This is a genomic window from Frigidibacter sp. MR17.14, assembly GCF_037095735.1.
Taxonomy (GTDB): domain Bacteria; phylum Pseudomonadota; class Alphaproteobacteria; order Rhodobacterales; family Rhodobacteraceae; genus Frigidibacter.
In genome coordinates this window covers 445,959-499,698 of the sequence record NZ_JBAWKD010000001.1, presented here as the reverse complement: position 1 = coordinate 499,698, position 53,740 = coordinate 445,959, and the positions used below count along the sequence as shown (strand labels likewise).

Annotated in this window: 55 protein-coding genes, 1 tRNA gene and 1 other RNA gene (1 of these 57 running past the window's edge); 20 read left to right on the top strand and 37 right to left on the bottom strand. The window is 71.0% G+C overall.

Going from position 1 to position 53,740, the window contains the following annotated elements; all coding sequences use genetic code 11:
• Both V8J36_RS02405 and V8J36_RS02400 read right to left on the bottom strand, forming a co-directional pair.
• Positions 1–104, bottom strand: partial view of a Bug family tripartite tricarboxylate transporter substrate binding protein gene (locus V8J36_RS02405; protein WP_336465646.1) — the beginning only. 841 nt of this gene lie to the left of the window's left edge; the window shows 104 of its 945 coding nt (coding positions 1–104); it begins with the start codon at positions 102–104; its stop codon lies beyond the left edge, outside the window.
• Positions 105–331: 227 nt separating this feature from the next.
• Positions 332–1,393 carry an ABC transporter substrate-binding protein gene (locus V8J36_RS02400; protein ID WP_336465645.1) on the bottom strand — a complete coding sequence of 354 codons (1,062 nt, stop codon included), beginning with the start codon at positions 1,391–1,393 and terminating at the stop codon, positions 332–334.
• An 84-nt stretch (positions 1,394–1,477) separates the two neighbouring features.
• Here V8J36_RS02400 and V8J36_RS02395 point away from each other — a divergent pair, with 84 nt between their 5' ends.
• Both V8J36_RS02395 and V8J36_RS02390 read left to right on the top strand, forming a co-directional pair.
• Complete coding sequence (locus V8J36_RS02395) at positions 1,478–2,164, top strand: response regulator transcription factor (protein ID WP_336465644.1); 687 nt, start codon at positions 1,478–1,480, stop codon at positions 2,162–2,164.
• Entirely contained in the window at positions 2,161–3,591 is a 1,431-nt protein-coding gene (locus V8J36_RS02390) for a sensor histidine kinase (protein WP_336465643.1), read from the top strand. The genes V8J36_RS02395 and V8J36_RS02390 overlap by 4 nt, the downstream gene beginning before the upstream one ends.
• Before the next feature lie 23 nt (positions 3,592–3,614).
• On the opposite strand, the gene V8J36_RS02385 is transcribed toward V8J36_RS02390, so the two are convergent.
• The 3 genes from V8J36_RS02385 to V8J36_RS02375 form a co-directional block, all read right to left on the bottom strand.
• Positions 3,615–5,273, bottom strand: coding sequence for an FMN-binding glutamate synthase family protein (locus V8J36_RS02385; RefSeq protein WP_336465642.1), 1,659 nt, complete (start codon positions 5,271–5,273; stop codon positions 3,615–3,617).
• 95 nt (positions 5,274–5,368) lie between these two features.
• Positions 5,369–5,454, bottom strand: a tRNA-Leu gene (locus V8J36_RS02380).
• A gap of 97 nt (positions 5,455–5,551) precedes the next feature.
• Entirely contained in the window at positions 5,552–6,019 is a 468-nt protein-coding gene (locus tag V8J36_RS02375) for an Lrp/AsnC family transcriptional regulator (RefSeq protein ID WP_336465641.1), read from the bottom strand.
• Between the two features lie 127 nt (positions 6,020–6,146).
• Between V8J36_RS02375 and putA the strand changes: the two genes are divergently transcribed.
• Together putA and V8J36_RS02365 are read left to right on the top strand one after the other, a co-directional pair.
• Positions 6,147–9,602, top strand: a complete 3,456-nt coding sequence (gene putA, locus V8J36_RS02370) for a bifunctional proline dehydrogenase/L-glutamate gamma-semialdehyde dehydrogenase PutA (RefSeq protein ID WP_336465640.1) — start codon at positions 6,147–6,149, stop codon at positions 9,600–9,602.
• 78 nt (positions 9,603–9,680) lie between these two features.
• Complete coding sequence (locus V8J36_RS02365) at positions 9,681–10,418, top strand: rhomboid family intramembrane serine protease (protein ID WP_336465639.1); 738 nt, start codon at positions 9,681–9,683, stop codon at positions 10,416–10,418.
• Here V8J36_RS02365 and V8J36_RS02360 read toward each other — a convergent pair.
• The 6 genes from V8J36_RS02360 to mbfA all read right to left on the bottom strand — a co-directional run bounded on the left by V8J36_RS02360 (position 10,415) and on the right by mbfA (position 15,517).
• Positions 10,415–11,329 carry an ornithine cyclodeaminase family protein gene (locus V8J36_RS02360; RefSeq protein ID WP_336465638.1) on the bottom strand — a complete coding sequence of 305 codons (915 nt, stop codon included), beginning with the start codon at positions 11,327–11,329 and terminating at the stop codon, positions 10,415–10,417. The genes V8J36_RS02365 and V8J36_RS02360 overlap by 4 nt on opposite strands.
• Positions 11,326–11,946 (bottom strand): HAD-IA family hydrolase, encoded by a 621-nt coding sequence (locus tag V8J36_RS02355; RefSeq protein ID WP_336465637.1) that lies wholly within the window; start codon positions 11,944–11,946, stop codon positions 11,326–11,328. The genes V8J36_RS02360 and V8J36_RS02355 overlap by 4 nt, the downstream gene beginning before the upstream one ends.
• On the bottom strand, positions 11,943–12,398 hold the full coding sequence (locus tag V8J36_RS02350; protein ID WP_442902452.1) for a YaiI/YqxD family protein: 456 nt from the start codon (positions 12,396–12,398) through the stop codon (positions 11,943–11,945). The genes V8J36_RS02355 and V8J36_RS02350 overlap by 4 nt, the downstream gene beginning before the upstream one ends.
• On the bottom strand, positions 12,398–13,330 hold the full coding sequence (locus V8J36_RS02345) for an AEC family transporter (RefSeq protein WP_336465635.1): 933 nt from the start codon (positions 13,328–13,330) through the stop codon (positions 12,398–12,400). Before V8J36_RS02345 ends, V8J36_RS02350 begins: the two co-directional genes overlap by 1 nt.
• 89 nt (positions 13,331–13,419) lie before the next feature.
• Entirely contained in the window at positions 13,420–14,031 is a 612-nt protein-coding gene (locus tag V8J36_RS02340; protein WP_336465634.1) for a LysE family transporter, read from the bottom strand.
• Between the two features lie 508 nt (positions 14,032–14,539).
• Positions 14,540–15,517 (bottom strand): iron exporter MbfA, encoded by a 978-nt coding sequence (gene mbfA, locus V8J36_RS02335; protein ID WP_336465633.1) that lies wholly within the window; start codon positions 15,515–15,517, stop codon positions 14,540–14,542.
• 490 nt (positions 15,518–16,007) lie between these two features.
• On the opposite strand from mbfA, the gene V8J36_RS02330 reads away from it, so the two are divergent.
• Entirely contained in the window at positions 16,008–16,670 is a 663-nt protein-coding gene (locus V8J36_RS02330) for a TetR/AcrR family transcriptional regulator (protein WP_336466174.1), read from the top strand.
• A 48-nt stretch (positions 16,671–16,718) separates the two neighbouring features.
• Here V8J36_RS02330 and V8J36_RS02325 read toward each other — a convergent pair whose 3' ends face one another.
• Positions 16,719–17,462, bottom strand: coding sequence for an NYN domain-containing protein (locus V8J36_RS02325; RefSeq protein WP_336466173.1), 744 nt, complete (start codon positions 17,460–17,462; stop codon positions 16,719–16,721).
• A gap of 166 nt (positions 17,463–17,628) precedes the next feature.
• On the opposite strand from V8J36_RS02325, the gene V8J36_RS02320 reads away from it, so the two are divergent.
• Positions 17,629–17,946, top strand: coding sequence for an I78 family peptidase inhibitor (locus tag V8J36_RS02320; protein ID WP_336465632.1), 318 nt, complete (start codon positions 17,629–17,631; stop codon positions 17,944–17,946).
• Positions 17,947–17,984: 38 nt separating this feature from the next.
• On the opposite strand, the gene V8J36_RS02315 is transcribed toward V8J36_RS02320, so the two are convergent.
• Positions 17,985–18,422: a c-type cytochrome gene (locus V8J36_RS02315; protein ID WP_336465631.1), complete on the bottom strand. Its 438-nt coding sequence runs from the start codon at positions 18,420–18,422 to the stop codon at positions 17,985–17,987.
• 157 nt (positions 18,423–18,579) lie between these two features.
• A complete protein-coding gene (locus V8J36_RS02310; RefSeq protein ID WP_336465630.1) occupies positions 18,580–19,833 on the bottom strand; it encodes an MFS transporter in 1,254 nt (417 codons plus the stop codon).
• Between the two features lie 159 nt (positions 19,834–19,992).
• Here V8J36_RS02310 and zapE point away from each other — a divergent pair, with 159 nt between their 5' ends.
• A complete protein-coding gene (gene zapE / locus V8J36_RS02305; RefSeq protein WP_336465629.1) occupies positions 19,993–21,108 on the top strand; it encodes a cell division protein ZapE in 1,116 nt (371 codons plus the stop codon).
• Positions 21,109–21,205: 97 nt separating this feature from the next.
• On the opposite strand, the gene V8J36_RS02300 is transcribed toward zapE, so the two are convergent.
• The 3 genes from V8J36_RS02300 to accD form a co-directional block, all read right to left on the bottom strand.
• The gene (locus V8J36_RS02300) at positions 21,206–22,255 is read right to left on the bottom strand and encodes an LLM class flavin-dependent oxidoreductase (RefSeq protein WP_336465628.1); all 1,050 of its coding nucleotides are present in this window, start codon (positions 22,253–22,255) and stop codon (positions 21,206–21,208) included.
• Between the two features lie 237 nt (positions 22,256–22,492).
• Positions 22,493–23,731: a bifunctional folylpolyglutamate synthase/dihydrofolate synthase gene (locus V8J36_RS02295; RefSeq protein WP_336466172.1), complete on the bottom strand. Its 1,239-nt coding sequence runs from the start codon at positions 23,729–23,731 to the stop codon at positions 22,493–22,495.
• Positions 23,732–23,775: 44 nt separating this feature from the next.
• Positions 23,776–24,747, bottom strand: coding sequence for an acetyl-CoA carboxylase, carboxyltransferase subunit beta (gene accD / locus V8J36_RS02290; protein WP_336465627.1), 972 nt, complete (start codon positions 24,745–24,747; stop codon positions 23,776–23,778).
• A gap of 105 nt (positions 24,748–24,852) precedes the next feature.
• On the opposite strand from accD, the gene V8J36_RS02285 reads away from it, so the two are divergent.
• The 4 genes from V8J36_RS02285 (at position 24,853) to V8J36_RS02270 (ending at position 27,988) form a co-directional block, all read left to right on the top strand.
• Positions 24,853–25,497, top strand: a complete 645-nt coding sequence (locus V8J36_RS02285; protein ID WP_336465626.1) for a hypothetical protein — start codon at positions 24,853–24,855, stop codon at positions 25,495–25,497.
• A gap of 112 nt (positions 25,498–25,609) precedes the next feature.
• Positions 25,610–26,392 (top strand): DUF6478 family protein, encoded by a 783-nt coding sequence (locus V8J36_RS02280; protein ID WP_336465625.1) that lies wholly within the window; start codon positions 25,610–25,612, stop codon positions 26,390–26,392.
• An 11-nt stretch (positions 26,393–26,403) separates the two neighbouring features.
• Entirely contained in the window at positions 26,404–26,811 is a 408-nt protein-coding gene (locus V8J36_RS02275; protein ID WP_336465624.1) for a hypothetical protein, read from the top strand.
• A 271-nt stretch (positions 26,812–27,082) separates the two neighbouring features.
• Positions 27,083–27,988 carry a LysR family transcriptional regulator gene (locus tag V8J36_RS02270; RefSeq protein WP_336465623.1) on the top strand — a complete coding sequence of 302 codons (906 nt, stop codon included), beginning with the start codon at positions 27,083–27,085 and terminating at the stop codon, positions 27,986–27,988.
• 51 nt (positions 27,989–28,039) lie between these two features.
• Here the strand turns inward: V8J36_RS02270 and V8J36_RS02265 are convergent, their stop codons facing one another.
• Genes V8J36_RS02265 through V8J36_RS02255 form a run of 3 tightly spaced genes read right to left on the bottom strand, consistent with a single transcriptional unit; the run spans position 28,040 to position 30,557 of the window.
• The gene (locus tag V8J36_RS02265) at positions 28,040–29,110 is read right to left on the bottom strand and encodes an OmpA family protein (RefSeq protein ID WP_336465622.1); all 1,071 of its coding nucleotides are present in this window, start codon (positions 29,108–29,110) and stop codon (positions 28,040–28,042) included.
• Positions 29,107–29,829 carry a GNAT family N-acetyltransferase gene (locus V8J36_RS02260; RefSeq protein WP_336465621.1) on the bottom strand — a complete coding sequence of 241 codons (723 nt, stop codon included), beginning with the start codon at positions 29,827–29,829 and terminating at the stop codon, positions 29,107–29,109. The genes V8J36_RS02265 and V8J36_RS02260 overlap by 4 nt, the downstream gene beginning before the upstream one ends.
• Complete coding sequence (locus V8J36_RS02255) at positions 29,826–30,557, bottom strand: competence/damage-inducible protein A (RefSeq protein ID WP_336465620.1); 732 nt, start codon at positions 30,555–30,557, stop codon at positions 29,826–29,828. The genes V8J36_RS02260 and V8J36_RS02255 overlap by 4 nt, the downstream gene beginning before the upstream one ends.
• A 143-nt stretch (positions 30,558–30,700) precedes the next feature.
• Between V8J36_RS02255 and map the strand changes: the two genes are divergently transcribed.
• A complete protein-coding gene (gene map / locus V8J36_RS02250) occupies positions 30,701–31,510 on the top strand; it encodes a type I methionyl aminopeptidase (RefSeq protein ID WP_336465619.1) in 810 nt (269 codons plus the stop codon).
• Between the two features lie 175 nt (positions 31,511–31,685).
• Here the strand turns inward: map and V8J36_RS02245 are convergent, their stop codons facing one another.
• Together V8J36_RS02245 and rpsU are read right to left on the bottom strand one after the other, a co-directional pair.
• A complete protein-coding gene (locus V8J36_RS02245) occupies positions 31,686–31,853 on the bottom strand; it encodes a hypothetical protein (RefSeq protein ID WP_336465618.1) in 168 nt (55 codons plus the stop codon).
• A 119-nt stretch (positions 31,854–31,972) separates the two neighbouring features.
• Positions 31,973–32,179, bottom strand: a complete 207-nt coding sequence (rpsU, locus tag V8J36_RS02240) for a 30S ribosomal protein S21 (protein ID WP_011748553.1) — start codon at positions 32,177–32,179, stop codon at positions 31,973–31,975.
• A 296-nt stretch (positions 32,180–32,475) separates the two neighbouring features.
• On the opposite strand from rpsU, the gene V8J36_RS02235 reads away from it, so the two are divergent.
• From V8J36_RS02235 to V8J36_RS02225, 3 genes are read left to right on the top strand one after another with little or no spacing between them, the layout of a single operon-like run.
• Positions 32,476–33,192, top strand: a complete 717-nt coding sequence (locus tag V8J36_RS02235; RefSeq protein WP_336465617.1) for a COQ9 family protein — start codon at positions 32,476–32,478, stop codon at positions 33,190–33,192.
• Positions 33,193–33,194: 2 nt separating this feature from the next.
• Positions 33,195–34,178, top strand: a complete 984-nt coding sequence (locus tag V8J36_RS02230; protein WP_336466171.1) for an NAD(P)H-quinone oxidoreductase — start codon at positions 33,195–33,197, stop codon at positions 34,176–34,178.
• Complete coding sequence (locus V8J36_RS02225; RefSeq protein ID WP_336465616.1) at positions 34,175–34,990, top strand: aldo/keto reductase; 816 nt, start codon at positions 34,175–34,177, stop codon at positions 34,988–34,990. The genes V8J36_RS02230 and V8J36_RS02225 overlap by 4 nt, the downstream gene beginning before the upstream one ends.
• Positions 34,991–35,311: 321 nt before the next feature.
• Here V8J36_RS02225 and V8J36_RS02220 read toward each other — a convergent pair whose 3' ends face one another.
• Entirely contained in the window at positions 35,312–35,971 is a 660-nt protein-coding gene (locus V8J36_RS02220) for a ribonuclease T2 (RefSeq protein WP_336465615.1), read from the bottom strand.
• A gap of 128 nt (positions 35,972–36,099) precedes the next feature.
• Between V8J36_RS02220 and V8J36_RS02215 the strand changes: the two genes are divergently transcribed.
• Entirely contained in the window at positions 36,100–36,867 is a 768-nt protein-coding gene (locus tag V8J36_RS02215; protein WP_336465614.1) for a DUF1013 domain-containing protein, read from the top strand.
• 211 nt (positions 36,868–37,078) lie between these two features.
• Here the strand turns inward: V8J36_RS02215 and recR are convergent, their stop codons facing one another.
• The 6 genes from recR to V8J36_RS02185 form a co-directional block, all read right to left on the bottom strand.
• Positions 37,079–37,678: a recombination mediator RecR gene (recR, locus tag V8J36_RS02210; protein WP_336465613.1), complete on the bottom strand. Its 600-nt coding sequence runs from the start codon at positions 37,676–37,678 to the stop codon at positions 37,079–37,081.
• An 8-nt stretch (positions 37,679–37,686) separates the two neighbouring features.
• Positions 37,687–38,040, bottom strand: coding sequence for a YbaB/EbfC family nucleoid-associated protein (locus V8J36_RS02205; RefSeq protein ID WP_336465612.1), 354 nt, complete (start codon positions 38,038–38,040; stop codon positions 37,687–37,689).
• Between the two features lie 10 nt (positions 38,041–38,050).
• Entirely contained in the window at positions 38,051–39,856 is a 1,806-nt protein-coding gene (locus tag V8J36_RS02200) for a DNA polymerase III subunit gamma/tau (RefSeq protein WP_336465611.1), read from the bottom strand.
• A 65-nt stretch (positions 39,857–39,921) separates the two neighbouring features.
• A complete protein-coding gene (locus V8J36_RS02195) occupies positions 39,922–40,350 on the bottom strand; it encodes a YqaA family protein (protein WP_336465610.1) in 429 nt (142 codons plus the stop codon).
• 470 nt (positions 40,351–40,820) lie between these two features.
• The gene (locus V8J36_RS02190; RefSeq protein ID WP_336465609.1) at positions 40,821–42,881 is read right to left on the bottom strand and encodes a MacB family efflux pump subunit; all 2,061 of its coding nucleotides are present in this window, start codon (positions 42,879–42,881) and stop codon (positions 40,821–40,823) included.
• Positions 42,882–42,884: 3 nt separating this feature from the next.
• Complete coding sequence (locus tag V8J36_RS02185) at positions 42,885–44,090, bottom strand: efflux RND transporter periplasmic adaptor subunit (protein ID WP_336465608.1); 1,206 nt, start codon at positions 44,088–44,090, stop codon at positions 42,885–42,887.
• Between the two features lie 255 nt (positions 44,091–44,345).
• On the opposite strand from V8J36_RS02185, the gene V8J36_RS02180 reads away from it, so the two are divergent.
• Entirely contained in the window at positions 44,346–44,600 is a 255-nt protein-coding gene (locus tag V8J36_RS02180) for a hypothetical protein (protein WP_336465607.1), read from the top strand.
• A 205-nt stretch (positions 44,601–44,805) separates the two neighbouring features.
• Complete coding sequence (locus V8J36_RS02175; protein WP_336465606.1) at positions 44,806–45,393, top strand: VPLPA-CTERM sorting domain-containing protein; 588 nt, start codon at positions 44,806–44,808, stop codon at positions 45,391–45,393.
• 93 nt (positions 45,394–45,486) lie between these two features.
• On the opposite strand, the gene ffs is transcribed toward V8J36_RS02175, so the two are convergent.
• Positions 45,487–45,583: signal recognition particle sRNA small type (gene ffs, locus V8J36_RS02170), an RNA gene on the bottom strand.
• 118 nt (positions 45,584–45,701) lie between these two features.
• On the opposite strand from ffs, the gene V8J36_RS02165 reads away from it, so the two are divergent.
• Positions 45,702–46,253, top strand: coding sequence for an NADPH-dependent FMN reductase (locus V8J36_RS02165; RefSeq protein ID WP_336465605.1), 552 nt, complete (start codon positions 45,702–45,704; stop codon positions 46,251–46,253).
• A gap of 3 nt (positions 46,254–46,256) precedes the next feature.
• Here V8J36_RS02165 and V8J36_RS02160 read toward each other — a convergent pair whose 3' ends face one another.
• From V8J36_RS02160 to V8J36_RS02135, 6 genes are all read right to left on the bottom strand, one after another.
• On the bottom strand, positions 46,257–46,946 hold the full coding sequence (locus V8J36_RS02160; RefSeq protein WP_336465604.1) for a gamma-glutamylcyclotransferase: 690 nt from the start codon (positions 46,944–46,946) through the stop codon (positions 46,257–46,259).
• Positions 46,947–47,080: 134 nt separating this feature from the next.
• Positions 47,081–47,641: a gamma-glutamylcyclotransferase family protein gene (locus V8J36_RS02155; protein WP_336465603.1), complete on the bottom strand. Its 561-nt coding sequence runs from the start codon at positions 47,639–47,641 to the stop codon at positions 47,081–47,083.
• On the bottom strand, positions 47,638–48,498 hold the full coding sequence (locus tag V8J36_RS02150; protein WP_336465602.1) for an aldose 1-epimerase family protein: 861 nt from the start codon (positions 48,496–48,498) through the stop codon (positions 47,638–47,640). The genes V8J36_RS02155 and V8J36_RS02150 overlap by 4 nt, the downstream gene beginning before the upstream one ends.
• 112 nt (positions 48,499–48,610) lie before the next feature.
• Positions 48,611–50,569, bottom strand: a complete 1,959-nt coding sequence (parE, locus tag V8J36_RS02145) for a DNA topoisomerase IV subunit B (RefSeq protein ID WP_336465601.1) — start codon at positions 50,567–50,569, stop codon at positions 48,611–48,613.
• A gap of 140 nt (positions 50,570–50,709) precedes the next feature.
• On the bottom strand, positions 50,710–51,363 hold the full coding sequence (locus V8J36_RS02140) for a glutathione S-transferase family protein (protein ID WP_336465600.1): 654 nt from the start codon (positions 51,361–51,363) through the stop codon (positions 50,710–50,712).
• Between the two features lie 305 nt (positions 51,364–51,668).
• The gene (locus V8J36_RS02135) at positions 51,669–52,244 is read right to left on the bottom strand and encodes an FMN-dependent NADH-azoreductase (RefSeq protein WP_336465599.1); all 576 of its coding nucleotides are present in this window, start codon (positions 52,242–52,244) and stop codon (positions 51,669–51,671) included.
• 131 nt (positions 52,245–52,375) lie between these two features.
• Here V8J36_RS02135 and V8J36_RS02130 point away from each other — a divergent pair, with 131 nt between their 5' ends.
• Complete coding sequence (locus V8J36_RS02130) at positions 52,376–53,287, top strand: LysR family transcriptional regulator (protein WP_336465598.1); 912 nt, start codon at positions 52,376–52,378, stop codon at positions 53,285–53,287.
• Positions 53,288–53,298: 11 nt separating this feature from the next.
• Here the strand turns inward: V8J36_RS02130 and V8J36_RS02125 are convergent, their stop codons facing one another.
• Complete coding sequence (locus V8J36_RS02125) at positions 53,299–53,637, bottom strand: ArsR/SmtB family transcription factor (protein ID WP_336466170.1); 339 nt, start codon at positions 53,635–53,637, stop codon at positions 53,299–53,301.
• Between the last annotated feature and the right edge of the window lie 103 nt (positions 53,638–53,740).

The window sequence follows — 53,740 nt, the reverse complement described above, 5'->3', positions numbered from 1 at the left end:
CAGCCGCCGCCGGGGTTCGCCGGGGCGATGATGGTGTAGTCGGCCGCCATCGCCGGAACGGCGATTGCGCTGGCCAGAAGCGCTGCAAGAATGCGGTGTTTCATATGGTCCTCCCTGTGGACCGGCCATGGCGACCGATCCGGACTGAATGCAGGGGGGAAGGCCGAATCTCCGGCGCAATCTGCCGGTGGTGCCTCGACGTCTCCCCCCGTCGACAGCGCGCCACCTCCATGGCGCCCTGCGACAATACTGCACAGTTCCCTGTCATGAACCTGACGGGAATGCCGGTTTCTTCGGCAGTCTGTGAAAATAAATCGGGTCTGCGGTGCAGCTATCGCCCGGACAGCGCCGCGCGCCACTGCGCGATCAGGCGCGCGCGCCGGGCATGGTCGAGATAGGCCAACAAGCCCGGTCCCACCGGGATCGGTCGCAGTTGTCCGCCACTGAGATCGCCCATCGCCAGCGCCGAGTTGCGCCCGGCGACCTTCAGGCTGACCGCGGGCAGCTTCAGCTCCTCGGTCATCACCGTCTGGCCCTCGGGCGACATCAGATAGGCCAGGAACCGCGCGCCAAGTTCTGGCTGCGCGGCCGCGCGCGGCACCAGCCCGATGCGCGAGGCGACGACGGTGAAATCCTTGGGCAGCAGGATGCCGACGTCGGGATGGGTCCGCGCCCAGTCCGCGGCATAGGAGCCGAGGATGTTGTAGCCCATCACCAGCCGCCCGTCCGCGACGCGCTCCAGAATGTCGACGCTCGTCGGGAAGGCCTGCACCCCGGCGTGGCCCATGGCCCGGACCACCCGCCAGATGTCGCGGAAATGATCCTCGTCGCGGGCGAGGAACAGGTAGCCCACGCCGGACTGCTCGACGTCATAGGTACCGATGCGGCCCTGTGCCTCGTCGGGGCGGTCGCGCATCCAGGCCAGGAACTCGGCGCGGGTCTGCGGCGGCGGATGGCTTGCGAAGCTCGGGCGGTTGTAGACGAAGACCGCGGGTTCGAAGGTCAGCGCATAGCCGGTGTCGCGCCAGTTCGCCCAGCGGGGCCAGGTTTCGGTCTCGGCGGTGTGCACCGGCTGCGCGAAGCCGTCGTTCACCAGCTTCACCTGCAGGTCCATCGCCGAAGAGAAGGCGAAATCGGCCGTCGGCCCCCCGGCGCGGGTCTCGGCGATGACGCGGGTGCTGATTTCGGCGGTCAGCAGGTCCTCGTAATGGATCGTCACGCCGGGATTGCCGCGCTGGAACCCCGCGATCAGCGGCGCCGCCAGCCGCTCGTCGAACGAGGAATAGACCGTCATCTCGGCCACGGCGGGTCCGGGGGCCGGGAACAGGAAGGTCTCGGCCGGGGCCGCGCTGGCCCAGAGGCCGAAGAAAAGGGCGGCAATGGCGCGCATCATGGCCCGCAACGGTGGCAGAGGCGGCCCCCGTTCACAAGCCCGCGCGGCGCCGCTACTGTCGGCCCGATAAGAAGGAGCCAGCCGGTGCGCATCCTGCTCGCGGAAGACAACCTGCCCCTGTCGGACGGGCTTGCGGCGCTGCTGCGCGGCTCGGGCTATGCCGTGGATCAGGTCCATGACGGCGCCGCGGCCGAGGCGCTGGCCTCTGCCGAGAGCTTCGATCTGGTGATCCTCGATCTGAACCTGCCGCTGATGGACGGGCTCGACGTGCTGCGGCGGATGCGGGCGAAGGGCAACCGCGCCGCGGTGCTGATCCTGACCGCGCGCGGCGCCCCGGAAGAGCGGGTGAAGGGGCTCGACCTCGGCGCGGACGACTATCTGGTGAAGCCCTTCGATGCGGGCGAGCTCGAGGCGCGGGTGCGCTCGCTGCTGCGCCGGCAGGCGGGGCTTCGGGCGGCCGAGATCTCGCATGGCGGGCTGACGCTCGACCTGAATTCGCGCGGCTTCTACGCGGCGGGCCAGCCCTTCGACCTGCCCACGCGCGAGCGCGACCTGCTGGAACTGATGTTCACGCGCTTCGGCAAGGTCGTCGCGCGCGAGGCGATCGTGCAGTCGCTGACCAGCCTCGACGACGAGCTGTCGCCCAACGCGATCGAGCAATATGCCTCGCGCCTGCGCCGCAGGCTGGCGCCGCACGGGCTGACGATCCGCACCGCCCGCGGCATCGGCTATTACCTCGAGAGGGCCGAGGCTTCGGGGGCAGGGGCGTGAGGAAGGGCTTCGGCGGGACGGGCGCGATCCGCGGCTCGATCCGGCGCCGGCTGCTGACATGGCTGTTGGTTTCGACCGCGGTGATCGGGCTTCTGGCGCTGCTCGATACCCGGGCCGAGGCGGTGCGCACCGCCAACACCGTTTCGGACCGGGTGCTGGCAGGCTCTGCGATGGCGATCGCCGAGCGCGTCTCGGTCGACGAGACCGGCGATGGCGGGCTGTCCGTCGACATTCCCTATTCGGCGCTCGAGATGCTGTCCTCGACCGCGCAGGACCGGGTCTTCTACCGCGTCGACGGCCCGCCCGGCACCTTCATCACCGGCTACCGGGAACTGACGCCGCTCGATGGCCCCTGGGACGTGCCGGTCTTTGCCGATGCCGCCTTCGACGGTGCGCCGATCCGGGTCGCCTCGCTGCGCCGCGCGGCGTCGACCGGGATCGATTCGATCCCCTTCGTGGTCACCGTGGCCGAAACCACCGCCGCCCGCGGCGCGCTGACTTCGACCATCCTGCTGCGTTCGGCGCTGCGGCTGGGGCTCATGATCCTTGGCGCGACCGTCGCGGTCTGGATCGCGGTGACGCTCGCCCTGCGCCCACTGCACCGGCTGGGGGCGGCTCTGTCGCTGCGCTCGCCCGACGACCTCAGCCCGATCGACGAGGCCGCGCCGCGCGAGGTCCGCGGTCTGGTCGAGACGGTGAACGGCTTCATGGCGCGGCTGGCCGGCGCACTGGGGGCGATGCGCAACTTCACCGGCAATGCGAGCCACCAGCTGCGCACTCCGCTGGCGGTGGTCCGCACCCAGCTTGCGCTCGCGGCCCGCGCGCCCGACCTGCCCGCCGCGCAGGCCGCCGCGCGCGCCGGTGATGCTGCCATCGGCGAGGCAGAGCGCATCCTTGCTCAATTGCTGACGCTGGCCCGCGTCGATGCCGCCGGGTCCGCCGCCGCGGGCGCCGCCCGGTTCGATCTGGTGGCGCTGGCCCGCGACACCACGGCCGAGCGCGTGCCCGATGCCGCGGGCGCCGGTCTCGACCTTGGCTTCGAGGCCGAGGGCAGCGCCGAGATCCGGGCAGAGCCGGTGCTGGTGGCAGAGATGCTGCGCAACCTGATCGACAACGCCCTGCGCTACGCGGGGCGGGGGGCAGAGGCGACGGTGCGCGTGCGCCCCGGGCGCGGCGGGACCGTGGTGCTGGAGGTGCAGGACGATGGGCCCGGCATCCCCGAGCATCGCCGCGCCGAGGTGCGCGCCCGCTTCGTGCGCGGTGCGCCCGTGCAGGCCGACAGCAGCGGTGCGGGCGGCAGCGGCCTGGGGCTGCCGATCGTCGAAGAGATCGCGACGCTGTTCGGCGGCGCGCTCGAGCTTGACGCGGGCCCCTGCGGGCGCGGACTGGTGGCGCGGATCCGCTTTCCCGATCCGACCGGCACCTAGGCCCGCGCCGCCAGGGCGGACCGTCAGGTCGCGCGGGCCGAGGGCGGCATGTCGAAGGGGCCGGGCGGGATCATGCTGGGCAGGAAGGTGTCGGCCGAGGCGCGGTCCCAGCGGCGGTGCCATTCCCAGAGATAGTCGATCTCGGTCTCTGCCAGCAGGAAGCCCTCGGGCAGGTAGGGATAGGCCTGGTTGCCGTCCTGGAAATCCTCGCGCTTCCGGAACATGAAGTGATAGGGCATGAACCCCCGCGGGTCTTCCAGCCCGGCCGCGCCGGCGATTTCCGCCAGTGCGTGCAGGGTGTTGCGGTGGAAGCGCGCCACCCGGTCCGACTTGTCGCCCACGTCCAGCGCGCGCTGGCGCAGCGGGTCCTGCGTGGCAATGCCCACCGGGCAGGTGTTGGTGTGGCAGGACTGCGCCTGGATGCAGCCGATCGCGAACATGTAGCCGCGGGCCGAGTTGCACCAGTCGGCCCCCAGCGCCAGAGCCCGGGCGATGTCGAAGGCGGTCACGATCTTGCCCGCCGCGCCCACCTTCACCCGCTCGCGCAGGCCGGCGCCGCGCAGGGTGTTGTGGACGAAGTGCAGCCCGTCCAGCATCGGCATGCCGACCCGATTGGCGAATTCCAGCGGGGCCGAGCCGGTGCCGCCCTCCTTGCCGTCGACGACGATGAAGTCGGGGGCCACGCCGGTCTTCAGCATCGCCTTGACCATGCACATGAACTCGCGCCGGTGCCCGATGCACAGCTTCATGCCGACCGGCTTGCCACCGGACAGCGCGCGCAGCTGCGCCACGAATTCCATCAGCCCGATCGGGGTCGAGAAGGTCGAATGCGCCGCCGGAGAGATGCAGTCGACCCCCATCGGGATGCCGCGCGCCTCGGCGATCTCGGCCGAGATCTTGGCGGCGGGCAGCATGCCGCCATGACCGGGCTTCGCGCCCTGGCTCAGCTTGATCTCGATCATCTTGATCTGCGGATCGCGGGCCTGCGCCGCGAACTTCTCGGGGTCGAAGCCGCCATCCTCGCGACGGCAGCCGAAGTAGCCCGAAGCGACCTGATAGACCAGATCGCCGCCGCCCTGCCGGTGATAGCGGCTGATCCCGCCCTCGCCGGTGTCATGGGCGAAGCCGCCCTTCCGCGCGCCGGTGTTCAGCGCGAGGATCGCATTGGCCGAGAGCGAGCCGAAGCTCATCGCCGAGATGTTGTAGATCGAGGCGTCGTAGGGCTGCGTGCAGTCCGGGCCGCCGATGCGGATGCGGAAGTCGCTGTCCTTGATCACCTTCGGCACCACGGAATGGGTCAGCCAGCTGTAGCCGGGGTCATAGACCCGTTCGGTCGTTCCGAAGGGGCGCTTGTCCTCGACCCCCTTGGCGCGCTGGTAGACAAGGCTGCGCATCTCGCGGCTGAAGGGTTCCTCGTCCTTGTCCGATTCCAGCAGGTACTGGCGGATCTCGGGGCGGAAATCCTCGAACAGGAAGCGGATATGCCCGATCACCGGGTAGTTGCGCAGGATCGAGTGCCGGCGCTGTGTCAGGTCGAGGATCCCCAGCCCGAAGAGCGCGGCGAAGGCCAGCGCCGGGACGATCATCCACAGCGACCACACCATCAGGGCAAGGAAAAGAAGGGCGAACAGGCCGCAGAGCACGAAGCTCGCGTAGCGGTTCAGCAGGCGGAGCTTGCGCATCTCGGCATCCGTCGTGATCTCGGTTGCCGGACCATGTGCCAAGGGCGCGCGCGAAGTCCAGCCCGTCGCGACGGAACGGCGCCCGCGCGGTCGGCTGGTACGGGCGGGGGGACTCGAACCCCCACGGCCTTCCGGCCAAGGCATTTTAAGTGCCGTGTGTCTACCATTCCACCACGCCCGCGCGACACCGGGGAACTCGTAACCCGAAGCGGCGCAACGGGCAATCCGGCTGCCGACCCCAATTGCCGACCCCGATAACCGACTTCAGTTGCCGGCTCTCAGCCCAGCCCCGTCTCCTTCACCGTCTCCATCGCCACGTATGTCGAGGTCGAGGCGACATGCGGCAGGGTCGAGATCCGTTCCGCCAGCACCCGGCGATATTCAGCGATGTCGCCGGTCCGCACCTTCAGCAAATAGTCGAAGCCGCCGGCGATCATGTGGCATTCCTCGATCTCGGGCAGCGCCCGCACCGCGCGGTTGAAGGCCTGCAAGGCCGCCTCGCGGGTATCGGCGAGCCGGCATTCGACGAAGGCCACATGCGCCAGCCCCATCCGGATCGGGTTCAGCATCGCCCGGTAGCCGGCGATCACGCCTGTCTCTTCCAGCCGCTTCACCCGCGCCTGCACCGGCGATTTCGTCAGCCCGACCCGCCGCGCCAGCTCGGCGTGGCTCATCCGGCCATCGGTGGCCAGCGCCGCAAGGATCGCGCGGTCGAAACCGTCAAGGTCCGCCGGGACGTTCGCCATGTCATGGCTCCGAATTTCAGGCGGATCGCCTGCAGTTGGCCCATAAGCGGGCGAAGCGCCTGCGAGACTCGCGCTATCATCGCGGGAACGCAACCCCTTCTCCCGCTCAGATCAGGATCGCCCGCAGATGACCGCGCCCGCCCTGCCGTCGCTTTTCGCCTCGCCCGACTTCGCCCGGATCGAGGGCGAGACGCTCGCCCCCGAGGGACCGCTGCTGGCGCGCCTGATCGACGAGGCGGCCTTGTCCTCGCAGGACCGTGCCCGCATCGCCGCCCGGGGTGCCGCGCTGGTGCGCCAGATCCGCGCCGACGTGCGCCCGGGGCTGATGGAGGTGTTTCTGGCCGAATACGGGCTGTCGACCGAAGAGGGCATCGCGCTGATGTGCCTGGCCGAGGCGCTGCTGCGCGTGCCCGACGCGCCGACGATGGATGCGCTGATCGAGGACAAGATCGCCCCGTCCGACTGGTCGCGACACTTAGGCAATTCGGCCTCGCCGCTGGTCAATGCCTCGACCTGGGCGCTGATGCTGACGGGGCGCGTGCTCGAAGACCGCGAGCCGGGGCTGGCGGGGCATCTCAAGGGCGCGGTGCGTCGTCTGGGCGAACCGGTGATCCGCGCCGCCACCCAGCGCGCGATGAAAGAGATGGGCCGCCAGTTCGTGCTGGGCGAGACCATCCAGTCGGCGATGACCCGCGCCGCCAAGCGCGAGGCGGAAGGTTACACCTACAGCTACGACATGTTGGGCGAGGCCGCGAAGACCGCGGGCGACGCGCGCCGCTATGCCGCCAGCTATTCCGCCGCGATCGGGGCCATCGCCTCGGCCTGCACCAAGGCGGACATCCGCGACAACCCGGGGATCTCGGTCAAGTTCTCGGCCCTGCATCCGCGCTACGAGATCGCGCAGGAAGACCGGGTGATGGCCGAACTGGTGCCGGTGGTGCGCGATCTCGCCCGCAAGGCCGCCGCCGCGAACATGGGCTTCACCGTCGACGCCGAAGAGGCCGACCGGCTGACGCTGTCGCTCAAGGTCATCGCCGCGGTGCTCGAGGACGGGAAGCTGTCCGGCTGGGACGGTTTCGGCGTGGTAGTGCAGGCCTATGGCCGGCGCTGCGGCGCGACGATCGACTGGCTGCATGCGCTGGCGACACGGCTCGACCGCAAGATCATGCTGCGGCTGGTCAAGGGCGCCTATTGGGACGCCGAGGTGAAGCGCGCGCAGGTTCTGGGGCTCGACAGCTTCCCGGTCTTCACCCGCAAGGCCGCGACCGATGTCAGCTACATCGCGAATGCCCGCCGCCTGCTTGGAATGACCGACCGCATCTACCCGATGTTTGCCGGCCACAACGCCCATACCGTCGCCGCGATCCTCGACATGGCCCCGGACCGCACGCTCTTCGAATTCCAGCGCCTGCACGGCATGGGCGAACGTCTGCACGACATCGTCCATCGCGCCGAGGGCACGCGCTGCCGCATCTACGCCCCTGTCGGCGCGCATCGCGACCTGCTGGCCTATCTGGTGCGCCGGCTGCTGGAGAACGGCGCGAACTCCAGCTTCGTGCACCAGATCGTCGACGAGACGGTGCCGCCCGAGGCCGTCGCCGCCTGTCCCTTCGCCGCGGTCGAGGCGCTGCTGCCTGCGCCGCAGAACCCGGGCCTGCGCACCGGTCCGACGCTGTTTGCCGACCGTGCCAATTCGCGCGGCTTCGACCTGAGCGACGCGCCGACGCTGGCCGCGATCGAGGCTGCGCGGGTGCTGCCTGCACTGACCGCGCGGCCACTGCTCGCGGGGCCGAGCGCCGGGTCCGCGGCTCAGCCCGCGCTGAACCCCGCAACGCTCGAGCGGATCGGTCAGGTCATCCCGGCGTCACCGGCGGATGTGGAAACCGCGCTGGATGGCGCCAGCGTCTGGGACGCGCCTGCGGCAGAGCGCGCCGCCGTGCTCAACCGCGCGGCCGATCTTTATGAGGCCGAATTTGGCTCGCTCTTCGCACTGCTGGCCGCCGAGGCCGGCAAGAGCCTGCCCGATGCCGTGGCCGAGTTGCGCGAGGCAGTCGACTTCCTGCGCTACTATGCGTCCCGGAACGCCGAACTGCCGGGTGAGGCACGGGGGGCGGTGGTCTGCATCAGCCCGTGGAACTTCCCGCTGGCGATCTTCACCGGCCAGATCGCGGCGGCACTCGCTGCGGGCAATTCGGTGCTGGCGAAGCCGGCCGAGCAGACGCCGCTGATCGCCTTCCACGCAGTCACGCTGCTGCATCGCGCCGGGGTCCCGATCGCGGCGCTGCAATTCCTGCCCGGCGATGGCCCGACCGTGGGCGCGCCGCTTGCCGCCGATCCGCGGGTGGGGGCGGTGGCCTTCACCGGCTCGACCGAGACCGCGAAGGCGATCCGCGCCGGCATGGCCGCGCAGGGCACCCCCGGCACGCCGCTGATCGCCGAGACCGGCGGGCTGAACGCGATGATCGTCGATTCGACTGCGCTGCCGGAACAGGCGGTGCGCGACATCGTGGCTTCGGCCTTCCAGTCGGCGGGCCAGCGCTGCTCGGCCCTGCGGTGTCTTTACGTGCAGGAAGACATCGCGCCCGCGATCCTCGAGATGCTGGAAGGCGCGATGGACGAATTGACGCTGGGCGATCCCTGGCAGCTCTCGACCGACATCGGCCCGGTGATCGACGCCGAGGCCGCGGCGGGCATCCGCGCGCATGTCGAGACAGCGCGCGCCGAGGGCCGGCTGATCAAGCAGATGCCCGCGCCTACGACCGGGCATTTCATCGGCCCCGCCATGATCCGGGTCCCCGGCATCGCCGCGATGCAGCGCGAGATCTTCGGTCCGGTCCTGCATGTCGCGACCTTCCGCGCGGGCGAGATCCCGAAGGTCGTCGCCGCGATTAACGCCACCGGCTACGGGCTGACCTTCGGCCTGCATAGCCGCATCGACGACCGTGTGCAGGAGGTGACCGAGGCGCTGGCGGTGGGCAACCTCTACGTCAACCGCAACCAGATCGGCGCGGTCGTCGGCAGCCAGCCCTTCGGGGGCGAAGGGTTGTCGGGCACCGGGCCGAAGGCCGGCGGGCCGGATTACCTGACCCGGTTCCGCCACCTGCCGGCGCCGCAGGCCGCGCCCTCGTTCGAGGACGGGACGGCGACGCTCGAACGGCGGCTGGCCGCGGCCCGCGCCCCCGCGGGCGCGATCCATACCCAGGACCTGCCGGGCCCGACCGGCGAGTCGAACCGCCTGTCGCAGCATCCGCGGCTGCCGCTGCTGTGCCTTGGCCCCGGCCATGCCGCGGCCGAGGCGCAGGCGCAGGCGGTCCGGGCGCTGGGCGGGGTGGCGGTCACCGCACCGGGGCTGGCGCCGGATCGGCTCGGGACGCTGGCGGGCATCTCGGGCGCGCTCTGGTGGGGCGGGCGCGACGCCGCGCGCGATCTCGAGGCCGCGCTGTCCCGCCGCGCCGGGCCGATCCTGCCGCTGATCACCGGCCAGCCGGACCGCGGCCATGCGGTGCTGGAGCGTCACCTGTGCATCGACACCACCGCCTCGGGCGGCAATGCCCAGCTTCTGGCCGAGGCCGGCGGGCACTGACCGCCGCGCCACGCAGCGCGCGGGAACGTCGCCGCCCCGCTTGACCGGGCGGCGGCGAACCCCGATCTGGGGCAGACGATGTTTCCGATCCGCGACCACAATCCCTCGCGCCGTCCGGCGCATGTCACGCGGGCGCTGATCGCGCTCAACGTGCTGGTGTTCCTGCTGACCTGGCCCGCCTTTTCCAGCGGGCGGGGCCTGCTGACGCTGTGGGCGGACTGGGCGCTGATCCCGGCGGCGGTCACGCAGGGCTATCACTGGTACACGCTTGTCACCTCGATGTTCCTGCATGCGGGGCTGCTGCACATCGCGGGCAACATGCTGTTCCTGTGGATCTTCGGCGACAATCTGGAAGACGAGATGGGGCCCTTGCGCTTCCTCGCGTTCTACCTTGCCTGCGGGATCCTCTCGGCCATGGCCCATGTCGCCTCGAACCCCGGCAGCGTGGTGCCGACGGTCGGCGCCTCGGGCGCGATCGCGGGGGTGATGGGGGCCTACCTGCTGATGTTCCCGCGCGCCCGGATCGACGTGCTGTTGATCTTCATCATCTTCTTCAAGGTGATCCAGATCCGCGCCTGGGCGGTGCTGGGGATCTGGTTCGCGCTGCAGTTGCTGCAGGGCGCCGCGAACGATCCCGGCGCCAGCGTCGCATACTGGGCCCATGCCGGCGGCTTCGTCGCGGGCGCGCTGCTGGTGCTGCCGCTCTGGCTGCGCCGCGGCGGCCCGCGCTTCTGGGCCCGCACGCAGGGCGCGCCGCCGCATCCGGCCGCGGGCCAGCTGACTCGCGTGCCGCTGGTGCCGCGCCGCCGCCGCTAACGGTCGCGCCAGGCCTGCAGGATATAGGCCGCGGTCATCAGGTCGAGATGCGCGCCGCCGCCGTTCTTGCAGATCGTGATCTCGTCGGGGCTGGTCCGCGCGAAGCGACCGGAGCCCAGGTCGTAGTAATCTGCGATCACGTCGCCGCGGGCGATGACGCCGCGGGCGAGCGGGTCCTTCAGCTCGCCGATATGCTCGATCGTGGTGGCGTAGGAGTTCACGAAAAGCCGCGCGCGGGTCAGCGCGGTGTCATCGACCTCGCGCATGTCGGGGCGATAGGCGCCGATCAGGTCCAGATGCGTGCCGGGAGACAACCATTCGCCCTTCAGGATCGGCTCGGAGGCCATCGTCGTCGTGGCGATGATCTCGGCCCGCGCCACCGCCTCGGGCAGGTCGGTCACCGCCCGGGCGCCGACCTCGGCCGCCAGTGCCTCGGCCGCGGCGGGGCTGCGGTTCCAGATCTCGAAGCTCGCGCCTGGGAAGGCCGCGGAATAGGCCTGAACCATCGAGCGCGCGACATTGCCCGCGCCAAGGATCAGCACCCGCCGCGCCTCGGGCCGCGCAAGCCGCCGGGCGGCCAGCAGCGAGTCGCCCGCCGTCTTCCACTTGGTCACCAGATGGAAATCGACGATCGCCTCGAGCGTGCCGTCGCGGTCGGAAAACAGGTTCACCGCGCCGTTGACCATCGGCTTGCCGTTCGCCGGGTTGCCCGGCATCACCGTCGCCCCCTTGATTGCAAGGCCCAGCCCGTCGATCCAGGCCGAGCGGGTCAGCAGCGTGTCGCGCCCACGGTAAAGGAAGGTATCCGCGACCTCGGCCTTCGGCAGCGCATGGCCCGCGGCCAGCGCCTCGGTCAGCGCGATCCAGTCCAGATGGGCCTCGGCCTCGGGGCCGACGATTTCGATGGTCATGCCGTCTCCTGCTCGGTCAAAAGTCCTGCCGCCACCAGCCGCGCGGCCCAGCCGTCGGCGCCGTCGAACAGATGGGTCTGCCAGCCGCGCGCGGCGGCGGCCGCGACATTCTCGGCCCGGTCGTCGGTGAAGAGAAGGGCGGCGGGGGCGATGCCGGTTTCGGCCTCGAGCCGCGCGTAGATCGCGGGATCGGGCTTGGTGACGCCCATCGGGCCGGACAGGAACAGCCGGTCGAAGCGCCCGAGGAACGGATGCACCGCCAGCGACCGCGCGAAGGGATCGGACGCGAAGTTCGACAGCGCGAAGCAGCGCACGCCGCGGGCGAGCAGCGCCTGCAGCAGCCGGACCGAACGGGGCAAGGCGGGGCCGGCCAGATCTTCCCAGCGGTCATGCCAGAGCCGGATTTCTGCCGCCCAGTCAGGGCGCTCGGCGGCGGTGGCCTCGACCGTGTCGCGGAACGGCGCGCCGGCGTCGATACGGGCGTGCATCGCATGCAGGTCCACCGCCGCGAACAGCGCCCGGCGGGCCGCGTCGCCGATGCGCTCGTCGTAGAACCGTTCGGGCTGCCATCCGATCAGCACATTGCCGATGTCCCAGACGACCGCCGCCGGGGTCATGGCGCCTCGCGCATCGCCGCCCGCAACACGCGGTCCAGCGCATCGAGGAAGCGCGAGCGGTCGGCCTTGGAGAACGGCCGGCCGCCCCCCTGCCGGAACGGATCGGCGGCCCGCAGGTCGGCCATCAGGTCGCGCGTCGCCAGCACGTTGCCGATATTGGCCTCGGTCAGCGCCTCGCCGTTCGGCTTCAGCACCTTCGCACCCGAGGCCACGGCCCGCGCGGCCAGCGGGATGTCGTTCGTCACCACCACGTCGCCGCGCCCGGCACGCTCGGCGATCCAGATGTCGGCGGCATCGGGGCCCTCGGGCACGAAGACCATCTCGACCAGCGGATGCGGCGAGGGGCGCAGGCCGCCGTTCGAGACCAGCAGCATCTTCTGCCGCAGCCGCTCGGCCACCTTCAGGCATTCGTCCTTGACCGGACAGGCGTCGGCATCGACGTACAGCGCCATCACAACCCCTCGGCCAGCGCGATCAGCACCGGCACCGACAGGATGCTGGCCGCGGTCGAGATCAGGATCGCGGCCGAGACGCGCTGCTGCGCGGCCCCGAAGTGATGCGCCAGCATGTAGACGTTGCCGGCCACTGGCAGGGCCGCGGTCGCGATCATCACCGTGATGTCGAAGCGCTCGACCGGGAACAGCCAGATCGCCGCGGCGCCCACCGCCAGCGGATGCAGAACCAGCTTCGCGACGCTCAGCCAGATCGCGGGGCCCAGCCGCTCGGCCGCGCCGCGGGCGGCGAGCGAGGCGCCGATCGCGAACAGCGCGCAGGGCGTCGCCGCCCCGCCGAGCTGCACGAGGAACTCCTTCGCAGGTCCCGGCAGCGGCAGGCCAAGCTGCGACCAGACGATGCCTGCCACCATCGACACGATCATCGGGTTGCGCGCCAGCCCGCGGGCCAGCGCCTTGAACAGCGCCGGCGAGATCCGCCCCGCGCGCGACCCCGCGACCAGCATCGTCACCAGCGAGGCGAAGACGATCAGGTCGATGGTCAGCATCATCAGGATCGGCCCCGCCGAGGCCGGGCCGAGGATCACCCCCAGCATCGGCAGCCCGAGGAAGCCGGTGTTGCCGGTCATGCCCGTGTGGGCCTCCATCGCGGCATCGGCCAGCGGCTGGCGGCGCAACCGGGCCACGGCCATGCCCACCGCCCAGACCGCGCTCGAGCCGACGAGATAGGCGGCGACGAAGGCGGGATCGAAGATCTCGCCCAACGGCAGCTCGGCCGAGAAGCGGAACAGCATCGCCGACAGCGCGAAGTAGAAGACGAAGCGGGTCAGCCAGGCGGTCGCGTCGGCGGTGAACCAGCGCGCGCGTCCCGCCCACCAGCCAAGGCCGATCAGCGCGAAGAAGGGGAGTGTCTTTAGGAAGATGGCCAGCATCGCGGGGCCATCCCTAGCACGGGGTCCGGGCCTGTGCCAGCGCTGGCCGGTGCTGCGGCGCGCGCGCCGGAACGTCATTTCTCGCAGGCTCAGCTGCCGGGCAGACGCGACAGGATTTCTGCCGCATTCCACAGCAGCACCAGCCCCGCCACCGCCGCCATCGGCCGGGTCAGGCGGCTGCGCAGCGGGGTGAGTCGCGCATGGGTGATGGTCAGCGCCACCGTCGCGAACCAGACCCCCGCCACCCCCAGCACACACAGCGCCAGGGTCAGGCTGGGGCCGATGCTGCCGGCACTTCCCAGCCGCAGCGCCGAGGCGGCGAAGAACCCGGCGCTGAGCGGATTGCTGGCCGCTGTGGCGAGCCCGTTCACGAACCCGCCCCGGGGCGGGCGGCCGTCGGGCCGGTCGCGGGGGGCCACGACCTCGTGCAGAAGCCGCAGCCCCATCAGCGCCAGCAGCGCGGCGAAGCCGATGGCGGCGGCGCGCAGCGCCGGGCTGAGGTGGCCGCCCGGATCGGCGGCCAGCGCGGGGCCAAAGGCCAGTCCCGCCGCCAGCGCCAGCGCCGCGGCGCCCAGCGCGACACCAAGCGCGGTGGCGAGCGAGGACATGCGCGACCCGCTCCAGGCGGCACGCGAGACGACCACGAAATTCGGCCCCGGCAGGATTGCCAGCAGGGCATAGGTCAGGGTGAAGGATACCATCCGGTGAAATCCGATGAATGAATGACTGGGGATCAAAAACTGGGGCCTCGGGCCGCCTGCCACGCCGGCGGCGTGGTCGGGCGGTCCGGTGGCTGTGGGCACTGTCAGCAGTCCCTTCGGCGGCGGGCGGAAATTTCCCGGCCTGCGGGGTTTGCCTTGGGTCAGACGGGGGCGGGCCACCTCCCTTCGCGGCGCGATCGCCGGTCACCGGCGCGCGGCCGAGGGGGACACGTCCCCGTCGCGCGTGGCGGCGCGGGGTCGAAGAGTTTGCGGATGTGCCAATTGCCGCAGCGGGGCAGGCGATATCCACCGGTCGCGCCCGCCACACGCACGGCAGGATGCTCGCGCCATCGCGGGCGCGGCAGGTCAGGGGGCGGGTGGATCTGCGGATCGGGGGGAACGGTTGCCAACATGGCGGTCCCGGGCACTGGTTACTCGCCCTGAAGTTTAGTTGCGCCGCCGATTCCGGCAAGCGCGCCGTCAGGCTCAGGCCGCGGGGCGGCGGAAGTCAGCCGCCCCCGATCAGCGCTCCGGCCGCGAAGACCAGCGCCCCGCCCAGCACCACCTGGAAGGCCGCGCGCAGGAAGGGCGTCTCCATGTAGCGGTTCTGGATCCAGACGATGGCCCAGAGCTCGACGAAGACGATGGCGAAGGCGAGGAAGGTCGCGGTCCAGAAATCGGGGATCAGGTAGGGCAGGGCATGGCCGAGCCCGCCCAGCATCGTCATCACCCCCGAAGCCAGGCCGCGTTTCCACGGGCTGCCGCGCCCCGACAGCACGCCGTCGTCATGCGCGGCCTCGGTGAAGCCCATCGAGATGCCGGCGCCCACCGCCGCGGCAAGGCCCACGGTCAGCGTCGTCGCCGGATCGCGGGTGGCGAAGGCGGTGGCGAAGATCGGCGCCAGGGTCGAGACCGAGCCGTCCATCAGCCCCGCCAGCCCCGGTTGCACCCAGGTCAGCACGAACTGGCGATGCGCGGCGTGATCCTCGCCCTCGCGGGTCTCGCCGTCCAGATGGGTCGCGGCCAGCGTGCCGGCGGTGTGCTCGTGCCCGGCCTCGGCCGCGGCGAGATCGCCCAGCAGCTTGCGGGTGGCCGCATCGCTCGTGCGCGCCGCGGCCGCGAGGTAGAAGCGTTCGGCGTCGCGCTCCATCGCCGCCGCTTCCTCGCGGATCCGCTCGAGCCCCAGCCCCTCGATCAGCCAGACCGGGCGGCGCGCGTAATAGCCCGCGACATGCTCGCGCCGGATCAGCGGGATCACCTCGCCGAAGCGGGCGCGGTGACGCTCGATCAGGCGGCGGCGATGCTCGTCCTCTTCGGCGGCCATGCCGTCAAAGACCCCGGCCGAGGCCGGGAATTCGGCGCGCAGTCGTTCGGCATAGCTGCGATAGATCCGGGCGTCGTCCTCTTCGGACGAGATCGCCAGCGCGAGCACCTCCTGCTCTGAAAGGTCGGTGAACCGTCGGCGCATACCCAGTCCGGGAATCATCGCGATGCGTCCTTCTTTAGAATGATTCCAGATCTAGGATCCTTCCGTGACCGACGCAATGTGCGAAACCGCACAGATTCCCGGCGCCGCGCCTCTTGAATGGGTGAACTGAAAAGTTCACCTCAGTTGCAACGAAGACGACCCGGGGGAAGTGACGATGCGGCCAAGACTGTCACGAAACTGGCGCCCCGCGCTCGTGCTGGCGATGCCGCTGGCCTTGGCGCTGGCGACGGGCGCCGGCCTGACGGGGCAGGGGGTGGCCAAACCCCTTGTTTCGCCCGCTGCGCCGGCGCAAGGGCCGGAACTGGCCCCGGCGCCCGGATGCGCGCCGGCGAAGACCCCGCCTTTCGGGGCCTGTGCGCTGCCGCTGGACCGCTGAGTTCAGTTCGGCGGGAACCCCCGCCCGCAGCGCGGGCGTTTTCTCGTGACTCTCTTTGCTCTCGCACGCCCTTGGGGTTAGGATCGAAAAGGAGATACGAGAATGGATGCCATGCCGGACGGACAGGACGACATCGCCCGCGACACCGGGGACCGGACCGAAATCCGCAAGGGGCGGAAGTTCGGTCAGGTGCTTGCAGGGGCGCGCAAGATCTTTCTGAGGGACGGCTACGAGGGGGCGAGCGTCGACGACATCGCCCGCGAGGCCGGCGTCTCGAAGGCGACGCTCTACAGCTATTTCCCCGACAAGAAGCTGCTGTTCCTCGAAGTCGCCAAGGCCGAATGCGGCCGGCAGGCCGAACAGACGCTCGAGGTGCTCGACCTCGACGCCGCGCCCGAGCAGGTGCTGCGCACCGCGGCCGAGCATATCGTCACCCTCGTCTCGTCCGAGTTCGGGCAGAAGGTGTTCCGGATCTGCGTGGCCGAAAGCGACCGCTTCCCGCAGCTGGGGCGCGAGTTCTACCACTCGGGCCCGCATCTGGTGCGCCAGCGGATCTCGGAATACCTGCGCCGGGCCGTTGCGCGCGGCGAGCTGGCGATCGAGGATATCGAGCTGGCCGCCGACCAGTTCCACGAGCTCTGCAAGGCCAACATCCAGGCCAAGCTGATCTTCGGGATCAACGACTGCTGCCCGGCACGCGATGCCAAGCGCACGGTCGACGGCGCGGTCGAGATGTTCCTGGCGCGCTACGGCGTCCGGCAGACGGCCGGCTGACGCCTGCGGCGACCGCGCCCGGGCTCAGGCTCTGGCTCTGGCTCTGGCTCAGGCGAGGTCGCGCACGATCAGCGAGGTGCCGGTGCCGCGCTTCACCTCGAACCGCTCGGTCCGCCGCACCAGATCGCTGAACTTCGACGCGCCATAGCTGCGCACGTCGAAATCGGGATTGGCTTGGGCGATGTACTGCCCGACCTGGCCAAGGTTGAACCACTCGCCCTCGACATCGATCGCCCGCATAGCCGCGACGATCAGCGGGATCGCCGACTTTGGGTTCTCTTTGCCGCGGCCCGCGGGCTCGCTGCTGCGGGCGGGGGCGGGCTGGCCCGGCTCGACCGGCTCGGGCGCTTCGTCGGCGCCGAGGTTCTCGACATAGATGAACCGCTTGCAGGCCATCCGGAACGCCTCGGGCGTCTTCTTCTCGCCGATGCCATAGACGTCGAGCCCCTGCTCGCGGATCCGGGCGGCGAGCCGGGTGAAGTCGCTGTCGGACGAAACCAGAACGAAGCCGTCGAATAGGCCCGAATGCAGGAAGTCCATGGCCGAGATCACCAGCCCGATGTCGCTGGCGTTCTTGCCCTTGGTGTTGGCGAACTGCTGGTCGGCGACCAGCCCCAGCGTCGCGACCTTCTCGGCCCATTTGCCCAGCCGCTGCGCCGACCAGTCGCCGTAGATGCGCCGCACGCTGGCCTCGCCCAGCGTCGCGATCTCGTCGAAGATCGCGGTGGCGTAATGGGCGGGGACGTTGTCGGCATCGATCAGCACGCAGAGGCGGGCGGCGCGGGTGGGCATGTCGGGCATCTTGGCCTCCGTTCGTTTCCCCCCTTCTGCCCGAAACCGCGTGGCTTCGAAAGGGGCGGCGGTCCGCCGCCGGTCGCGGCCAGGGTGCTGGTGCCCCGCGCTGGGCAGCAGCGCCGGCAGGGTCTAGTCTGACGCCGATGGCAGAAGGATGGCCCCGATGACCGACACCCCGATCCGCAGCCGTTGGCTGCCCGCCCTGACCGCGGCCGCGCTGCTGGGCGCCTGTCAGGCCGGCACTCCCGCAGCGCCGGCGACCGATCCGGCGGCCGATCCGGCCACCACCGCGGATGTCTGCGGCGCGTCCAAGCACCAGTCGCTGGTCGGCAAGCCCGGCAAGGGGCTGGCTCCCGGCCGGTTCGGCGTGCCGGTGCGGATCGTGACGCCGGGGTCGATGATGACGATGGACTACCGGGCCGAGCGGCTGAACATCTCGATCAACGAGGCCGGGCTGGTCGAGAAGGTCTACTGCGGCTGAGGCCACGCCCCCGGCGGCCGGGGGCGCGGCGAGGGCCGTCAGTCGGCGCGGAATTCGCCGTGGCAGTCCTTGCAGGCGCCGCCGACCGCGCCCATGCCGGCCTTGAGCGTGTCGACGCTGGCGACGTCGATCTTCATCGCCGCGGCTTCCAGCGCCTTGGCGTCAGAGGCGAAGTCGTCCCAGTCGTCCCAGATCTCGGCCTTGGCCTCGCTCACCGGGTCGGTTTCCTTGGGTTCGAACTTGGCGGGGATCTCGGCGGCGGCGGCGGCCAGCGCGGTCTTGGCCGCGGCGGCCTTGCCGGCATCGAAGGCGGCCTTGCCCGAGGCCATGTCCCCCAGCGTGCCGGTGTTCAGACGGATCGTCTGCATGAGCGCGATGCGCTCTTTCACGACAGGGTTCTTGGCCTCTTCCTTGGCATAGGCGGCGCCGGCGGCGACGATCAGGGCGAGGGCGGTGATCTTGGCGGCGGTCTTCACGGGGTCTGGCTCCTGCGCTGGGGATGAGGGGCGGGTGTCCGCCCCTTCACCAGACGCAGGCTGACGCGAAACCCTTCACCGGCCCAGCCGTGATCACGCGAATGTCATCCGGCGTGGGTACGCGCGATGGTCCGACGCAGCGTCAGACAGACCGGGGTCAGGCCATCGCGGCCCGGGGCACCCGCGGCTCGCGCACCGGCAGGTGGACGACGGCCGAGAAGGCCCCGACGGCAACGCCGATCCACCAGACCGCATTGTAGTTGCCGTAGATGTCGTAAAGCCGCCCGCCCAGCCAGACGCCCATGAAACCGCCGATCTGGTGCGACAGGAAGACGATCCCGTAGAGCGTGCCCATGTAGCGCAGCCCGTAGAGATGCGCGACGAGGCCCGAGGTCAGCGGCACCGTCGCCAGCCAGAGCGAGCCCATGACCATCGAGAAGATCAGCACCGAGGCCGGCGTGACCGGCAGCAGGATGAAGGCCGCGGCGGCAATGGTGCGCCCGACATAGATCCAGGCCAGCAGGTATTTCTTGGTGTGGCGGTTGCCCAGCCAGCCGGCGGTGATCGTGCCGACGATGTTGGCCATGCCGATCACCGAGATCGCGATCGCCCCCAGCGCCGAGGTCGACGAGATGCCGATCGCCGCGAGCGGCCCGGTGGGCGAGATCGCCGAGCACATCTCGGTCACGAAGGCCGGGAAATGCGCGGTGATGAAGCCCAACTGGTAGCCGCAGCTGAAGAAGCCGAGGAAGATCATGATGAAGGACGGGTCGCGGAAGGCGCGGGCCAGCACGGCGCCCATGCTTTCCTCGATCTCGGCCTTGCTGGCACGGGCGGGGGCGCGCAGCATCGGCAGCGCGAACAGCGCGCAGAGGATGATCGCCGCGAAGATCATGAACACGGTCTGCCACGGATACTGGGCCAGCAGCGCCTCGGCCAGCGGGGCGCCGAAGACCTGCCCGGCCGAGCCCGCGGCGGTGACGATGCCCAGCGCGACAGAGCGGTGTTCGGGCTTCGCGGCGCGGCCGACGACGGCGAGGATGACGCCGAAGCCGGTGCCGGCGATGCCGAAGCCCACGAGGATCTCGAGCATCTGCATCTGCGCGGGCGTCACTGCCCAGGCCGACAGCACCAGCCCCGCAGCATACATCAGCGCGCCAAGGATGATCGCCAGCCGGTCGCCCCAGCGTTCGGCGATCGCCCCGAAGATCGGCTGCCCGATGCCCCAGGCCAGGTTCTGGATCGCGATCGCCAGCGAGAATTCCGCGCGGGGCCAGCCGAACTCCTGCGCGATCGGCAGCTGGAAGACGCCGAAGCTGGCGCGGACCGAGAAGCCGAGCAGGATGATGATGCAGCCGCCGATCAGGACGGGGGTGATGAGCCCGCCGGGGGCGCGTGCGTCTTGGTGCATGGGGGGCCTCCGGGCCGGGAAACTGCTCCGAACGGTTCAGCACTCGGGGAATCGGGGCCGCGCGTCAATCGTGCTTTTGTGATGCAGACAATGACGTTCGGTGATGAGGCCGCCCTGCCCACCTTGTCGCGGAGGCCTCGGCAGGGTTAGGTGCGCGCCATGAGCCAGAGCCAGACCGCCGACCAGACCCTTGCCGAGATCTATGAAGCCCGTGTCGCCTCCGGCGCGATCCGGGGCGACGACGCGCAGCGCCGGGTGCTGCCCGAGCTGGAGCGGGTGCGCCGCGCGCTCGAGGCGCCGGTGCCGAAGAAGGGGCTGTTCGGCTTCCTGTCGAAGGCGCCGGAAACCCCCAAGGGCCTGTATCTGTGGGGTGGCGTCGGGCGCGGCAAGTCGATGCTGATGGATCTTTTCGTGGAAAGCGTCGGCATCGAGGCCAAGCGGCGGGTGCATTTCCACGCCTTCATGCAGGAGATCCAGACCCGTCTGCACGAGGTCCGGAAGACCGGCGTGCAGGATGCGATCCGCCCGGTGGCCGAGGCCGTGGCCGAACGCGCGCGGCTTCTGGCCTTCGACGAGATGCAGATCACCGACATCGCCGATGCGATGATCGTGGGGCGGCTGTTCCAGTATCTCTACGAACTCGGGACGGTCGTCGTCACCACCTCGAACCGGGTGCCCGAGGATCTCTACAAGAACGGGCTGAACCGGCCGCTGTTCCTGCCGTTCATCGCCCTGATCCGCGAGCGGATGGAGGTGCGCGAGCTGTCGTCGGACACCGACTACCGGCAGGACCGGCTGGCCGGCGCGCAGGTTTATTTCCATCCCGCCAATGCCTTGGCCGATCGCGAGATGGAGAGGGTCTGGGACGACCTGACCAACAACGGCGATGACGGGCCGCTCCGGCTCGAGGTGATGGGCCGGGTCGTCGAGCTGCCGAACCACCGCGCCCGGGTCGCGCGGGCGAGCTTCTGGGATCTCTGCGGCAAGCCGCTGGGGCCCGCGGACTACCTTGCGATCGCCGAGGCGGTGGATGTCTTGCTGCTCGACCACATTCCGCGGCTGGGGTCCGAGAACTTCAACGCCGCGAAGCGGTTCGTGACGTTGATCGACGCGCTTTACGAGGCGAAGGTGCGGCTGGTCTGCTCGGCCGCCGACATCCCGGAACATCTCTATCAGGAGGGCGAGGGCAGCTTCGAATTCGAACGCTCCGCCAGCCGGCTGCGCGAGATGCAGGGGGCGGACTGGGGCGCCGACCGCGCGGCGCCCAAGACCTGACCCGAGCCTGATACCGGCTGAAACGGGGGGGTGCGAGGCGTGCACCTGCGGTACACCCCCCGTACATACGCCTGTACACCCCCAGCGGCCGCGGCGTTTACGCGGCCTTAGCGCTCAGCATGTCGCGCACCAGCGGAATCACCTTCTCGCCGTAGAGCCGCACCCCGTCCTGCTGCACCGCCGGATCCTGCGGGCCGGCCGAGTATTTCAGGTCGAACCGGGCAAGGCCCAGCGTGCGGACAGTCGAGGCGATCTTGCGCGCCACCGTCTCGGGCGAGCCGACGTAGAGCGAACCCTGCACGATCTCGCGTTCGAAATCGTCGCGGCGCAGGGGCGGCCAGCCGCGCGAGCCGCCGATCAGGTCGTGCATCTTCTTGTAGCCGGGCCAGTAGCGCTCTTTCGCCTCGGCATCGGTCGGGCCGACATGGCCGGGCGAATGCACGCCGACCGGGGCCGGGGGCTGGCCGATCTGTTCCCAGACCTGCTGGTGCAGATCGACGAAGGGCCGGAACCGGCCCGGCGCGCCGCCGATGATCGCCAGCATCAGCGGCAGGCCGTGGCTCGCCGCGCGCACCACAGACTGCGGGCTGCCGCCGACGCCGATCCAGACCTTGGGGGCCGCGCCCTCGGGTCGCGGATAGACGGTCGCGCCCTTCAGCGGCGCGCGCAGCCGGCCCTTCCAGCTGACCTTCTCGTCGCGCAGGAGCCGCGTGAAGAGGTCGAGCTTCTCTTCGAACAGCTCTTCGTAATCGCTGAGGTCGAGGCCAAGCAGCGGGAAGCTTTCGGTGAAGCTGCCGCGGCCGAGGATCAGCTCGGCCCGGCCCTCCGACAGCGCGTCGAGCGTGGTCAGGCGCTGGTAGAGGCGCACGGGCTCGTCCGAGGACAGGACCGTGACCGCGGTGCCAAGGCGCAGGCGCGTGGTCTTTGCTGCGGCGGCGGCCATGACGATCTCGGGCGCCGAGACCGCGAAGTCGGCGCGGTGATGCTCGCCGATGCCAAGGAAGTCGACGCCGGTCTGGTCGGCGATGACCGCCTCTTCGATCAGGTCGCGAAGGACCTTGGCATGGCTGTTGAGCGTGCCGGCGGTGGCGGTGACATCGCCGAAGGTGTCGAGGCCAAGCTCGATGGTGCTGAGGTCGGTGGTCATGGCGGGGTCTCGCGATGGGGGCACCCTTGCGGGTCGTTGACCCCAAGGTAGGCGAGGGTGCGGGGCGTCACAACGCGCCGGCCTGTGCGGGGGCAAAGGGGAGATGTGCGGCCGAAACAGAGTCGGGGGAGGCGCGCCTCCCCCGGGCCCCCTGCGCTCTGGCGCGTCCTTCGGAGCGGAGCGCCCGGGCCGGGGGGGCGCGGGGGGCCACGCTGGCCCCCCGACCCTGTTTCCGGCTCAGCCGTTTTCGCGCAGGATGGCGCCCGCGAGGTAGAGCGATCCGCAGATCAGGATCCGCGCGCCGGGGTCCTCGGCCGCGATCCGCGCCACCGCCTCCTGCACCGAGGCGGCGGTGCGGGCGGCGATGCCGGCGGCCGCGGCGGCCTCGGCGGTGACCTCTGCGGGAAGGGTGTTCGCCTCGCCGGGGATCGAGACCGCGGTCAGGCTTTCGGCCCGGCCGGCGAGCGGGCGCAGGTAGCCCGCGATGTCCTTGGTGTTGAGCATCCCCACCACCAGATGCGTGGCTCGCGCGGGCATCCGCGCCAGCGTCGCGGCCAGCGCCTCGCCCGCCGCCGGGTTGTGGCCGCCGTCGAGCCAGAGTTCGGTCCCCGCCGCGGCGGTGACGAGCGGGCCGGACTTGAGGCGCTGCATCCGCGCCGGCCAGAAGGCGCGGGTGACCGCGGCCTCGCAGGCCTCGGGCCCGGCGCCAAGGTGGCGCAGCGCGGCCAGCGCGGCGCCCGCGTTGTCGATCTGGTGCACGCCCGGCAGGTTCGGCAGCGGCAGGTCGAGCAGGCCGTTCTCATCCTCGAACACCAGCCGGCCGGCCTCTTCCCGCGCGCGCCAGTGCTGGCCCGAGACCAGCAGCGGACAGCCAAGGCGCTCGGCCCGGGCCTCGATCGCGGCCAGCCCCTCGTCGCTTTGCGGGCCGACCACGCAGGGAACGCCGCGCTTGAGGATCCCGGCCTTCTCGCCCGCGATCTCGGTCAGCGTCTCGCCGAGGTATTGCTGGTGGTCGAGCGAGACCGGGGTGATCACCGTCAGCCGCGGGCGTTCGACGACGTTGGTCGCGTCGAGCCGTCCGCCGAGGCCGACCTCGAGCAGGGTCCAGTTCGCCGGCACCCGCGCGAAGGCGAGCAGCGCCGCGCAGGTGGTGATCTCGAAGAAGGTGATGCTTTCGCCGCCGTTCTTCTCCCAGCACTCGTCGAGAAGCGCGGTCAGGTCTTCCTCGGTGATGATTTGGCCCGCGACGCGGATGCGTTCGTGGAACCAGGCGAGGTGCGGCGAGGTATAGGCGTGGACGCTGGCGCCGCCGGCCTCGAGGCCGGCGCGGATCATCGCCTGGGTCGAGCCCTTGCCGTTGGTGCCCGCGACATGGATCACCGGCGGCAGCGCGCGTTCAGGGTGGCCGAGCGCCGCCAGCAGCCGGTGCACCCGGTCCAGCGTCAGGTCGATGATCTTCGGATGCAGCGCCATCATCCGCGCGAGGATCGCGTCGGAGGTGACGGGCGCGGCCGGGGCGGTCACTTCTTGGCGGCCTTCGCGGGGGCCTCGACGGGCAGCGCGGCGTCGGGGCCGGCGGCGACGACCTCGGCCGGTTTCTCGACAGCGGGTTTCGGCGCGGGCAGGTCGGCGGTCACGGCGGGCGGCTGGCGCATCATCATGCGCAGGATCGTCACCAGCTCCTCGCGCAGCTGCTTGCGGTGCGTCACCCGGTCGAGCATGCCGTGATCGAGCAGGTATTCGGCGCGCTGGAAGCCTTCGGGCAGCTTCTCGCGGATCGTCTGCTCGATCACGCGGGGACCAGCGAAGCAGATCAGCGCGTTCGGCTCGGCGATATGGACGTCGCCCAGCATCGCGTAGGAGGCGGTGACGCCGCCCGTGGTCGGGTGGGTCAGCACGACGATGTAGGGCAGGCCCGCTTCTTTCAGCAGCTCGACCGCGACCGTGGTGCGGGGCATCTGCATGAGCGACAGGATGCCTTCCTGCATCCGGGCGCCGCCGGCGGCCGAGAACAGGATCAGCGGGCGCTTGAGTTCCACCGCGCGGCGGGCGGCGGCGACGATGGCGTTGCCGACATACATGCCCATCGACCCGGCCATGAACGAGAAGTCCTGGCAGGCGGCGACGACGGGGGTGCGGGCGATCTCGCCCTCGGCCACCAGCATCGCTTCCTTTTCGCCCGTGGTCTTCTGCGCGGCGCGCATCCGTTCGGGGTATTTCTTCTGGTCGCGGAACTGCAGCGGGTCGGTGACCGGCTCGGGCACCTTCACCTCGGTGAAGATCCCGCCGTCGAAGAGCGCGGCGAAGCGCGCGCGCGGCGTGATCGTCATGTGGTGGTCGCAGGTGGTGCAGACGTTGAGGTTGTCCGCCAGCTCGCGGTGGAACAGCATGGTTCCGCACTCGGGGCACTTGGTCCAGAGGTTCTCGGGGATTTCACGCCGCGAGAAGAGCGAGTTGATCTTCGGGCGGACGTAGTTCGAGATCCAGTTCATCGGGGGCCAAGCTTTCGGTCGCGTCGTTTCGCGGTCCGAGATAGGACAGCGGGCAGCGAAAAGCAATCGACGGGCCGGGATCTGCGGTCGTGAAGGGAAATCGGCATGCGGGGGCGCGTCGCGGCGGCGGTGGGGAGGCTGGGGGCCGGGGCGATGGTGGCTCTGGTTCTGGCGTCGTCATGGGCCGGACCGGTGCGGGCGGATGCGCCGCTGCGCGTTTCGGTCGACGGGCGGGCGCTGATCGTCACCGGGCCGAAGGGCTATTGCATCGACCGTGCCGGGGCGCGCGGCTCTGACAGCGGCGCGGTGGTGGTGCTGGGCAGCTGCGCGGCGCTGGGGGGCGGGCGGGCACGGCCCGAGACCGGCCCCGCGATCCTGAGCGCGGCGGTGGCCTTCGGCGACCGGGGCGCCGCAGAGGGGCTTCTGGACCGACTGGCGGCGTTTTTCGGCACCGAGGCGGGGCATGCGGCCCTGTCGCGCAGCGGCGATGCGGCCAGCGTGGTGGTGCTGGCGGCTGAGCGGCTGGGCCCCGGGGCGGGGGACGCGCTGGTGCTGTCGGTCGAGGACAGCGGCCCGGGCGCCGGGGTCGCGCCGCAATACTGGCGGGCGGTGCTGCTGCTGCGCGGCCGGCTGGTGACGCTGAGCGCGATGGCCCCGCAGGGCGGCACGCTGACCCCGGCCGAGCTGCGCGCGGTGCTGGAGGAATTCGTCGCCCGGATGGTCGCCGTTAATGCCCGCGTGGCAGGATGAGCGCGGCGCTTTGACCCTTTCCCTCGGCCGGGGGACATGGGAACACTGTTGCGTGAACCGTCGCCCCGGCCGCCCCGTCGGCCGGACCGGCGGCAAGGACGACCGGACCCCGATGGCAGAACTTCCCGACCGATTCCTCGACCGCGCCGCGCGCAAGCGGGCCGAACGTTATTGGGCGCGGGCCGCGCGGCTGGCCGAGGGGCTGGCGCCCGAGGCGCTGCGCGGGCTGCGGGGCCGGGCGCGGGCGCTGTCGCGCGATCTCGACCGGGTGCTGCACGTGGCCGAGGGGCGGCTGGCCCAGCCGCTGGCCGGCGCGCCGATCGAGGCGCCGCTGGGCACCGACTGGACCTGGCGCCCCGAGATCTGGAGCGGGCCTTTGCGCCCGCACGGGCTGGCCCCGGCCGCGGCGCGGGCGAATTTCGGCGCCGAGCTGACGGTGTTCCACGATTGCCCGCTGGGCGAGATCAGCCTGCGCCAGACCCGCAACACCCGGGCCGAGCACGTCGCGCCCTACGGGCTGCGGCTGGACGTGCTGCGCTTCGGCGGCAGTTTCCTGAGCCTCGTGCTCGACCTGCCCGAGGCCGCGGTGCAGGGGCTGCGGCTGCGCCATGTCGTGCGGCTGGCCGGGGTGATCGAGGCCGAGCGCCCGGTCGAGATCTATGCCCGGCTCAACGTCCGCCACGGCCCCAATACCGAGCAGATCGTGCGCGGCCTGCCCGCCGGACCGGGCAAGGGGACCGGGCCGGTCGCGGCCGAGTTCGACCTAGCCTATACCAAGATGAACGAAAAGCGCGTCGACCGCGCCTGGCTCGACCTGATCGTGGACGGGCCCGCCTGCAACGAGATCGTGTTCCGCGACCTGACCCTGGGTCGCCGTCCGCGATCGGACCTGTGAGGGCCGAAGCCATGCCCGAGATCCGCATCACCGATGCCCGCATCCGCTTCGGCCGCTGGGAGGCCGAGTTGGTCACCGACGTGCCGCTGGCCGAACCGCCCGAGGCGCTGCACGAGGGTGTGGCGCTGCCCGGCGTCGAATCCGAGATGCTGGACGCCGCCGCCGGCCGCTGGCGGGTCGCGGTGCCGATTCCCCCGCAGATCCTGAGCGATGGCGTGCAGACCGTGCTGGTGCGCCTGCGCGGCGCGCCCGAGGCGCTGGCGCGATTCACCATCGTCACCGGCCAGCCGCTGGACGAGGACCTGCGGGCCGAGATCGACCTGCTGCGGGCCGAGTTGGACCTGCTGAAGCGCGCGTTCCGCCAGCATGTCGCGGCCGGTGCCGAAGGGCCTGCGGCGACGGTCGGGCCCGCGGCCTGAGATCGCCGCAATTTCGCGTGCGCAGCGCAGAAATCCGTGGTGATATTGAATAACCGTGCCCAACTCTGCCAGTGCATCCCGGTCTGCCCGCCGATGCATGCCATGGTGGGGGCCGAGGACGGGAACCGGTCTGCACCCTGACCGGCGGGTGTTTCCGCGATGGGAACCAACCGCGGTTGAAACCCCCGATTTGTCGCCTCGCCTCCCCAATCCTGCCCGAATTGGCATCGATACCGGTGGCCAGAGATGAAGTGTCTTTTCGAGGTGCACAATGGACCGACTGACGGAGATGGAGGCCTTTGCCACGGTCGTTGACCAGGGCGGCTTCACCGACGCGGCGAAGAAGATGGGTATTTCCAAGTCAGCGGTTTCCAAGCACGTTTCTGCGCTGGAGGCCCGCCTTGGCGCACGCCTTCTGAACCGCACCACCCGACGCGTCAGCCCGACCGAGATCGGACTGGCCTATTACGACCGCGCCCGGCGGGTGCTGAACGATGCCGGCGAGGCCGACGCGCTGGTGACCTCGATGCAGTCCGCGCCCTCGGGCCTGCTGAGGATCTCGGTCGCGACGGATTTCGGGGTCAACCTGCTGTCGCCGGTGCTGGGGGATTTCCTGGGCGCCTTCCCCGAGATCACCGTGAACATGGTGCTGAACAACCGCTACGTCGAACTGATCTCCGAAGGGTTCGACATGGCGATCCGGGTCGGCGACCTCGAGGACTCGACGCTGCGGGCCCGCAAGCTGACCGAGACCACGCGGCGGATGATCGGCTCGCCCGAGTATTTCAAGAAGTTCGGCCGTCCGACCAAGATCGACGACCTGAACGAGCACAAGCTTCTGCACTATTCGAACCAGTCTTCGGCCAGCGTCTGGCGGATCACCGCGCCCTCGGGCGAGAAGCGGCAGGTGCGCACGGCGGGCTGGCTGACGGTGAACGACGGGCAGTCGCTGCTGAACGCCGCGATCTCGGGGCTGGGCATCGCCTATCTGCCGTCGTTCCTCTACGCCGACGCGATGCGCAAGGGGCTGGTCGAGGACGCGATCCCCGAGCTGCCGCAGGAGACGCTGGGCATCTATGCCGTCTACCCGCCGGGCCGTTTCACCCAGCCGAAGGTGCGCGCCTTCATCGACTTCCTCGCCACGCAGTTCGCGGACAAGGGGCCCGACAAGTGGTGAGCCGGGCGGGCTGATCGGCCCCCCCGACAGACTTCCGACAATCAGGCCGTTTCAGCGGGTCGAGGTCAGCACCACCTCGACCCGCCGGTTTCTTGCGCGCCCCTCGGGGGTGAGGTTGCTGGTCAGCGGCGAGAGATAGCCCACGCCCTCGGCCGCCAGCTGCCCGGCCGGCACGCCCAGCGGCCCGGTCAGCCGCGCCATCACGCTTTGCGCGCGCTGTGCCGAGAGGGCGCGGTTCGCCTCGGCCGAGCCCTCGGTGTCGCTGTGCCCGACCAGCGTCACCCGCCGCGCCGGGTCGCCCTTCAGCCAGTCCGCCAGCCCCGAAAGCGAGGCGAAGGGTTCGTCCGCGAGATCGGCCGAGCCGGTCGCGAACTCGAGGTCGGCCAGCACGAGGCTGCCGTTCTCGGCCAGGGCGCTGCCGATGGCGGTGGCGTCGCCGGTGGCGGCCGGCGCGGGGGTTCCGACCGCGATGCCGTCCAGCACGGGGGCGCCGGGCAGCGGGGCGGCGGCGCCGGCGGCGGGCGCGGGCGGGGCCGTGGCGGGGGTCACGAGGCTGGCCTGCACGAAGCCGTGGTTCGGGCTGCGGCTGACCCAGAGCGCGATCCAGGCGTCGCCGCCGCCCTCCTTGCGGCGGGCCAGCAGGTAGCGGTAGTCGCCAAGGTCGACATGCATGCCGGGTTCGGCCAGCAGCGGCGAGGCATAGCGGAAGTCGAAGCCGCCGCAGCCGTCGGTGTCGCAGGCGAAGACCTCGGCGAAGCCCGCGTCGCGGATCTGGTCGCGCAGCGGCGCCAGCAGCGCCAGCGTGCCGTCGGTGATGTCGGGGACCTGCCAGGCGGTCTGGGTGACGCGGCCCTCGGCCACGATCGCGGGGACGGTGCTGCCGTCCCAGGCGCCGGCGGGCAGGCGCAGGCTGCCGAAATCCTGCGTGTCGGTGGCGCGCTGCTCGGTGCCCGGGGGCAGGCGGAACGGCAGGTCGGGGGCCGAGGGGGCGCTGGCCGCGGGGACCTCGGTCGCAATGGGTTGCGCCGCAGCAGGTTGGGTGGGGGCGGTCTGGGCGGCCGCCGGGACCGCCGCCAGCAGCCCGAGGCCGAGCGCCGCCGCGCGAAGGCCCGCGGCGCTCATGCGCCCTCCGCCGGCTTCAGGCGGTAGTGGTAGCCGGGGCTCTGTTCCATCCCGGCCGCGTGATAGGCGGCCTGGGCCCCGAGGTTGCCGGCGGTGACCAGCAGCGTCAGATGCGTGCAGCCGACCGAGGCCGCCCAGCGCGCCGACTCCGACAGGATGTCGCGCGCGAGGCCGCGGCGGCGGTGCGCGGGCAGCACATGCAGCGCGTGCAGCGCCGCGACCTGCCCCAGCGCGCCGACATAGGCCGCCCCGGCCGGGCGGTCGTCGTCCCGCCCGAGGATCGCGGTCTTCGGGTCCGCCGCCCGCTCCATCACCGCGACCCGCGCGGGGCCCAGCCCGTCGGCGGCCCAGATCTCGCGCTGCACCTCGAGCGGCGGCCAGATCGCGAAGCAGCGCAGGCGCGGCAGCTCGCGCATCAGGCGCTCGACCGGGGCGGTGAAGGTGACGACCGGGTCGTTGATCACATAGCCGCGCGCGGCCAGCGCCGCGTCGAGCGCGGAATCGCCCGGCAGGACCCGGAACAGCAGCGACTGCCCCTCGGCGCGCATCCAGTCCTCGGCCGCGTCGAGATCGGCGGGCGTCCAGCCCGGCGCCACGGTCGTGGCGCTGACCCGCTGGCCGCCGCCCGCGCCGCGGCGCAGGGTGAGGGGGCCGCGATGCTCGGTCGCCGCGGGCGGCCAGCTTGCCTCGAGCGCGGCGAGGATCGGGTCGCTGCTCATGCCGTGGTCTCGGGGAAGGCCGCGGCCAGCGCGGTCATCGCGGCGCTGACCTCGGCCGCCTCGGGGCCGCGCACCACGAGGTTGGTGCCATAGGCGCCGTTCGACTGGAACGGGTAGGAGCCCATGGTCACGCCGGGATGTTCGGCCGCGATCCGGCCCAGCGGCTCGGCCACCTCGCCCTCGGGGCGCAGGACGCGCAGGGTCTGCGACAGGAGCGGCCGCCCGCCGGTGATCAGCGGCAGCACCGAGGCGACCATCGCCTGGAAGACCGCGGGAACGCCGGCCATCACATGGACATTGCCGAGCGTGAAGCCCGGCGCGATCGAGACCGGGTTGTCGATCAGGGTCGCGCCCTCGGGGATGCGGGCCATGCGCAGCCGCGCCTCGTTCAGCTCGACCCCGCGGGTCTTGTAATGCGCGGCCAGCAGCGCGCGGGCATCCTCGCGCACGCCGACGCCGGCACCGAAGGCCGCGCCGACCGCGTCGGCGGTGATGTCGTCATGGGTCGGGCCGATCCCGCCCGAGGTGAAGACATGGTCCGCGAGGTCCGACAGCGCCCGCACCGCGGCCACGATCGTGGCGTGGTCGTCGGGAACGATGCGCACCTCGCGCAGGTCGACGCCGATCCGCGACAGCTCTGCGGCGAGGTAATGGGCATTGCCTTCGCGCGTGCGGCCCGAAAGGATCTCGTCGCCGATGACGAGGATGGCGGCGGTGGGATTGGGCATCGGCGGGGCTCCTGGCTGCGGTCCTGCGCCAAGGTATAGGACCGGCAGCGGGGCCGGGAAAGGCCGGGCAGGGCCGGGCTCTGGCCAACGCGGCGGAATGGGCCTATCTAGGGCGGCAGTTTCAGGAACAGCGGGGCGGACCAGTGGACGATCCGAGCGGGCGTCTGACCAAGGACGGCATCAGGATTTACGAGCGCGGCGATTTCGCCGGGATGGCGGCCGCGGGGGCGATCGCGGCGCGGATCCTCGACGAGGTGGCGCCGCTGGTGCAGCCCGGGGTGACGACGGCGAGCCTGGACGAGTTCATCGAGGCGCGGGTGGCCGAACTGGGCGCGACCTCGGCCACGATCGGCTATCGCGGTTATCAGCATGCCTCGTGCATCAGCGTGAACCACGTGGTCTGCCACGGGATCCCGGGGCCGAAGGTGCTGAAGGACGGCGACATCCTGAACATCGACGTGACGGTGATCCTGGACGGCTGGTTCGGCGACACGAGCCGGATGTATGTCGCGGGCGCGCTGAGCCGGAAGTCCGAGCGGCTGCTGCAGGTCACCCATGACGCGCTGATGCTGGGGATCGAGCAGGTGCGGCCCGGCAACACCTTCGGCGACATCGGCCATGCGATCCAGACCTATGTCGAGGCGCAGCGGATGAGCGTGGTGCGCGACTTCTGCGGCCATGGCGTGGGAAAGGTGTTCCACGCGCCGCCGAACGTGCTGCACTACGGGCGCAAGGGCTCTGGCGCGGTGCTGGAAGAGGGCATGATCTTCACCATCGAGCCGATGGTGAACCTCGGCCGGCCCGAGACCAAGGTGCTGGCCGACGACTGGACGGCGGTGACCCGCGACAAGTCGCTGTCGGCGCAGTTCGAGCATTCGGTGGGGGTGACCGGCGACGGGGTCGAGATCTTCACGCTGAGCCCGACGGGGCGGTTCCACCCGACCTGGGGCTGAGGGCCGCGCGGGATCCCGGGCGGGGAGGGGGCGCTGCCCCCGTCCCGTGCCGGGACTCCCCCGGGATATTTGGGCCAGTGCGAAAGCCGCAAGAGGGGGCTCCGCCCCCGCGCTTGCGCGCGCCCCCGGAGTACTTCGGCCAAGCCGAAAGGGGCCCGGGGCCGTTCGGCGGGTGTCAGTCCTTCTTGCGGTTCCTCTCGGCCGCGGCCTTCATGCGGGCGAGCAGCGCCGACTTGTCCTCGCGCGCGCCGAAGGGGTTCTTCGCGGCCCCCTTGGCATTGTGCTCGGAATGCTTGGGCGTGTTCTTGTCGGCCGGGGCGCCGCCGGATTTCTTGTAGTCCATCGCTCAGATCCTCATTGGTGCCATCGAAAAACCCCCGCAGGCTTGCGCCCCGGGGGTTGATCGTTTCGCGGGGGCCCCCCCGCCAGCGTAACAGACCCCGGAGGGATCGAAGATGCGCTTCAGAGCGCGCCTTCGCGCTGGGCCTTCTTGCGCGCCAGTTTACGGGCGCGGCGGACGGCCTCGGCCTTCTCGCGGGCTTTCTTCACGGACGGTTTCTCGAAATGCTGCTTGAGCTTCATTTCGCGGAACACACCCTCGCGCTGAAGTTTTTTCTTCAGGGCGCGAAGCGCCTGTTCGACGTTGTTGTCGCGAACGCTGACCTGCATGTGGTTTTCACCACCTTTCTAAGTAAGAGTTGCATAAGTGCAGGAAGCCGCCCCTTAGCAGCTTGGCCCGGGCCTGTCGAGTCCGGTGTTGCCGTCGCGGGCGGTTCCGCTGGTGCCTTGGGGGCTGCTCCCGGGCTTGCATCCCGGCGCGCGCGGTGGCGGTATGGGGCAGGGTCCGGTCCGATGCCGGTCTGCCGCGGATCCGCCGCGGATCTGCCCGCGCGCGGCCCTGCCGCGGATCTGCCCGATGCGGCGCTGCCCGACCCGATGCGGCGCCGCCCGAAAGGAGTTCGACCATGAGCCATCCCGATCCGGCCCGGGGCGCCGACAGCGCCCGCCTGCTGGAGGCGATCCTGTCGCATGTGCCCTTCGACGGCTGGTCCGAGACCGCCTTCCGCGCCGCCGCGCAGGACGCGGGCATCGACCTCGCGCTGGCGCGGGTGCTGTGCCCGCGCGGCGCGGTCGATCTGGCCGTCGCCTATCACCGGCGCGGCGATGCGGCGATGGTCGCGGCGCTCGCGGCCGAGGACCTTGGGGCGCTCCGCTTCCGCGACCGCATCGCGCGGGCGGTCGAGCTGAGGCTGGCGGGCGCCGACCGCGAGCTGGTGCGCCGCGGCTCGGCGCTGTTCGCCCTGCCGCAGCATGCCGCGACCGGCGCGAAGCTGGTCTGGGAGACGGCGGATGCGATCTGGACCGCGCTCGGCGACCGCTCGGACGACATCAACTGGTATTCGAAGCGGGCGACGCTGTCGGCGGTCTATGGCGCCACGGTGCTGTACTGGCTGGGCGACGAGAGCGAGGACGGGGCGGCGACGCGGGCCTTCCTCGACCGGCGGATCGGCGACGTGATGGGGATCGAGGGGGCCAAGGCGAAGGTCCGCGACAGCAAGGTGCTGAGCGCGCTGCTGGCCGGGCCGATCTGGCTGGCGGGCCGGGTGCGGGCGCCGGCCTCGGCTTCCGCGACTGCGGGGCAGGGGGCGGGCGACCAGCCGGCCGGCGGGGCGGCGCGATGAGCCTGCCCGCGACCATGCGCGCCGTCGAGATCTCGGCCCCCGGCGGCCCCGAGGTTCTGAAGACTTGCGAGCGTCCGCTACCGGTTCCGGGCGCGGGCGAGGTGCTGATCCGCGTCGCCTGGGCCGGAGTGAACCGGCCAGACGCGCTGCAGCGGGCGGGGAGCTATGCGCCGCCGCCGGGGGCTTCGGACCTGCCGGGGCTCGAGGCCTCGGGCCATGTCGCGGCGCTGGGGCCGGGCGTCGGCGAGCTGTCGGTCGGCGCGCCGGTCTGCGCGCTGCTGCCGGGCGGCGGCTATGCCGAATATGTCGTGACGCCGGCCGCCCATGTGCTGCCGGTGCCCGCGGGCCTGGGCCTGCGCGAGGCGGCCTGCCTGCCCGAGACCTTCTTCACCGTCTGGTCGAACGTCTTCACCCGCGGTCGGCTGACGGCGGGCGAGCGGTTCCTTGTCCATGGCGGCTCGTCCGGGATCGGCACCACGGCGATACAACTGGCGCAGGCCTTCGGCGCGCGGGTCTTCGCGACCGCCGGGTCGGACGAGAAATGCGCGGCCTGCGCGCGGCTGGGCGCCACGGCGATCAACTACCGCGAGGCGGATTTCGTGAAGGTGCTGAAGGCCGAGGGCGGGGCGGACCTGATCCTCGACATGGTCGGCGGCAGCTACATCCCGCGCAACATCAAGGCCTTGGCCGATGACGGGCGTCTGGTGATGATCGCCTTCCTCGAGGCGCCGGTCGCCGAGCTGAACTTCGCGCAGATCATGGCGCGGCGGCTGAGCGTCACCGGCTCGACCCTCAGGCCGCAATCGGTGCTGGCCAAGGCGCGGATCGCGGCGGAGTTGCGCGAGAAGGTCTGGCCGCTGCTGGAAGCGGGCCGGATCGCGCCGGTGATGGACAGCGACTTCGCGCTGGAGGAGGCCGCGGCGGCCCATGCCCGCATGGAGGGCTCGGGCCATATCGGGAAGATCGTGCTGAGGGTGGAGGCATGAGCGTATATCGGGGCGTGGTGCCGCAGATGGGCTTCGGCACCTGGCAGCGCAATGGCGATGCGGCGGTCGACTGCGTGCAGGCGGCGCTGGGCGCGGGCTATCGCGCCATCGACACCGCCGAGCGCTATGGCAACGAGGCCGAGGTCGGGCGCGGCATCGCCGGGTCCGGGCTGCCGCGGGACGAGGTCTTCGTCACCTCGAAGGTCTGGTGGGACCATCTCGCACCGGGGGCGATGCGCGACGCGATCCGCGGCTCGCTCGACCGGCTGGGGCTGGACCGGCTGGACCTCTACCTGATCCACTGGCCCTCGCCGAGCGGCGCGGTTGCGGTCGAGAGCTATGTCGAGACGCTGCTGGCGCTGCAGGACGAGGGGCTGACGCGGCATGTCGGCCTGTCGAACCACACCGTCGCGCTGCTGGGGCAGGCGGTGGCGGCGGCGGGCGGGCGGCCCTTCGCGGCGCATCAGGTCGAGGTGCATCCCTTCCTGCAGAACCGCGCGGTGGCGGCGGCCTCGGCCGCGGCGGGGATCGCGCTGACCGCCTATCTGCCGCTGGCACGCGGGGCGGTGGCGCAGGATCCGGTGCTGGCCGAGATCGCCGCGGCGCAGGGCGCGACGCCGGCGCAGGTGGCGCTGGCCTTCCTGATGGCCGAGGGGCATGCGGTGATTCCCTCGTCGTCGAAGCCCGAGCGGGTCGTCGAGAACTTCGGCGCGCTGCGCCTGGCGCTGTCCGGAGACGAGATCGCGCGGATCCGCGGGCTGGAGCGTGCGGAGCGCTACACCAGGGTCGATTTCGCGCCCGCCTGGGACTGATTGGCGAACGGGCGGGCGGACTGGCCGGCGGACTGGCCGGCACCGCTGATGTCGAGGGGCAGGCCCGAGGAGGGCGCGCCTTGCGTCCGGGTGCGGGCGGGCGTGGCGTTCGAGCGCCGTGCCGGAGCAAGGCAGGGTGGGGTGGTTCATCGACCGGCCTGCGCCGTGCGGAGCTTGCGCTGGCCTTGCCTCCTCGGCCGCCCCGTCCCCTTGGCCCGTTCAAGTTACTTGGGCGATATGAGCCCGGAGTCGGCTGGCCGGAGCCCTCTGCGCAGGGTCACCGGGCCGGGCGGCCGGGTCGGCGTCGTCCTGTCGGGGCGGTCACTTCGGGGCGGGCATCTGCGCGTCGGGCATGCGGCAGTCGCGGATCGTGTCGGCGCCGCAGCGGCGGAACCGCAGGTCGCGGGTCAGGCAGATCCGCACCTCGCGGATCAGGCCCGCATCGCAGGTCACGGTGACCGCGTCGCGGGGCAGGTCGGGATTTGCCTCGACGAAGGCATCCTCGACGACCGAGGCGGGCAGGGTCACGTCGCGCGGCAGCTTCGCGAAGACCGGCGGCAGGGCCACGCGGGCGAGCGCCGCGCGCGCCGTCGCGAAATAGTCGCGCGCCGACAGGCCCGAGCAGCGGCCGTGCTTCTTCCACTGGTACCAGGCGAGCCCGCCCGAGCCCATCACGTCGGCCATCCGCGCGGTCTCGTCGCGCGCGGGGTCGCGGGCCTCGGTCCGGCAGTAGCTGGGCCAGCCGCGTTCGGACTGCGGCCAGAGCCCGTGCATCAGGAAGCCGCGGCCGGCGCCGGGGCGGCATTCGGCCTCGTCCCGGGCGCGGCCCTCGAGCGCGCAGAAGCTGGGCGACCAGCTGAGCGAGAGCAGGTAGTAGTCGAAGGCGCCGGCGCGCTCGCCCTCGGCGTGGGCGGGGGGCGCGGCGAGGGCGGCGAGAAGCGCGAGGGCGGGGCCGAGGCGGGCTGGGATGGGGCGGCGCATTTCCTCTTCCCTCGATCACGGCTTCGCACTATATGACCCGATGACTTCCCCGAAAACGTGGAAAGGCGGGCCGGACAGGACCGCAGCCGTTTTCCCGGCCCGGGAGAGATTTGTAAAGGAGCGATCCGATGTCCAAACCCTTGATGGCCAAGGCGACCGCGGTCTGGCTGGTCGACAACACCACGCTGAGCTTCAAGCAGATCGCGGAATTCTGCGGGATGCACGAGCTTGAGGTGCAGGGCATCGCCGACGGGGACGTGGCGACCGGCGTGAAGGGATTCGATCCGCTCTCGCACAACCAGCTGGACCCGAAAGAGATCGAGAAGGGCCAGAAGGACCCCTTCTACAAGCTGAAGCTGAAGCACAACCCGAACGCCTCGGGCGAGGAAAAGCGCCGCGGTCCGCGCTACACCCCGCTGTCGAAGCGTCAGGACCGGCCGAACGCGATCCTGTGGCTGGTGAAGTTCCACCCCGAGCTGGCGGATGCGCAGATCGCCAAGCTGGTGGGCACCACGAAGCCGACCATCGCCTCGATCCGCGAGCGGACGCACTGGAACATCGCCAACATGCAGCCGATCGACCCGGTCGCGCTGGGGCTCTGCCGCCAGTCGGAACTGGACGCGGCCGTGCAGAAGGCCGCGAAGAAGCGCGCCGCCGACGGCGCGGTGATGACCGACGACGAACGGCGCAAGCTGGTGTCGACCGAGCAGTCGCTGTCGATGTCGTCCGAGCCGCGGATGCCCTCGTCGATCGCCGGGCTCGAGACCTTCACCCTGTCGAAGCCCGAGCCCGAGCCCGAGGAAGAGCCTTCGGCCAAGGACTTCTCGGATGCGGACAGCTTCTTCAACCTGCCGCAGGGCGAGGATGACGAGGACGAGGACGACGATCACCGCTGATCGGCGGTCCGGTCCGGAGATGCGCGCCCGTCGGTGAAAACCGGCGGGCGTTTTCGCATCTGGGGGCGGGGGAGGGGGCGCTGCCCCCGTCCCGTGCCGGGACTCCCCCGGGATATTTGGGCCAATGCGAAAGCGCGAAGAGGGGGCTCTGCCCCGCGCGTGCCGCGCTCCCCCGGAGTGGTTGAACCAAGCCGAAAGGGGGGGCGGCGGGTCAGACGCGCTTGCGGGCGCGCAGCGCGGCCTGGATCGTGCCGTCGTCGAGATAGTCGAGCTCGCCCCCGATCGGGACGCCCTGCGCGAGGCTGGTGACCTGCACGCCGCGTTCCTCGAGCGCCTCGGCGATGTAATGCGCCGTGGTCTGGCCGTCGACGGTGGCGTTGAGGGCGAGGATCACCTCGGTCACGCCCTCGTCGCGGAGGCGGTCGAGCAGGAGCGGGATGCGCAGCTCCTCGGGGCCGATCGCGTCGAGTGCCGAGAGCACGCCGCCGAGCACGTGGTAGCGGCCGCGGAAGGCCTGGCCGCGTTCCATCGCCCAGAGGTCGGCCACGTCCTCGACCACGCAGATCTCGCCGGTGGCGCGGGCGGGGCTTGCGCAGATCGCGCAGAGATCGCCGGTGCCGAGGTTGCCGCAGCGGGCGCAGTCGCGGACATTGGCCGCGACATGGGCCATGAGTTCGGCCATCGGCGCCATCAGCGTGGCGCGCTTGCCCATCAGGTGCAGCACCGCGCGCCGCGCCGACCGGGGGCCGAGCCCCGGCAGGCGCGCCATCGCCTCGATCAGCGCCTCGATCTCGCGCGTGCCTCCGGCCACGGTGGCGCTCAGAACGGCAGCTTGATGTCGGGCGGCAGGCCGAGCGCCTCGGTCATCTTCGCCATCTCGGCTTTCGAGGTTTCGGCAGCCTTGGCCTGCGCCTCCTTGATCGCGGCGAGGATCAGGTCCTCGACCACTTCCTTGTCCTCGGGGCGGAAGATCGAGGGGTCGATGTCCAGCCCGACGAGGTCGCCCTTGGCGGTGGCGGTCGCCTTGACGAGGCCCGCGCCCGAGACGCCGGTGACCTGCACGCGGGCCAGGTCTTCCTGCATCTGGCCGAGCTTGGCCTGCATCTCCTGCGCGGCCTTCATCATCTTGGACATGTCGCCAAGACCGCCCAAACCACCCAAACCCTTGAACATCGTGATCTCCTCAGTTGTCCTCGAAAGGATCCCATTCATCCTCGACCTCGGGCAGAGCCTCGGAGGCCGCGGCCTGCGTGCGCGCCGCGGCGGGCGTCACGCTGATCTTCGCGCCGGGGAAGGCGGCAAGGATCGCGGCCACCACCGGGTTCTGTGCGGCTTCGGCCTGGGCCTCGGCCTCGGCCGCCGCGCGGGTTTCGGCCAGGGTCGCCGCGCCGCCCGAGCCCACGACCGAGACGCCCCAGCGCTGGCCGGTCCAGGTCATCAGTCGCGCGGCCAGCGTCGCCGCGAGGTCCTTGCGCGCGTCGGGGGCGGGTTCGAACTCGATCCGGCCAGGCGCGTAATGGACAAGGCGCACGCCGGTCTCGACCGCGACCAGCAGCGTCATGTCGCGGTGGTCGCGGATCAGCTCGACCACGTCGTCGAAGCGCGCGTAGCGGGCGAGGCCGACCTCGGGCGCACGGGCGAGCGCGGTGGCCACGCCAGCGCCGCCGACGGCATGGGTGCGGGCGCCGGGGGCCGATTGCCAGCCGCCCTGTCCCTGAGGGGCCTGTCCCTGCGGTGCGTGCGCGCGCGGGGCGGAATGCACGGGACCGCCGCCGCCGGGGGCACCGCCGCCCATCGCGCCGGGAGCGGGCGCAGGCATCTCCTGCAGGCGGCGCAGCAGGCGTTCCGGGTCCGGCATCTCGGCGACATGGGTCAGGCGGATGATCGCCATCTCAGCCGCCATCATCGCGTTCGGCGCGATCGAGACCTCTTCCAGCGCCTTCAGCAGCATCTGCCACATCCGGCTGAGCGAGGGCATCGCCAGCGCCGCCGCCATCGTCTGGCCGCGGGCGCGTTCGTCCGGCGGCACCGTCGGGTCATCGGCCGCGTCGGGGGTGATCTTCACCACCGAGATCCAGTGCGTGACCTCGGCCAGGTCGCGCAGCACCGCCATCGGGTCGGCGCCGTCGGCATATTGGCCGGCCAGCTCGGTCAGCGCCGCCGCCGCGTCGCCCTTCATGATCAGGTCGAAGAGGTCGAGCACCCGGCCGCGGTCGGCAAGGCCCAGCATCGCGCGGACCTGGTCGGCGGTGGTCTCGCCCGCCCCATGCGCGATCGCCTGGTCCATCAGCGACATCGCATCGCGGACCGAGCCTTCGGCCGCGCGGGCGATCAGCGCCAGCGCGTCGGGGGCGAGGCGGGCGCCCTCGAGCCCCGCGACCTTCGAGAGGTGCGCGATCATCACCTCGGGCTCGATCCGCTTCAGGTCGAAGCGCTGGCAGCGCGACAGCACCGTGACCGGCACCTTGCGGATCTCGGTCGTGGCGAAGATGAACTTCACATGGGCGGGCGGTTCCTCGAGCGTCTTCAGCAGCGCGTTGAACGCGCTGGTCGACAGCATGTGGACCTCGTCGATGATGTAGACCTTGTAGCGCGCCGAGGCCGCCCGGTAGTGCACCGACTCGATGATCTCGCGGATGTCGCCGACGCCTGTGCGCGAGGCCGCGTCCATTTCCAGCACGTCGACATGGCGGCCCTCGGCGATGGCCTTGCAATGTTCGCACTGCAGGCAGGGCTCGGTCGTCGGGCCGCCGCTGCCGTCGGGGCCGATGCAGTTCAGGCCCTTGGCGATGATCCGGGCGGTGGTGGTCTTGCCGGTGCCGCGGATGCCGGTCATCACGAAGGCCTGCGCGATGCGGTCGGCGGCGAAGGCGTTCTTCAGCGTGCGCACCATCGCGTCCTGGCCGATCAGGTCGGCGAAGGTCGCGGGGCGGTACTTGCGCGCCAGCACCTGATAGGGGGCGGAGGGGGTCGTCTCCGGTTCGGACATCGGGGCCTCGGGTGTCATGCCGACCCAATCTAGGGTGTCCGGCGGGTGGCGTAAACCGGATGGCGTCAGGCCAGCCCCGCGACCGCCGCCGCCAGCACCAGATAGCGCCCGGCCTTGGCCAGCGTGACCAGCACCGCCACCTGCCAGAGCGGCGCGCGCATCAGGCCCGAGGCCAGCACCAGCGCATCACCGATCGCCGGTGCCCAGCTGAGCAGCAGGCTGAAGGGCCCCCAGCGCCGGTACCAGCCCGCGGCCTTTTCCAGCCGTTCGGGCGAGGCCGGAAACCAGCGCGCCCCGGCGTGGTCCGCGAGGAAACGCCCGATCGCCCAGGTGACGAGTGCGCCCAGCACGTTGCCGGCGGTGGCGGTGGCCAGCAGCAGCGCGGGGGGCTGGTGGCCCGCGACCAGCAGCGCGGCCAGAAGCGCCTCGGACTGGGCGGGCAGCAGGGTGGCGGCGAGGAAGGCGGTGGCGAAGAGGCCGGCGAGGGTCAGCATCGGGGCTCCGGCGGGGATCTGCGGGCCGCATCGCCCCGTGGACGGGCCGCTGTCAAGCCGAACCGGGTCGCGGGCGATCTCTCAGGCGACTGCCGCGCGCGCTTGCCGGGCAGCGCGCAGCGTGGGCAACGTTTCCGCGAGGGTACGGTCGTCCGCGCGCCGGTGGCACGCCGAGGGGCGCGCCCGGAGCCGCGTGGCCGATGCGCCGCGGTCGTGCGGGGGCTGGGCTGTTTCGGCCTGCCCTTCGTGGTCGGTCTCGGACAGACGCTGCCATCGGCAGACCCTGCCCCAGCCGCGGCCAGCGCGGTGTCGCGGGCGCGCGGAGGCTTGGCGCGGGGTCAGGTGCCCGGTACGGGGCGTCGGCGCTGCGCCGGAAGATTGCGCGGCCGAGCGTTGCATGCCCGCCCGCCTGCCCCGCCGCATCGGCGGCAGCGCTGCCTGCAGCGGGCGGGGGCCCGGCCAGCCGACGCTCACTCGCGGGTCAGGGCCACCACCGGGTCGAGCCGCGCCGCGCGGCGGGCGGGCAGGTAGCCGAAGGTGATCCCGATCAGGGTCGAGCTGAGGAAGGCCGCCAGCGCCGCCCCTGCCGAATAGCTCATCCGGATGTCCGAGCGCAGCAGCTCGACCCCCTGGCCGATGCCGAAGGCCAGCGCGATGCCGATCAGCCCGCCCAGCAGGCAGACCATCACCGCCTCGGTCAGGAACTGCGCCACGATGTCCGAGCGCCGGGCGCCGACCGCCACGCGCACCCCGATCTCCTTCGTGCGCTCGGTGACCGAGACCAGCATGATGTTCATCACCCCGATCCCGCCCACGAAGAGCGAGATCACCGCGATCGCCGACACCAGCCAGGTCAGCGTCGCCGCGGTCGAGGTGATCGTCTCGCGGATCGTGTCCGAGTTCTGCAGGAAGAAGTCCTGGGTGCCGTGACGCGCGAGGATCAGGCCCTGGATCCGCGCCTCGGCCTCGGACATGTCGGTGTCGTCGGCGACGCGCACGGTGATCGAGCTGAGCGTGGTCGAGCCCGCGACGCGCAGCGCGGCGGTGGTCCAGGGGGTGAAGATCTTCGGCGTGTCCGGCCCGAAGCTCGCGCCCGCGGCGGTGACGGTGCCGATGACCCGCAGCGGCACCTTGCCGATCTTCACGGTCTGGCCGACCGGGTCCGAGCCGTCGGGGAAGAAGGTCCCGAGCGCCGAGGCATCGAGCACCGCCACCTGCTCGCGCCGGTCGATCGCCGCGGTGCCGAACAGCGTGCCGCTGGCGGTTTTGTAGGCGCCGACGTCGAAATAGCCCGGCCCCACCCCGCGCAGCGAGACCGAGGTCGAGACCCGCCCGCGCGAGGCGGTCTGCGACGCGGTGATCTCGGGCGAGACCGAGGCCGCGAAATCCTCGCGTGCCAGTGCCTCGGCATCGGCGGTGGTCAGGGTGCGGATCGCGCTGGCCCGCCGGTCGCCGAAGCCGGTGCCGGCGCGGATGGTGATGGTGTTGGTGCCGATCGAGGCGATGTTTTCCAGCACCCGCTGCTGGCTGCCTTGGCCCAGAGCCACCACCGAGACCACCGAGGCGATGCCGATGATGATCCCGAGCATGGTCAGGAAGCTGCGCAGCCGGTGTGCGTTCAGCGCGCGCAGCGCCATCGCCAGCGCCTCGCGCAGCCGCCCCGCGCGCACCAGCGCGCCATCGCGTTCGCCCGGCGCGTCTGCCCCCGCCGCAAAGGTCCCCGCCTCCGATTCTGCCGCCGTTGCCGCGTTTGCTCCCGTTTCCGCCCCCGCCAAAGGCGCCTGCCGCCGGGTCCCGGCCTGGTCTTTCACCAAGGCGCCTGGGTCCCCCGCGGCGCCGCCCGCCGGGGTTCCGCTGTCCGACAGGATCCGGCCGTCGCGGATCTCGACCACACGGGTCGCCTGCGCCGCGACCTCGGGGTCATGGGTGACGATGATGATCGTGTGGCCCTGCGCGTTCAGCTCGTGCAGCAGCGCCATCAGCTCGGCCCCGGACCGGCTGTCGAGCGCGCCGGTGGGCTCGTCCGCCAGGATCACCTCGCCGCCGTTCATCAGCGCCCGCGCCACCGACACCCGCTGCTGCTGCCCGCCCGACAGCGCGCCGGGCCGGTGATGCGCCCGCTCGCCCAGACCCAGCCGCGCCAGCAGCGCCGTGGCCCGCGCCCGCCGCGCCCCCGGGGCCGCCCCCGCGTAGATCGCCGGGATCTCGACATTGCCGGTGGCGTCGAGATCGGCGAGCAGCTGGTAGCGCTGGAAGATGAAGCCGAAATGCGCGCGCCGCAGCCGTGCCCGCGCGGCCTCGTCCATCGCCGAGACGTCTTGCCCGGCGTAAAGATAGCTGCCCGCGCTCGGCCGGTCGAGGCAGCCGATCAGGTTCATCAGCGTCGACTTGCCAGAGCCCGAGGTGCCGACGATCGCCACCATCTCGCCGGCGCGGATGTCCAGATCGACGCGGTCGAGCACGGTGATCCGCTGCTCGCCGGCCTCGTAGCTGCGCGTCAGCCCGCGCAGGCGGATCAGCGGGTCCGCCATCGCTCAGAACCCCATCGGCGGCGGGCCACCCATCCGGCGGCTGCCGCTGCTTGACTTGTTGCCTGAAGCCGTTCCCGTCGCGGTCGCGGTGGCCGCGGTCACCACCCGCTCGCCCTCCGCCAGCCCTTCGGTGATCTCGGCCAGCACCCCGGTATCGAGCCCCACCCGCACCTGCCGCGTCTCGGTCGTGCCGCGCTCGGCGTTCCAGACCTGCACCGTCCGCCGTCCGTCCGGCGCGGTCGCGCCAAGCGCCGAGGTCGGCACGCTCAGCACCCCGCGCTGCGAGGCGAGGTCGATCGTCACCTCGGCGGTCATGCCGATGCGCAGCACGCCCTCGGGGTTATCGACGTCGAGCAGCGCGTTGTAGTAGATGGCCGTCCCGGTCTCGATCGTGTCGGCATCGGCGATGGCGGCCGGGGCGGGCTCGATCGCGCGCAGCGTCGCGTCGAAGGCCAGATCCGGCGCGCCCGACAGGGTGAAGCGCGCGGGCAGGCCGGGTTTCACGTTGACGATGTCGGCCTCAGAGATCTCGGCCTTCACCACCATCCGGTCCAGCGCCGCCAGCTTCACGATCGTCGGCGACGAGGTGTTGGCGTTCACCGTCGCGCCCGCCTTGTTCACCACCGCGACCACGGTCCCGGTGATCGGCGCGGTGATCCGGGTGCGGTCGAGCTCGGTCTGCGCGGTCGCGACCGAGATCTCGGCCTGCGCGCGGCTTGCCACCAGCGCGGCGCGGTCGGCCTGCGCCACGGCCAGCGCCGCCTGCGCCGACTGAAGATCTTCGGACGAGGTCAGGTTCTTCGCGTTCAGCGTGGTGCGGCGGCCGACGAGCAGCTCCTGCTCGTGGATCGTCGCCTCCTGCGCGGCGATCTGCGCCTCGATCTGGGCGAGGTTGGCCTTGGCCTGCAGCACGGCGTTCTTCTGGTCGGCCGAGTCGATCTCGGCGATCAGCTCGCCCTCCTGCACCCGGTCGCCAAGACCCACCGCCAGCGTCTCGATCTGCCCCGAGATGCGGGCGCCGACCGAGACGAGTTGCGCGGCCTCGATCGCGCCGGTGGCCAGCACCGATGTCGACAGGTCGGCGCGGGCGACCCGCGCGGTGGGCGGCGGCGCGCTTTCGGCCGAGCGGCCGATGGTGCCCCAGGCGAGGCCGCCCAGCAGCAGCGACAGCACGGCGAGGGCGGCGAAGAGGCGGGCGTTGCGTGGCATGGTCCATCCCTTGTCCATGCCGGTGATACGCGCGCCGCGCCGCGCTCCGTCGGTGCGGGGCGCATCGCGGGCTGCCGGGCGTCGCATCTCACGCGGCTGTGTCCGAACCGAACGGTTCACTCTCGTTCATGTGGGTGCCGCAGGGCCTGCAGGCAACGCTTGCGTCATCCGGGTTGAGCCCGGAGCCGGGCTTCATACCTCGAAGAGGCAGACGGCCGGGCAGGGGCCCGGACCGACCAGAACAGGAGTGAAATCATGAAACTGAACACCCTCATCCTTTCGGGCGTCCTTGTTGCCGCGGCCGGTGGCGCCGCCTTCGCCGACGGCGGCGAGGACAGCAACGACTGGGGCCCGGCCAAGCCCGAGATGTTCCGCGACCGCGAAACCTCGAGCCTCAGCACCAACCTGTCGACGATGAGCGCCCCGGCCGGCGAGACGCTGCGCGTGGTGGCGCCGGACGGCAGCGTGGTCGGCACGATCCAGGGCAGCACCTACGCCCCCGCGAACTGAGCGCCCCCCGTCCGAGGCGCGGAACCGCCACGGCCCGCCCCGGACAGGGCGGGCCGTTTTCCGTTCCGGGGTGCGGTGATCGTCGAGACGGCGCGCGGCCCCGCGCGCGCGCGCCGGCGAAAAACAGTGCCACGCCTGCAGATGGCGGCTTTCCTTTGCCGGACGCCGCGGCAACTCTGGGCCCGAGGGATACTGGAGGCGTTTTATGAAGATCCTGTTTGCCGCGGCCGCTCTTGGACTGAGCCTGCCCGGCGTCGCGAGTGCCGCGCTTGTCTACACCCTGCCCAGCATGACGCTGCCCTATGTCGGCTGGGGGCCGAGCGAGAACAGCGGAGACGACGGCCCGCCCAGGGCGCCGACCGACGTTCCGCGCAGCGTCACGCTGCCCGCCATCGTCTTCACGGTGAACGACGAGCTGCTCTGGCCCGCGGGGCAGAGCTTCAGCTGGAGCAACTCCGACCCGGACTCGCCCTTCTCGATGAGTGACATCGCCAGCCCCGATTACGGGCAGGGGATTCTTTTCAACCTCACCTTCGACGAGGATCTGGAGATCACCGACTACTGGCTTGGGGCCTACGACAGCCGTGTGTCGTTCCGGGTCGAGGACGGCCATGTCAGCTATGTCATGGGCTGGGACGGCGTGCGCGTGCGCTATCAGCAGGAGGGCACGCCGGTCTGGGCCTTCGACTACCCCTATGACACCGGTCCGGCCCCGGTGCCCCTGCCGGCGGCAGGGCTGCTGCTGGCCGGGGGCCTTGGCGCGCTTGTCCTGAAGCGCAGGCGGGCAGGCTGAGCGTGGACCGCGCGGCCGGGAAGCCGGCCGCGTGCGGGGCCTGCCGCGGCCGCCGTCGGCGGGCGGTTCGTCGCGTTTCGTGCCGGGGGAAAAGGTGAGAGGCTGGACAACGACCCAAGCGGGGCTCGTTACGGCTGCTTCCTTCCGGACCTGACCGGGTTGGCGAGGCGCTCGCCCGCGCCAACCTCTCGGGGGTGCATATAGGCCGCGCCGTGCCCCCATGCAACCCGCATGTGCGGATCGGACCCTTGCCCCGGCGCGGTGGGGGGCCAAGTCTCTGGGCAACCGAAATGTTCCGGAGAAAGCTCATGTCCACCCCAACCGTCGCCGTCCTTGTCGGCTCGCTGCGCAAGGCCTCGGTCAACCGCCGGCTGGCCGAGAATCTCGCCCGCATCGCCGGGGACCGCCTGACCTTCCGCTTCGTCGAGATCGGCGACCTGCCGCTGTACAACGACGAGCTCTGGGCCGATCCGCCGGCCGCGGTGCTGCGCTTCAAGGACGAGATCGCCAAGGCCGACGCGGTGCTGGCGGTGACGCCGGAATACAACCGTTCGTTCAGCGCACCGATCAAGAACGCGATCGACTGGGGCTCGAAGCCGATGGGGAAAAACGTCTTCACCGGCAAGCCTGCCGCGGCGATGGGCGCGACCCCCGGCGCGCTGGGGGCGCTGGCCGGGGTGCTGGCGCTCGACAGCCTGCTGGGCGTCGTCGGCTGCGCGGTGATGAGCCAGCCCGCGGTCTACTTCGTGCACAAGCCCGAACACCATGACGAGGCCGGCTGGCTGATCGAGGAGGGCACGGTCAAGTTCCTGTCCGGCTGGGTCGATGCCTTCGCCGGCTGGATCGCCAAGGTGAACTAGGGCTCAGCCCGGAAAGCAGGGGGGCGCGCCGCCCCAGGCGGCGATCTCTTCTGCCACAAGGGCCTGCAGGTGCCACAGCCCGCGGTCGCGGATGCCGTGGGCATCGAGCGCCTGCACCGTCTGGTGCAGGTATTCCGCGCCCGAACCGCCGTGGCCGCAGGCATGCGCAAGCCGCCAAGCCTGTTCCTCGGCCGGCAGGTCGACCACGATGTCGCCGCCGGGACCGGCCCAGAAGGTCAGCGCCTCGACCCGGCGGCCGTCCTCGAGCCGGACCTGCACGATGCGGGCCATGTCGCGATGCTCCTGCGCGATCAGCTCGCGCCGCAAGAGCAGGTCGAGCGCCACGCGCGGGCAGCCGGCCGCCTCGATCACCACGCCGGTGGTCGAGCCGCCCGGTTGCAGCGCCAGCATCAGGCCCGGGATCTCGGCCGAGCCGCGCCATTGTTCCAGATGCAGGCAGAAGCTGCGGTGCCAGCCGTGGGCGGTGCCACGGGTCTGGGCGCCGGTTTCGAAGCCCGGTTTCCAGATCAGCGAGCCATAGGCGAAGATGCGCAGCGGGCCGCCGTCCTGCGGCAGCAGGGCTTCGATCATCACCGCGTAATCCGCGTCGGTCAGCGGTTGCCAATGGGTGGGCAGGCCGGGATCGGCGACCTCGCGCAGGGTCAGCGCGACATGGTCCGCGGTCAGCGCCATCGGCGCGCGCCGGGGGGCGGCGCTGCGCGGGAAGGGACGGGGGAGGCGAGAGGGCGACAGGCAGTCGGGCATCGGGCGATTTGGCGGGCAGCTTTCGGGAGGACCTGCCGAAGGTACGCGCGATCTGCCGGGAATCAACCGGCGCCGAGGCCGGGATCGGTGCATGACCGCACAACCCGCCGCGCGTCGGGAAGCCCGGACAGGGCGAAGCCGGCCGCGGCGAGCAGGGTGCGGGCGTGGCGCCCCGTTTCGCGCGCGGGCTCGGGGTCTGGCATCCAGGGCAGGGCCATGAGATCGTCCAGCGGCAGGCCATGCGCCGCCCGCCCGGCAAGGCAGAGGCCCAGATACCAGTCATAGGCGGGCAGATCGGCGCTCAGCAGCGCCTGATAGGTCCAGGCCTCGGTCGGGCCATCGATCGTGTCCAGCGTCACGCGGGCGCGGCCATAGCCGTGGCCCAGCCCTTCGAAGGCGTCGAGCAGCGGCAGCTCCTCGTCCGGCAAATGGTAGAGGGCGCCGGGCGTCACGGATCCGGGCGCGGGGCGGATCGTGGCCTTGCCGGAACCGTCGGCGCCGGGTTTCGACAGGTCGAGCCGGTGATCGGCCAGCCAGGCGGGCCCGAGCGCCCGCGCGCCGGGGCAGCGCGCGGTCAGCCGCGCGGGCAGCAGATTCGAGCCATAGGCAAAGTAGAGCGTCATTCCGTGACGGTCAGCGACCAGCCGAAACGGGCGGTGGCGCCGGGGGCGAGGGTGGTGGTGAAGGGCCGATCGGCGATGGCGGGCCCGGCGCCCACGGGGGCGGCATGGCCGTGCCAGGGCTCGATGCAGAGGAAGGGCGCGCCCGGTTTCTGCCAGAGCGCGAGGTTCGGCAGGTTCTCGAACCGGAACGAGAGGCGCGGGGCGCCGGGGGCGGCGAAGCTGAGCGCCTCGCCCGCGCCGCTGGCGAAGAGCATCGCGTCGGCCGCGAAATCCGCGGCCTCGGGGCGGTAGAGGCCGGCGCGGAAGGGCGAGGGCAGGGGGGCGGGATCGAAGAGCCCGTCCTGCAGTCGGTGCAGCGGCGGTTCGGCGCCATTCGCCAGCCGGACCTCGTGCGGGCCGGTGGCGCCGGGCAGCGGCCAGAGGAAGGCGGGGTGGAAGCCTATGCCGAAGGGCATCGGCGCGCTGCCCGCGTTGGCGACCTCGGCGGTGACGGTCAGGGTCGCGCCCGCCAGCGCATGGGTGAGGTCGAGCCGGAAGTCGAAGGGATAGGCCGCGCGGGTCGCCTCGGTCGACGTCAAGCGGTGGGTGATGGCGGTGGCGCCGACGGTGAGCGGCGCCCAGTCCATGCGGCGGGCGAAGCCGTGCTGCCTCATCTCGGCAGTGACACCGCCGGCCTCGACGCGGTCGTCCGGCGCGCGACCGACGATCGGGAACAGGATCGGTGAACGGCCCGCCCACCATGCCGCGTCGCCGTTCCACAGCAGATCCTGCCCGCGGAAGCGCAGCGACTGAAGCTCGGCCCCGTGGTCGGCGACGGTGGCGGTGAGCGTATCGGTTTTCAGGGGGGTGCGCGTCATCTGCCTGCCTTGCCTTGCTGCGCGTGCAGCATTCCCGCGCGGGGCGGGAATGGCAAGGCTGGGCTGGGCTGGGCAGGGCTGGGCTGGGCTGGGCGAGCCTGCGGGCCCGGGGTCAGACGTCCAGCTCTTCCACGAAGCGGGCGTTCTGCTGGATGTACTGGAAGCGCAGCTCGGGCTTCTTGCCCATCAGCCGCTCGACCAGATCCGAGGTCTCGCCCGGCGCATCCTCGTCGATCGAGACCCGGATCAGCTTGCGGCTTTTCGGGTCCATCGTGGTTTCCTTCAGGTCCTTGGCGTCCATTTCGCCCAGACCCTTGAAGCGCTGCACGTCGATCTTGCCCTTGCCGCCAAGGCCCTTGGCCAGCAGCCGGTCCTTTTCGGCATCGTCCGCGACATAGACCCGGCGCGCGCCCTGCGTCAGCCGGTAGAGCGGCGGGCAGGCGAGGTAGAGGTGGCCCTTGTCGATCAGGGGCCGCATCTGGGTGTAGAAGAAGGTCATCAGGAGCGAGGCGATGTGGGCGCCGTCGACATCCGCATCGGTCATGATGATGATCTTGTCATAGCGCAGGTCGTCGACCTTGAACTTGGTGCCCATGCCGACGCCGAGCGCCTCGCAGATGTCGCGGATCTCGGTGTTGTCGTTCAGCTTCGACGAGGCCGCGCCGAGCACGTTCAGGATCTTGCCCTTCAGCGGCAGAAGCGCCTGCGTCTCGCGCGAGCGGGCGCCCTTGGCCGAACCGCCCGCCGAGTCGCCCTCGACGATGAACAGTTCCGTGCCCTCGCGGTTCTTCGCGGTGCAGTCGGTCAGCTTGCCGGGCAGGCGCAGCTTCTTGGTCGCGGATTTCCGCGCGGTTTCCTTCTCCTGCCGGCGGCGCATCCGTTCCTCGGCGCGCAGCACGAGGAAGTCGAGGATCGCGCCGGCGGTCTTGGTGTCGGCGGCCAGCCAGTTGTCGAAGTGGTCGCGCACCGCGCTTTCGGTCCAGCGGGTGGCTTCCTCGGTCGAGAGGCGGTCCTTGGTCTGGCCGACGAAGCTGGGCTCGCGGATGAAGATCGAGATCAGCGCGCAGCCGCCCGTCAGCATGTCCTCGCGGGCGATGTCCTTGGCCTTGCGGTTGCCCGCAAGCTCGCCATAGGCCTTGATGCCCTTCAGCATCGCGCCCCAGAAGCCGGCCTCGTGCGTGCCGCCTTCGGGCGTGGGCACGGTGTTGCAGTAGGAATGGATGAAGCCGTCGCGCATCGCCGACCAGTTGATCGCCCATTCGATCCGGCCCGGCACGCCGAACTTCTCTTCGAAGCTGACCTTCCCGGCGAAGGGCTTGTCGGCATAGGTCGAGGTGCCGGCCATCGTCTCGTTCAGGAAGTCGGCGAGGCCGTTCGGGAAGTGGAAGGTGGCTTCGGTCGGGGTCTCGCCGTCATCGACGGCGGATTTCCAGCGGATCTCTACGCCCGAGAACAGGTAGCCCTTGGACCGCACCATCTTGAACAGCCGCGCGGGCTTGAACTTCAGCTCGCCGAAGATCTGCGCGTCGGGATGGAAATAGACCGAGGTACCGCGGCGGTTCGGGGCGGGGCCGATCTTTTCCACCGGGCCCTGCGGCACGCCGCGCGAGAAGCTTTGGACGAAAAGCTCGCGGTTGCGCGCGACCTCGACCCGCATGATGTCCGAGAGCGCGTTCACCACCGACGAGCCGACGCCGTTCAGGCCGCCCGAGGTCGAATAGGCCTTGTTCGAGAACTTGCCGCCCGCGTGCAGGGTGCAGAGGATCACCTCGAGCGCGGATTTGCCGGGGAATTTCGGATGCGGATCGACCGGGATGCCGCGGCCGTTGTCCTTGACGGTGATGCCGTAATCGGCGTGCAGCTCGACCTCGATGCGGGTGGCGTGGCCGGCGACGGCCTCGTCCATCGCGTTGTCGAGGATCTCTGCCACCATGTGGTGGAGCGCTCGTTCGTCGGTGCCGCCGATATACATGCCCGGACGCTTGCGGACCGGCTCCAGCCCTTCGAGCACCTCGATCGAGGAGGCGTCATAGGTGGTCTCCGGCTGGCCGCTGAGCAGGTCTTCGGGCATCGGTCGGGCCTCGTGGCTGGGGAATCTCGGGGCCAGTCTTACACCACAGCGACCGGAGAATCGCAACGTTTCGTGGGTGCCCCTCGCGAAACCGCGAGGGGTGGGCCGGATCTGCCGGGAAATGCGGCGCCGGGGCCGGCTTATTCCGCCGCGCGCTTCGCCATCATCGCCGCGAAGGCCGGGCGGGCGTGGCAGCGGTCGTACCAGGCGGCGAGGGCGGGGAATTCGTCGATGATCGCGCGGTGGAACTCGGCGTAGCGCAGGCATTCCGCCATCGTCACGTCGGCCACGGTGAAGCGGTCGCCGACGAGATGGCCATGAGCGGCGAGATGGGCGTCGAGCACCTTGAGCGGGCGGCGCAGCTTTTCGCAGGCGCCGGCGATCACCGCCTTGCCCACCGGGCCGTCCTGGTCGCCGCCGCGGTAGGTGAAGGTGATCTCCAGCGCCGGCGGCTCGACCGAGGTCATCGCGTAGAGCGTCCACATCGTCATCTCGGCATCCTCGGCCAGCGTGGCGGGCGCCAGCGGACCGCCGTGCTTCTTGGCGAGGTAGAGGTTGATCGCGCCGGATTCGTGCAGCACCAGCCCGTCATCCTCGAGCGTCGGGATGAAGCCGGCGGGGGCGGTCCTGAGGAAGTCGGGCGTGCCGGTGTTCAGCGGCGCATCGGCAGCCAGCGGGTCGGCGAGCTTGTTCTTCTGGATCACCGGAATCACCTCGAGCGCGATCCCGAGTTCTTCCGCAAGCCAGTAGGTGCGCGCCGCGCGCGAGTTGTAGATGCCGTAGAGGCGGGTCATCGGGGGGCTCCTCGTGCCGTGAATCTCGTGCCGTGAATGGTGCAGTGCTAGCATTCGGTCCGCGGGCTGGGAATGGGGGGTGATCCGCGTGCACCGGGCGTACACCCCCTGTACATCCCCCCCGGTCCACCGTTTTCGCGCGGTGGGGGAACGGGGTGTTCACTCTGGCAGGCGGGGAGGGGGCGCTGCCCCCGCGGCCCTGAGGGCCGCCCCCCGGGATATTTGAGCCAATGCGAAAGCCGTGCGGGAAAAGCAAAAGGCCGGTCGCTGGGACCGGCCTTTCGGGTTGGTGCGGTGCAGGTGGATCAGGCGGCCAGCGCGGCGATCTGGGCCTTGGCCTTCTCGATCGCGGCTTCCTCGCCCATCGCGACGCCCTCGGCGGCGACGAAGGTCACGTCGGTGATGCCGATGAAGCCCAGTACCTGGGTCAGGTAGCTGGAGGCGAGGTCATAGCCCGACTTGTGCGGCACGCCGCCCGAGGCATAGGCCACATAGACCTTCTTGCCCTGCAGCAGGCCCTGCGGGCCGGCCTCGGTGTATTTGAAGGTCTCGCCGACGCGGCAGATCATGTCGATCCAGGCCTTCAGCGGGCCGGTGATGCCGAAGTTGTAGAGCGGCATGCCGATGACGATGACCTCGGCGGCGCGCAGTTCGGCGATCAGCGTCTCGGACAGCGCGAGCAGGTCCTTCTGCTCGGCCGAGCGGCTGTCGGCGGGCGTGTAGGCCGCGCCGATCCAGGCGCCGTCGATCAGGGGCAGGCCGACGGTGTCACGCGCGGTCACTTCGGCGTCGTCGATGCGGGCGACGAGCAGGTCGGTCAGCTTGCGGGTGACCGAGGCCGGGCCCTTGATCGAGCTGTCGATGCGGAGAACTTTGATCATTTTCTTGGGTCCCTTTCGGAGGAGGTCGGGCGCGGCGCTGCGCCGCGGCAAATCACCCCACCAAGATCGCCGTTGCATTCCGTCACACAAGCTCGATACTCGCACCGTCTATGTTGAGAGGCGCACAGACAATGTCCTTCCAGAACTGGGATGAGATCCGGACCGCCTATCAGGTGGCCCGCATCGGAACCGTCAGCGGCGCGGCCGAGGTGCTGGGCGTGCACCATGCGACGGTGATCCGGCATATCGACGCGCTCGAGGCGCGGCTGGGGGCGAAGCTGTTCCAGCGCCATGCCCGCGGCTACACCGCGACCGAGGCCGGGCAGGAATTGCTGAAGGTGGCGCAGGCGACCGAGGACCAGTTCGGCCAGCTGGCGGCGCGGATCAACGGCGCCGGGTCCGAGATGGCGGGCGAGCTGGTCATCACCTCGATCCCCGGCCTGTCGAAGGTGATCACCCCGGTGATCGCCGGCCTGATGGCCGAGCATCCCGAACTGATCGTGCGCTATGTCACCGACCTGCGCGTGTTCCGGCTGGAATACGGCGAGGCGCATGTGGCGATCCGCGCGGGCTCTGCCCCGACCGAGCCCGACAACGTCGTGCAGCGTCTGCATGAGCATCAGGTCGCGCTCTATGCCACGCCCGAGTATCTGGCGCGGATGGGCACGCCGAAGGCCGATGCCGATCTGGCCAACCATTTCTTCGTCGGCCACGAGAACCCGACCTCGCGCGCGCCCTTCTACCGCTGGCTGTCGGGCGTGGTCGCCCGCAACCAGGTGATCTACCGCTGCAACGACAGCGAGGCGGTCGAGGATGCGGTGCAGGCGGGGCTGGGCCTTGGCTTCCTGCCGGTCGCCACGGGCCGCGCGCACCGCGGCTTCGTCGAGGTGATGCCCCCGCGCGAGGACTGGGTCTCGCCGCTGTGGCTGGTCACCCATGTCGACCTGCACCGCACCACCAAGGTCCAGGCCTTCCTGACCGCGATCAAGGCCGCGGCGAAGGGCTGGCCCGCGATCTGCTCGGCCCCCGAACACGCCCACTGAGGGCGGGCGCGTCAGTCCCCGGCGGGGCTGGCGTCGTCCGACAGGGCTTCGGAAAGCTCGGTTTCGAGGAAACGCTCGAAGGCGTCGAAGTCGAGCCGGTCGAACTGGCCGAAGCCCTGCATCCAGACCGAGGCGTCGCGCAGGGACTCGGGTTCGAGCTTGCACCATTTGACCCGGCCGCGCTTTTCCTGGCTGATCAGCCCGGCCTCGGCGAGGATCGCGAGATGTTTCGAGATCCCGGCGAGCGACATCGCGAAGGGCTCGGCCACGTCGGTCACCGCCATGTCGTCTTCCAGGAGCATCGACAGGATCGCGCGCCGCGTGGGATCGGCCAGCGCCGCGAAGACCATGTCGAGCCGCACCGGCCCCGGACCGGGACTGGGACCGGGCGGCGGCGGGATCTGGGCGTCGTCTTCGGGTTCGGGGGCGCTGTCCATGGCCGCCATCTAGGGC

What these genes read in the sequence shown, in the direction of transcription:
- putA (WP_336465640.1), top strand. Translation starts at nt 6,147, where the DNA reads ATGACCGCGCCCGCCCTGCCGTCGCTTTTCGCCTCGCCCGACTTCGCC.
- V8J36_RS02280 (WP_336465625.1), top strand. Translation starts at nt 25,610, where the DNA reads ATGGCAGAACTTCCCGACCGATTCCTCGACCGCGCCGCGCGCAAGCGG.
- V8J36_RS02270 (WP_336465623.1), top strand. Translation starts at nt 27,083, where the DNA reads ATGGACCGACTGACGGAGATGGAGGCCTTTGCCACGGTCGTTGACCAG.
- V8J36_RS02260 (WP_336465621.1), bottom strand. Translation starts at nt 29,829, where the DNA reads ATGAGCAGCGACCCGATCCTCGCCGCGCTCGAGGCAAGCTGGCCGCCC.
- V8J36_RS02150 (WP_336465602.1), bottom strand. Translation starts at nt 48,498, where the DNA reads ATGACGCGCACCCCCCTGAAAACCGATACGCTCACCGCCACCGTCGCC.
- V8J36_RS02200 (WP_336465611.1), bottom strand. Translation starts at nt 39,856, where the DNA reads ATGTCCGAACCGGAGACGACCCCCTCCGCCCCCTATCAGGTGCTGGCG.
- V8J36_RS02205 (WP_336465612.1), bottom strand. Translation starts at nt 38,040, where the DNA reads ATGTTCAAGGGTTTGGGTGGTTTGGGCGGTCTTGGCGACATGTCCAAG.
- V8J36_RS02160 (WP_336465604.1), bottom strand. Translation starts at nt 46,946, where the DNA reads ATGGCGCTGACCGCGGACCATGTCGCGCTGACCCTGCGCGAGGTCGCC.
- V8J36_RS02275 (WP_336465624.1), top strand. Translation starts at nt 26,404, where the DNA reads ATGCCCGAGATCCGCATCACCGATGCCCGCATCCGCTTCGGCCGCTGG.
- V8J36_RS02255 (WP_336465620.1), bottom strand. Translation starts at nt 30,557, where the DNA reads ATGCCCAATCCCACCGCCGCCATCCTCGTCATCGGCGACGAGATCCTT.
- mbfA (WP_336465633.1), bottom strand. Translation starts at nt 15,517, where the DNA reads ATGATTCCCGGACTGGGTATGCGCCGACGGTTCACCGACCTTTCAGAG.
- V8J36_RS02345 (WP_336465635.1), bottom strand. Translation starts at nt 13,330, where the DNA reads ATGCTGGCCATCTTCCTAAAGACACTCCCCTTCTTCGCGCTGATCGGC.
- V8J36_RS02375 (WP_336465641.1), bottom strand. Translation starts at nt 6,019, where the DNA reads ATGGCGAACGTCCCGGCGGACCTTGACGGTTTCGACCGCGCGATCCTT.
- V8J36_RS02265 (WP_336465622.1), bottom strand. Translation starts at nt 29,110, where the DNA reads ATGAGCGCCGCGGGCCTTCGCGCGGCGGCGCTCGGCCTCGGGCTGCTG.
- V8J36_RS02365 (WP_336465639.1), top strand. Translation starts at nt 9,681, where the DNA reads ATGTTTCCGATCCGCGACCACAATCCCTCGCGCCGTCCGGCGCATGTC.
- V8J36_RS02215 (WP_336465614.1), top strand. Translation starts at nt 36,100, where the DNA reads ATGTCCAAACCCTTGATGGCCAAGGCGACCGCGGTCTGGCTGGTCGAC.
- V8J36_RS02225 (WP_336465616.1), top strand. Translation starts at nt 34,175, where the DNA reads ATGAGCGTATATCGGGGCGTGGTGCCGCAGATGGGCTTCGGCACCTGG.
- V8J36_RS02330 (WP_336466174.1), top strand. Translation starts at nt 16,008, where the DNA reads ATGCCGGACGGACAGGACGACATCGCCCGCGACACCGGGGACCGGACC.
- V8J36_RS02300 (WP_336465628.1), bottom strand. Translation starts at nt 22,255, where the DNA reads ATGACCACCGACCTCAGCACCATCGAGCTTGGCCTCGACACCTTCGGC.
- V8J36_RS02180 (WP_336465607.1), top strand. Translation starts at nt 44,346, where the DNA reads ATGAAACTGAACACCCTCATCCTTTCGGGCGTCCTTGTTGCCGCGGCC.
- V8J36_RS02355 (WP_336465637.1), bottom strand. Translation starts at nt 11,946, where the DNA reads ATGACCCCGGCGGCGGTCGTCTGGGACATCGGCAATGTGCTGATCGGA.
- V8J36_RS02360 (WP_336465638.1), bottom strand. Translation starts at nt 11,329, where the DNA reads ATGACCATCGAAATCGTCGGCCCCGAGGCCGAGGCCCATCTGGACTGG.
- V8J36_RS02325 (WP_336466173.1), bottom strand. Translation starts at nt 17,462, where the DNA reads ATGCCCACCCGCGCCGCCCGCCTCTGCGTGCTGATCGATGCCGACAAC.
- V8J36_RS02385 (WP_336465642.1), bottom strand. Translation starts at nt 5,273, where the DNA reads ATGCGCAAGCTCCGCCTGCTGAACCGCTACGCGAGCTTCGTGCTCTGC.
- V8J36_RS02320 (WP_336465632.1), top strand. Translation starts at nt 17,629, where the DNA reads ATGACCGACACCCCGATCCGCAGCCGTTGGCTGCCCGCCCTGACCGCG.
- V8J36_RS02220 (WP_336465615.1), bottom strand. Translation starts at nt 35,971, where the DNA reads ATGCGCCGCCCCATCCCAGCCCGCCTCGGCCCCGCCCTCGCGCTTCTC.
- V8J36_RS02165 (WP_336465605.1), top strand. Translation starts at nt 45,702, where the DNA reads ATGTCCACCCCAACCGTCGCCGTCCTTGTCGGCTCGCTGCGCAAGGCC.
- V8J36_RS02295 (WP_336466172.1), bottom strand. Translation starts at nt 23,731, where the DNA reads ATGATGGCGCTGCATCCGAAGATCATCGACCTGACGCTGGACCGGGTG.
- V8J36_RS02130 (WP_336465598.1), top strand. Translation starts at nt 52,376, where the DNA reads ATGTCCTTCCAGAACTGGGATGAGATCCGGACCGCCTATCAGGTGGCC.
- zapE (WP_336465629.1), top strand. Translation starts at nt 19,993, where the DNA reads ATGAGCCAGAGCCAGACCGCCGACCAGACCCTTGCCGAGATCTATGAA.
- V8J36_RS02155 (WP_336465603.1), bottom strand. Translation starts at nt 47,641, where the DNA reads ATGACGCTCTACTTTGCCTATGGCTCGAATCTGCTGCCCGCGCGGCTG.
- V8J36_RS02400 (WP_336465645.1), bottom strand. Translation starts at nt 1,393, where the DNA reads ATGATGCGCGCCATTGCCGCCCTTTTCTTCGGCCTCTGGGCCAGCGCG.
- V8J36_RS02135 (WP_336465599.1), bottom strand. Translation starts at nt 52,244, where the DNA reads ATGATCAAAGTTCTCCGCATCGACAGCTCGATCAAGGGCCCGGCCTCG.
- V8J36_RS02190 (WP_336465609.1), bottom strand. Translation starts at nt 42,881, where the DNA reads ATGGCGGACCCGCTGATCCGCCTGCGCGGGCTGACGCGCAGCTACGAG.
- V8J36_RS02235 (WP_336465617.1), top strand. Translation starts at nt 32,476, where the DNA reads ATGAGCCATCCCGATCCGGCCCGGGGCGCCGACAGCGCCCGCCTGCTG.
- V8J36_RS02350 (WP_442902452.1), bottom strand. Translation starts at nt 12,398, where the DNA reads ATGGCGCTGTACGTCGATGCCGACGCCTGTCCGGTCAAGGACGAATGC.
- V8J36_RS02245 (WP_336465618.1), bottom strand. Translation starts at nt 31,853, where the DNA reads ATGGACTACAAGAAATCCGGCGGCGCCCCGGCCGACAAGAACACGCCC.
- V8J36_RS02310 (WP_336465630.1), bottom strand. Translation starts at nt 19,833, where the DNA reads ATGCACCAAGACGCACGCGCCCCCGGCGGGCTCATCACCCCCGTCCTG.
- accD (WP_336465627.1), bottom strand. Translation starts at nt 24,747, where the DNA reads ATGAACTGGATCTCGAACTACGTCCGCCCGAAGATCAACTCGCTCTTC.
- V8J36_RS02285 (WP_336465626.1), top strand. Translation starts at nt 24,853, where the DNA reads ATGCGGGGGCGCGTCGCGGCGGCGGTGGGGAGGCTGGGGGCCGGGGCG.
- parE (WP_336465601.1), bottom strand. Translation starts at nt 50,569, where the DNA reads ATGCCCGAAGACCTGCTCAGCGGCCAGCCGGAGACCACCTATGACGCC.
- V8J36_RS02340 (WP_336465634.1), bottom strand. Translation starts at nt 14,031, where the DNA reads ATGGTATCCTTCACCCTGACCTATGCCCTGCTGGCAATCCTGCCGGGG.
- V8J36_RS02195 (WP_336465610.1), bottom strand. Translation starts at nt 40,350, where the DNA reads ATGCTGACCCTCGCCGGCCTCTTCGCCACCGCCTTCCTCGCCGCCACC.
- V8J36_RS02185 (WP_336465608.1), bottom strand. Translation starts at nt 44,090, where the DNA reads ATGCCACGCAACGCCCGCCTCTTCGCCGCCCTCGCCGTGCTGTCGCTG.
- V8J36_RS02140 (WP_336465600.1), bottom strand. Translation starts at nt 51,363, where the DNA reads ATGACCCGCCTCTACGGCATCTACAACTCGCGCGCGGCGCGCACCTAC.
- V8J36_RS02175 (WP_336465606.1), top strand. Translation starts at nt 44,806, where the DNA reads ATGAAGATCCTGTTTGCCGCGGCCGCTCTTGGACTGAGCCTGCCCGGC.
- V8J36_RS02125 (WP_336466170.1), bottom strand. Translation starts at nt 53,637, where the DNA reads ATGGTCTTCGCGGCGCTGGCCGATCCCACGCGGCGCGCGATCCTGTCG.
- rpsU (WP_011748553.1), bottom strand. Translation starts at nt 32,179, where the DNA reads ATGCAGGTCAGCGTTCGCGACAACAACGTCGAACAGGCGCTTCGCGCC.